The sequence below is a fragment of the Collimonas sp. OK307 genome, from assembly GCF_900113705.1.
Taxonomy (GTDB): domain Bacteria; phylum Pseudomonadota; class Gammaproteobacteria; order Burkholderiales; family Burkholderiaceae_D; genus Collimonas.
In genome coordinates this window covers 1-57,671 of the sequence record NZ_FOQI01000019.1, presented here as the reverse complement: position 1 = coordinate 57,671, position 57,671 = coordinate 1, and the positions used below count along the sequence as shown (strand labels likewise).

52 protein-coding genes (1 of these 52 running past the window's edge) are annotated in these 57,671 nt (G+C 57.1%); 22 read left to right on the top strand and 30 right to left on the bottom strand.

Annotated elements, in window-relative coordinates; translation table 11 throughout:
- The 5 genes from prmB to BM205_RS20615 all read left to right on the top strand — a co-directional run.
- Positions 1 to 657, top strand: the 3' portion of a protein-coding gene (prmB, locus tag BM205_RS20635; protein ID WP_092416741.1) for a 50S ribosomal protein L3 N(5)-glutamine methyltransferase. 228 nt of this gene lie to the left of the window's left edge; the window shows 657 of its 885 coding nt (coding positions 229–885); the start codon falls outside the window, past its left edge; it ends in the stop codon at positions 655 to 657.
- Positions 658 to 792: 135 nt separating this feature from the next.
- Positions 793 to 2,799 (top strand): ATP-binding cassette domain-containing protein, encoded by a 2,007-nt coding sequence (locus BM205_RS20630; RefSeq protein ID WP_092416740.1) that lies wholly within the window; start codon positions 793 to 795, stop codon positions 2,797 to 2,799.
- Positions 2,800 to 2,816: 17 nt separating this feature from the next.
- Entirely contained in the window at positions 2,817 to 3,683 is an 867-nt protein-coding gene (locus BM205_RS20625; RefSeq protein WP_254783982.1) for a Rossmann-like and DUF2520 domain-containing protein, read from the top strand.
- Between the two features lie 154 nt (positions 3,684 to 3,837).
- The gene (locus tag BM205_RS20620; protein ID WP_371326515.1) at positions 3,838 to 4,629 is read left to right on the top strand and encodes a cystine ABC transporter substrate-binding protein; all 792 of its coding nucleotides are present in this window, start codon (positions 3,838 to 3,840) and stop codon (positions 4,627 to 4,629) included.
- 94 nt (positions 4,630 to 4,723) lie between these two features.
- Positions 4,724 to 5,386 (top strand): amino acid ABC transporter permease, encoded by a 663-nt coding sequence (locus BM205_RS20615; RefSeq protein ID WP_092416737.1) that lies wholly within the window; start codon positions 4,724 to 4,726, stop codon positions 5,384 to 5,386.
- 22 nt (positions 5,387 to 5,408) lie between these two features.
- Here BM205_RS20615 and ppk1 read toward each other — a convergent pair whose 3' ends face one another.
- The 3 genes from ppk1 to BM205_RS20600 all read right to left on the bottom strand — a co-directional run bounded on the left by ppk1 (position 5,409) and on the right by BM205_RS20600 (position 9,781).
- Positions 5,409 to 7,463: a polyphosphate kinase 1 gene (gene ppk1, locus BM205_RS20610; RefSeq protein WP_092416736.1), complete on the bottom strand. Its 2,055-nt coding sequence runs from the start codon at positions 7,461 to 7,463 to the stop codon at positions 5,409 to 5,411.
- A 189-nt stretch (positions 7,464 to 7,652) separates the two neighbouring features.
- On the bottom strand, positions 7,653 to 8,339 hold the full coding sequence (locus tag BM205_RS20605) for a VIT1/CCC1 transporter family protein (RefSeq protein WP_092416735.1): 687 nt from the start codon (positions 8,337 to 8,339) through the stop codon (positions 7,653 to 7,655).
- A gap of 125 nt (positions 8,340 to 8,464) precedes the next feature.
- Positions 8,465 to 9,781: an NRAMP family divalent metal transporter gene (locus tag BM205_RS20600; protein WP_092416734.1), complete on the bottom strand. Its 1,317-nt coding sequence runs from the start codon at positions 9,779 to 9,781 to the stop codon at positions 8,465 to 8,467.
- A gap of 377 nt (positions 9,782 to 10,158) precedes the next feature.
- Here BM205_RS20600 and BM205_RS20595 point away from each other — a divergent pair, with 377 nt between their 5' ends.
- Positions 10,159 to 10,518 carry a phasin family protein gene (locus tag BM205_RS20595; RefSeq protein WP_092416733.1) on the top strand — a complete coding sequence of 120 codons (360 nt, stop codon included), beginning with the start codon at positions 10,159 to 10,161 and terminating at the stop codon, positions 10,516 to 10,518.
- A 53-nt stretch (positions 10,519 to 10,571) separates the two neighbouring features.
- On the top strand, positions 10,572 to 11,609 hold the full coding sequence (locus tag BM205_RS20590) for a zinc-dependent alcohol dehydrogenase family protein (protein WP_092416732.1): 1,038 nt from the start codon (positions 10,572 to 10,574) through the stop codon (positions 11,607 to 11,609).
- 76 nt (positions 11,610 to 11,685) lie between these two features.
- Here BM205_RS20590 and BM205_RS20585 read toward each other — a convergent pair whose 3' ends face one another.
- The 3 genes from BM205_RS20585 to BM205_RS20575 form a co-directional block, all read right to left on the bottom strand.
- A complete protein-coding gene (locus BM205_RS20585) occupies positions 11,686 to 11,991 on the bottom strand; it encodes a high-potential iron-sulfur protein (protein ID WP_092416731.1) in 306 nt (101 codons plus the stop codon).
- A gap of 62 nt (positions 11,992 to 12,053) precedes the next feature.
- On the bottom strand, positions 12,054 to 12,782 hold the full coding sequence (locus BM205_RS20580) for a c-type cytochrome (RefSeq protein WP_254783981.1): 729 nt from the start codon (positions 12,780 to 12,782) through the stop codon (positions 12,054 to 12,056).
- Positions 12,783 to 14,039 (bottom strand): cytochrome c family protein, encoded by a 1,257-nt coding sequence (locus BM205_RS20575; protein WP_092416771.1) that lies wholly within the window; start codon positions 14,037 to 14,039, stop codon positions 12,783 to 12,785.
- Positions 14,040 to 14,465: 426 nt separating this feature from the next.
- Here BM205_RS20575 and BM205_RS20565 point away from each other — a divergent pair, with 426 nt between their 5' ends.
- Both BM205_RS20565 and BM205_RS20560 read left to right on the top strand, forming a co-directional pair.
- Positions 14,466 to 15,908 carry a bifunctional enoyl-CoA hydratase/phosphate acetyltransferase gene (locus BM205_RS20565; RefSeq protein ID WP_092416729.1) on the top strand — a complete coding sequence of 481 codons (1,443 nt, stop codon included), beginning with the start codon at positions 14,466 to 14,468 and terminating at the stop codon, positions 15,906 to 15,908.
- A complete protein-coding gene (locus tag BM205_RS20560) occupies positions 15,905 to 17,146 on the top strand; it encodes an acetate/propionate family kinase (protein WP_092416728.1) in 1,242 nt (413 codons plus the stop codon). Before BM205_RS20565 ends, BM205_RS20560 begins: the two co-directional genes overlap by 4 nt.
- Here BM205_RS20560 and BM205_RS20555 read toward each other — a convergent pair.
- Positions 17,143 to 19,026 (bottom strand): AMP-dependent synthetase/ligase, encoded by a 1,884-nt coding sequence (locus BM205_RS20555; protein ID WP_092416727.1) that lies wholly within the window; start codon positions 19,024 to 19,026, stop codon positions 17,143 to 17,145. The two genes, BM205_RS20560 and BM205_RS20555, sit on opposite strands and share 4 nt — an antisense overlap.
- Positions 19,027 to 19,164: 138 nt before the next feature.
- Here BM205_RS20555 and BM205_RS20550 point away from each other — a divergent pair, with 138 nt between their 5' ends.
- Together BM205_RS20550 and BM205_RS20545 are read left to right on the top strand one after the other, a co-directional pair.
- Positions 19,165 to 19,539 (top strand): TraR/DksA family transcriptional regulator, encoded by a 375-nt coding sequence (locus BM205_RS20550; RefSeq protein WP_092416726.1) that lies wholly within the window; start codon positions 19,165 to 19,167, stop codon positions 19,537 to 19,539.
- Between the two features lie 63 nt (positions 19,540 to 19,602).
- Complete coding sequence (locus tag BM205_RS20545; RefSeq protein WP_092416725.1) at positions 19,603 to 20,451, top strand: universal stress protein; 849 nt, start codon at positions 19,603 to 19,605, stop codon at positions 20,449 to 20,451.
- A 60-nt stretch (positions 20,452 to 20,511) separates the two neighbouring features.
- Here BM205_RS20545 and BM205_RS20540 read toward each other — a convergent pair whose 3' ends face one another.
- Positions 20,512 to 21,162, bottom strand: coding sequence for a BON domain-containing protein (locus BM205_RS20540; protein ID WP_092416724.1), 651 nt, complete (start codon positions 21,160 to 21,162; stop codon positions 20,512 to 20,514).
- Between the two features lie 255 nt (positions 21,163 to 21,417).
- On the opposite strand from BM205_RS20540, the gene fnr (BM205_RS20535) reads away from it, so the two are divergent.
- Positions 21,418 to 22,224, top strand: a complete 807-nt coding sequence (fnr, locus tag BM205_RS20535) for a fumarate/nitrate reduction transcriptional regulator Fnr (protein ID WP_092416723.1) — start codon at positions 21,418 to 21,420, stop codon at positions 22,222 to 22,224.
- 10 nt (positions 22,225 to 22,234) lie between these two features.
- Here the strand turns inward: fnr (BM205_RS20535) and BM205_RS20530 are convergent, their stop codons facing one another.
- The 5 genes from BM205_RS20530 to BM205_RS24620 form a co-directional block, all read right to left on the bottom strand.
- Positions 22,235 to 24,679: a bifunctional acetate--CoA ligase family protein/GNAT family N-acetyltransferase gene (locus BM205_RS20530; protein WP_092416722.1), complete on the bottom strand. Its 2,445-nt coding sequence runs from the start codon at positions 24,677 to 24,679 to the stop codon at positions 22,235 to 22,237.
- 57 nt (positions 24,680 to 24,736) lie between these two features.
- Entirely contained in the window at positions 24,737 to 25,633 is an 897-nt protein-coding gene (locus BM205_RS20525) for a ribose-phosphate pyrophosphokinase (RefSeq protein WP_092416721.1), read from the bottom strand.
- Positions 25,633 to 27,114, bottom strand: coding sequence for a thymidine phosphorylase family protein (locus BM205_RS20520; RefSeq protein WP_254783984.1), 1,482 nt, complete (start codon positions 27,112 to 27,114; stop codon positions 25,633 to 25,635). The genes BM205_RS20525 and BM205_RS20520 overlap by 1 nt, the downstream gene beginning before the upstream one ends.
- Before the next feature lie 98 nt (positions 27,115 to 27,212).
- The gene (locus BM205_RS20515; RefSeq protein ID WP_092416720.1) at positions 27,213 to 28,574 is read right to left on the bottom strand and encodes an MBL fold metallo-hydrolase RNA specificity domain-containing protein; all 1,362 of its coding nucleotides are present in this window, start codon (positions 28,572 to 28,574) and stop codon (positions 27,213 to 27,215) included.
- A 20-nt stretch (positions 28,575 to 28,594) separates the two neighbouring features.
- On the bottom strand, positions 28,595 to 29,359 hold the full coding sequence (locus BM205_RS24620) for a potassium channel family protein (RefSeq protein WP_254783980.1): 765 nt from the start codon (positions 29,357 to 29,359) through the stop codon (positions 28,595 to 28,597).
- Positions 29,360 to 29,652: 293 nt separating this feature from the next.
- Here BM205_RS24620 and BM205_RS20505 point away from each other — a divergent pair, with 293 nt between their 5' ends.
- From BM205_RS20505 to fnr (BM205_RS20480), 6 genes are all read left to right on the top strand, one after another.
- Complete coding sequence (locus BM205_RS20505) at positions 29,653 to 30,141, top strand: universal stress protein (protein ID WP_092416719.1); 489 nt, start codon at positions 29,653 to 29,655, stop codon at positions 30,139 to 30,141.
- Between the two features lie 7 nt (positions 30,142 to 30,148).
- On the top strand, positions 30,149 to 30,601 hold the full coding sequence (locus BM205_RS20500) for a universal stress protein (protein WP_175511337.1): 453 nt from the start codon (positions 30,149 to 30,151) through the stop codon (positions 30,599 to 30,601).
- A gap of 28 nt (positions 30,602 to 30,629) precedes the next feature.
- On the top strand, positions 30,630 to 31,871 hold the full coding sequence (locus BM205_RS20495; protein WP_092416717.1) for an MgtC/SapB family protein: 1,242 nt from the start codon (positions 30,630 to 30,632) through the stop codon (positions 31,869 to 31,871).
- A 28-nt stretch (positions 31,872 to 31,899) separates the two neighbouring features.
- A complete protein-coding gene (locus BM205_RS20490) occupies positions 31,900 to 33,162 on the top strand; it encodes an MFS transporter (RefSeq protein WP_092416768.1) in 1,263 nt (420 codons plus the stop codon).
- 111 nt (positions 33,163 to 33,273) lie between these two features.
- Positions 33,274 to 34,362, top strand: a complete 1,089-nt coding sequence (locus BM205_RS20485; RefSeq protein ID WP_254783979.1) for a fatty acid desaturase — start codon at positions 33,274 to 33,276, stop codon at positions 34,360 to 34,362.
- A 92-nt stretch (positions 34,363 to 34,454) separates the two neighbouring features.
- Entirely contained in the window at positions 34,455 to 35,207 is a 753-nt protein-coding gene (gene fnr, locus BM205_RS20480; RefSeq protein ID WP_092416767.1) for a fumarate/nitrate reduction transcriptional regulator Fnr, read from the top strand.
- Positions 35,208 to 35,218: 11 nt separating this feature from the next.
- Here the strand turns inward: fnr (BM205_RS20480) and BM205_RS20475 are convergent, their stop codons facing one another.
- The 16 genes from BM205_RS20475 to BM205_RS20400 form a co-directional block, all read right to left on the bottom strand.
- Complete coding sequence (locus tag BM205_RS20475) at positions 35,219 to 35,791, bottom strand: FixH family protein (RefSeq protein ID WP_254783978.1); 573 nt, start codon at positions 35,789 to 35,791, stop codon at positions 35,219 to 35,221.
- 46 nt (positions 35,792 to 35,837) lie between these two features.
- Positions 35,838 to 37,238: a cytochrome c oxidase accessory protein CcoG gene (gene ccoG / locus BM205_RS20470; protein ID WP_092416715.1), complete on the bottom strand. Its 1,401-nt coding sequence runs from the start codon at positions 37,236 to 37,238 to the stop codon at positions 35,838 to 35,840.
- 21 nt (positions 37,239 to 37,259) lie between these two features.
- The gene (gene ccoP, locus BM205_RS20465) at positions 37,260 to 38,219 is read right to left on the bottom strand and encodes a cytochrome-c oxidase, cbb3-type subunit III (protein WP_092416714.1); all 960 of its coding nucleotides are present in this window, start codon (positions 38,217 to 38,219) and stop codon (positions 37,260 to 37,262) included.
- On the bottom strand, positions 38,212 to 38,418 hold the full coding sequence (locus BM205_RS20460; protein WP_175511336.1) for a cbb3-type cytochrome oxidase subunit 3: 207 nt from the start codon (positions 38,416 to 38,418) through the stop codon (positions 38,212 to 38,214). Before BM205_RS20460 ends, ccoP begins: the two co-directional genes overlap by 8 nt.
- Before the next feature lie 2 nt (positions 38,419 to 38,420).
- Positions 38,421 to 39,035: a cytochrome-c oxidase, cbb3-type subunit II gene (gene ccoO, locus BM205_RS20455; protein WP_092416713.1), complete on the bottom strand. Its 615-nt coding sequence runs from the start codon at positions 39,033 to 39,035 to the stop codon at positions 38,421 to 38,423.
- A gap of 34 nt (positions 39,036 to 39,069) precedes the next feature.
- On the bottom strand, positions 39,070 to 40,551 hold the full coding sequence (gene ccoN, locus BM205_RS20450) for a cytochrome-c oxidase, cbb3-type subunit I (protein WP_092416712.1): 1,482 nt from the start codon (positions 40,549 to 40,551) through the stop codon (positions 39,070 to 39,072).
- A 107-nt stretch (positions 40,552 to 40,658) separates the two neighbouring features.
- Positions 40,659 to 40,859: a cbb3-type cytochrome oxidase assembly protein CcoS gene (gene ccoS, locus BM205_RS20445; RefSeq protein ID WP_092416711.1), complete on the bottom strand. Its 201-nt coding sequence runs from the start codon at positions 40,857 to 40,859 to the stop codon at positions 40,659 to 40,661.
- 10 nt (positions 40,860 to 40,869) lie between these two features.
- A complete protein-coding gene (locus tag BM205_RS20440; RefSeq protein WP_254783977.1) occupies positions 40,870 to 43,392 on the bottom strand; it encodes a heavy metal translocating P-type ATPase in 2,523 nt (840 codons plus the stop codon).
- The gene (locus tag BM205_RS20435; RefSeq protein ID WP_092416710.1) at positions 43,389 to 44,168 is read right to left on the bottom strand and encodes a sulfite exporter TauE/SafE family protein; all 780 of its coding nucleotides are present in this window, start codon (positions 44,166 to 44,168) and stop codon (positions 43,389 to 43,391) included. Before BM205_RS20435 ends, BM205_RS20440 begins: the two co-directional genes overlap by 4 nt.
- A 26-nt stretch (positions 44,169 to 44,194) precedes the next feature.
- Positions 44,195 to 45,613: an oxygen-independent coproporphyrinogen III oxidase gene (gene hemN, locus BM205_RS20430; RefSeq protein ID WP_092416709.1), complete on the bottom strand. Its 1,419-nt coding sequence runs from the start codon at positions 45,611 to 45,613 to the stop codon at positions 44,195 to 44,197.
- A gap of 181 nt (positions 45,614 to 45,794) precedes the next feature.
- The gene (locus tag BM205_RS20425; protein WP_092416708.1) at positions 45,795 to 46,523 is read right to left on the bottom strand and encodes a site-2 protease family protein; all 729 of its coding nucleotides are present in this window, start codon (positions 46,521 to 46,523) and stop codon (positions 45,795 to 45,797) included.
- Between the two features lie 11 nt (positions 46,524 to 46,534).
- Positions 46,535 to 47,560, bottom strand: a complete 1,026-nt coding sequence (locus BM205_RS20420; RefSeq protein ID WP_092416707.1) for a DUF2167 domain-containing protein — start codon at positions 47,558 to 47,560, stop codon at positions 46,535 to 46,537.
- A 337-nt stretch (positions 47,561 to 47,897) separates the two neighbouring features.
- A complete protein-coding gene (locus tag BM205_RS20415; protein WP_092416706.1) occupies positions 47,898 to 49,250 on the bottom strand; it encodes a GntP family permease in 1,353 nt (450 codons plus the stop codon).
- A gap of 141 nt (positions 49,251 to 49,391) precedes the next feature.
- Entirely contained in the window at positions 49,392 to 49,775 is a 384-nt protein-coding gene (locus tag BM205_RS20410; RefSeq protein WP_092416705.1) for a RidA family protein, read from the bottom strand.
- Between the two features lie 83 nt (positions 49,776 to 49,858).
- On the bottom strand, positions 49,859 to 51,397 hold the full coding sequence (locus tag BM205_RS20405; protein ID WP_092416704.1) for an N-acyl-D-amino-acid deacylase family protein: 1,539 nt from the start codon (positions 51,395 to 51,397) through the stop codon (positions 49,859 to 49,861).
- A 1-nt stretch (position 51,398) separates the two neighbouring features.
- The gene (locus tag BM205_RS20400; protein ID WP_092416703.1) at positions 51,399 to 52,280 is read right to left on the bottom strand and encodes a MurR/RpiR family transcriptional regulator; all 882 of its coding nucleotides are present in this window, start codon (positions 52,278 to 52,280) and stop codon (positions 51,399 to 51,401) included.
- A gap of 187 nt (positions 52,281 to 52,467) precedes the next feature.
- Here BM205_RS20400 and BM205_RS20395 point away from each other — a divergent pair, with 187 nt between their 5' ends.
- Complete coding sequence (locus tag BM205_RS20395; RefSeq protein ID WP_092416702.1) at positions 52,468 to 53,772, top strand: amino acid deaminase; 1,305 nt, start codon at positions 52,468 to 52,470, stop codon at positions 53,770 to 53,772.
- Positions 53,773 to 53,804: 32 nt separating this feature from the next.
- The gene (locus BM205_RS20390) at positions 53,805 to 54,725 is read left to right on the top strand and encodes a sugar kinase (protein ID WP_092416701.1); all 921 of its coding nucleotides are present in this window, start codon (positions 53,805 to 53,807) and stop codon (positions 54,723 to 54,725) included.
- Here BM205_RS20390 and BM205_RS20385 read toward each other — a convergent pair.
- Positions 54,717 to 56,222 (bottom strand): aminotransferase-like domain-containing protein, encoded by a 1,506-nt coding sequence (locus BM205_RS20385; RefSeq protein ID WP_254783976.1) that lies wholly within the window; start codon positions 56,220 to 56,222, stop codon positions 54,717 to 54,719. The two genes, BM205_RS20390 and BM205_RS20385, sit on opposite strands and share 9 nt — an antisense overlap.
- Before the next feature lie 200 nt (positions 56,223 to 56,422).
- Here BM205_RS20385 and BM205_RS20380 point away from each other — a divergent pair, with 200 nt between their 5' ends.
- Together BM205_RS20380 and BM205_RS20375 are read left to right on the top strand one after the other, a co-directional pair.
- Complete coding sequence (locus BM205_RS20380; protein WP_092416699.1) at positions 56,423 to 56,758, top strand: hypothetical protein; 336 nt, start codon at positions 56,423 to 56,425, stop codon at positions 56,756 to 56,758.
- A 69-nt stretch (positions 56,759 to 56,827) separates the two neighbouring features.
- Positions 56,828 to 57,517 (top strand): gamma-glutamylcyclotransferase, encoded by a 690-nt coding sequence (locus tag BM205_RS20375; protein ID WP_092416763.1) that lies wholly within the window; start codon positions 56,828 to 56,830, stop codon positions 57,515 to 57,517.
- Positions 57,518 to 57,671 lie beyond the last annotated feature (154 nt).

Sequence of the window (57,671 nt, the reverse complement as noted above, 5' to 3'; positions counted from 1 at the left end):
AGCACCGATCGCGTTCCTGCCGCTTACATCACCAATGAAGCCTGGCTGGGCGAATACCGTTTTTACGTCGACCAGCGCGTGATCGTGCCGCGTTCGTTCATCGCCGAACTGATTCCTGACCACTTCTCGCCATGGCTGCAAGATCCCGAGGCGGTCAGCAATATCCTGGAACTGTGCACCGGCTCCGGCTGCCTGCCTATCATGCTGGCGGACGCCTTCCCGCAGGCCCATGTCGACACCGCGGATATTTCGGCCGATGCATTGGCTGTGGCGCGTCGCAACGTCGATGACTATGATTTGCAGGATCGCATTACGCTGATCGAATCCGATCTGTACAGCAAGGTCCCGGCAAAAAAATACGACCTGATCGTCACCAACCCGCCGTATGTCAATTCCGGTTCGATGGACAAGTTACCGCCGGAGTATCTGCGTGAACCGCAAATCGCCCTGGCCGGCGGCAGCGACGGCATGGACCTGGTGCGCAAGATTGTTGCCGGCGCCAAGCAACGCCTGACCGCCAACGGCGTACTCGTGGTCGAAATCGGCAACGAGCGTGCCTTCGCCGAAGCCGCGTTCCCCGACCTGGAAATGACCTGGGTATCGACCAGCGCCGGCGACGATATGGTATTCCTGCTGACCGCAGACCAACTGCCTTAAATCACAAGCTGCCAGCCATGGGCCATGCGCTCAGGTAATAGTAATTAAGCAGCAAGCAAGACCATCACAACCTGCATGTGGTTTTAAACACATGCATGGCCACTCATTTAGCAAGATAGTTAGCAGATAGTAGACATGATACGTTTTCAACAAGTTTCCCTGATGCGCGGCGTCAAGCCTTTGCTCGACAATGTCGACGTCACCCTCAACCCGGGCGACAAGATCGGCCTGATCGGCGCTAACGGCGCCGGCAAGTCCAGCCTGTTCGGGCTGCTGCGCGGGGAGCTGCATGCCGACCTCGGCGAGATCGATTTCCCGACGAAATGGCGCATGGCCTACGTTGCCCAGGAAACCCCGGCGCTGGACCGTCCTGCAATTGAATACGCTATCGATGGCGACGTTACCCTGCGCCGCCTGGAAGAAGAACTGGCGTTCCTCGAAAGCGAACCGGAAACCACTTCCAACGGCATTTTGATCGGCGAACTGTATAGCGCCCTGGCCGATGCCGATGCTTACACGGTACGTTCGCGCGCCGAGCAATTGCTGACCGGCCTCGGCTTCTCGCTGGCGCAAATGGATCAACCGGTGGCCAGCTTCTCCGGCGGCTGGCGCATGCGCCTGAACCTGGCGCAAGCGCTGATGTGCCCGTCCGACCTGCTGCTACTCGATGAACCGACCAATCACTTGGACCTGGACGCCATCATCTGGCTGGAAGACTGGCTCAAGCGCTATCCCGGCACCCTGATCATCATCTCCCATGACCGCGACTTCCTCGACGGCGTGGTGAATGTGATCGTGCACATCGATGAGCGCAAGCTGAAGCGTTACTCAGGTAACTACTCCTCGTTCGAGCGCCAGCGTTCTGCGCAGCTGGAACTGGCTGCCGGTACTTTGGAAAAACAGATGCGCCAGCGTGCGCATCTGGAATCGTTCATCAACCGCTTCAAGGCCCAGGCCAGCAAAGCGCGTCAGGCCCAAAGCCGGATGAAGGCCCTGGCCAAGATGGAAGAACTTGCGCCATTGCGCGCCGCAGCTGAATTCTCGTTCGAATTCCGGGTGCCGCTGAGCGCACCTAATCCCTTGCTGGTGATGGAAGATGTGAGCGCCGGCTATCGCACCGAAAGCGAAACCAGCCATGACGTCACCGAAAAGGTAATCATCGCCGGCATCAATTTCTCTTTGCAGATCGGCCAGCGTATCGGTCTGCTGGGTGTCAACGGCGCAGGTAAATCGACCTTCATCAAGACCATTGCAGAAGAACTCAAGCCGTTGCACGGCGATGCCCAGTTCGGCAAGGGCTTGTCGATCGGCTACTTCGCCCAGCATCAGGTGGAAATGCTGCGCCATGATGAATCGCCGTTGTGGCATATGGGCAAGATCGCGCCAACCGTGCGCGAGCAAGAGTTGCGCAACTTCCTCGGCAGCTTCAATTTCAACGGCCCGATGGTGACCAGTTCGATCGCACCGTTTTCCGGCGGCGAAAAGGCACGCCTGGCGCTGGCCTTGATCGTCTGGCAGCGCCCTAACCTGTTGCTGCTGGATGAACCGACCAACCATCTGGACCTGGAAACCCGCGAAGCACTGACCATGGCGCTGGCGCAGTTCGAAGGCACACTGGTGCTGGTGTCACATGATCGCCATCTGTTGCGTGCTACCACCGATCAATTCATCATCGTCGCCGACGGCAAGGTAGAGCCATTCGACGGTGACCTCGACGATTACAAGGACTGGCTGTTCAAGACCAAGCTGGCGGCTAAAAACAGTGCGACCGACGCGGCGCTGCCAAAAGCCAGCAGCAAGGCAAAAATCGCTAGCGCAGTCGCTCCGGCAGCGGCTCCCGTGGTCGACAATGCCGACCGCCGCGAACAAAAGCGTGCGGAAGCCGAAGCGCGGCAAAAGCTGGCGGCGCAAAAGAAACCAATCGAATCGCGCATCAAGCGCCTGGATGAGCAGATCGCCAAACGCAGCGCGCAGAAGCATACTGTCGATACGCGCCTGGCCGATCCGGAAATCTACGATAAAGACAAGAAAAAGGAATTGGCGACGCTGCTCGCCGATCAGGCGTTTTATGCCAAGGAACTGACGCAACTGGAGGCGGAATGGCTGGAGCAACAGGAAGCGCTGGAGCTGCTGGGCAATTAACTCGGCAACTAAACGCAATGCCGGACGGCGGCCAACGCCGTCCTCTCACCTTGAGCATCATCGGTTGCGGCAAAGTCGGCCAGGCTCTGGGCCGGCTTTGGCATGAGCGCCAGACATTTGTCTTGCTCGACATCCTGAACCGTTCGACCGCCAGCGCACAACGGGCCAGCGCCTTCATCGGCGCCGGCAGCGTAGTGGCAGACCATGCCGGTCTGCGCAGCGCTGACATCTATCTGATTGCAACAAGCGACGACCAGATCGCCACCTGTTGCAACGCCCTCGCCGCCGCCGGCAAACTGCAACCGGGCAGCATTGTGTTTCATTGCAGCGGCGCGCTGTCGTCGCTTGAACTGGCTGCAGCTACCGCACAAGGCGCGGCCGTCGCCAGCGTCCATCCCATCCGCAGCTTTGCCGATCCACAACAAGTCGCAGGCCATTTCGACGGCACCTGGTGCGGCAGTGAAGGCGATGCCGCCGCTCTGGCGGTTCTCGGACCTGCATTCAGCGCCATTGGCGCGCAATCGGTAGAAATCCAGCGCGAACAAAAGACCCTGTACCATGCTGCGGCAGTATTCGCCTCCAACTATCAGGTGACGCTGATCGATGTCGCGCAACAGGCATACGTTGCAGCAGGCATCGCACCGGAGCTTGCCTTGAAATTGATCGAACCGTTGCTGTCTGAAAGCGCGGCCAACGCTTTTCGGCTTGGTCCGGCAACCGCCCTCACCGGCCCGATCGCACGCGGCGACCTGGCTACTGTATCCAGGCAATATCAGGCGGTCCGGCAATGGCAACCGCGGATCGCGGAGCTATATCAACAGTTTGCCGCACTGACTACCGATCTGGCCCTGCGCAAGAAAATAAGCAAACCCGGCAAACCGTAAATTGCCTAGATCGGCGATAGCTGATATTTTCCTGAAATGCAAAGACAATAAGTGCATATGAAGTCGCAAAACCATCATTTCACATTTGCAGGGAAAAACGCTTAACATAGTGCTACCAATTGCTACCAACCAAAGGAAAAAAATGGCCACCACAATGTCAAAACTGAGCAAGATTGCAGCCGCGATACTGATCACCGGCGTTGCGCTCAACGCGTTCGCAGCAGACCTGCTGGATACCGTCAAAACCCGTGGCACCCTGAGAGTGGCGATGGAAGGTAACTATCCTCCATTCAATTTCAAAGATCCGAAAAGCGGCCAGCTGGACGGTTTTGAGGTTGATGTCGCCAAGCTGCTGGCGGCCAGGCTTGGCGTAAAGCCGGAATTCACGACAACCGAATGGAGCGGCATCCTGGCAGGCCTCGGCGCCGGCAAATACGATGTCATCATCAACCAGGTCGGGATTACCGAAGCGCGTCAAAAAGCCTTCGACTTTTCTCAACCGTACACCCTGTCCACGGCGCAATTGATCATCAGGAAAGACGAGAAGCGCAGCTTCCCGACCCTGGAATCGCTGAAGGGTTACAAACTCGGCCTGGGCCAAGGCACCAATTTTGAACAAAAGGCCAAGGCAGTGCCAGGGATTGATGTCAAAACCTATCCTGGCTCGCCTGAGTACCTGGCTGACCTTGCCAGCGGCCGTATCGACGCAGCCTTGAATGACAGGCTGCTGGTGGGCTATCTGCTCAAAACCTCGAATCTGCCATTGAAAGCCGGCGCCACGTTCGGCGACGTCGATAAAATCGGCATTCCTTTCCAAAAAGGCAACCCTAAATTTGAAGCAGCTTTGAATAAAGCGCTGGACGAGATCCTGAAAGACGGCAGTTTCAAGCAAGTCTCATTCAAGTGGTTCGGCTTTGACGTTAGCAAAGCGCCATCGGCGCAGTAACGGAATTCACGTTACACTTCAGTCAGACCAGACATCCCCGCCCATCGCGGGGATGTTTTTTTAAGCAAGAAAATCTAGGTTTAAAAAAGACAATATGGAATTACTAGATTTGCTGCAGCAAGCGGGGCCGACCTTGTTCCGCGGCGTAGGCTACACCTTGGTGTTTGCAGTGGCGTCAATGCTGGGGGGACTGCTACTCGGCTTTCCATTGGCGATTGCGCGCATTTTGCCGTCGCGTCTGGCGCGCTGGCCGGCCAGCACCTATGTCAGCCTGATGCGCGGCACCCCGCTGCTGGTGCAGATCTTCGTGATTTATTACGGCCTGCCGAGCATAGGCATCAGCTTTTCGCCGTTGACCGCAGGCGTCCTGGCGTTGAGCCTGAATGCCGGCGCCTATCTGTCGGAAAGCCTGCGCGGCGCCATTGTCGGCGTGCACACAGGACAATGGTCCGCCAGTTACAGCATCGGCCTGAATTACTGGCAAACCCTACGCTACATCATCATTCCCCAGGCAATCCGGATTGCGGTGCCATCGATGAGCAATACCTTGATCAGCCTGATCAAGGATACTTCGCTGGTGTCGGTCATCACCGTAACGGAGTTGATGTTGGCCACCAAGGAAATCATTGCGGTGACCTTCCGTCCGTTGCCGCTGTATCTGGCTGCCGCGGCGATTTACTGGTGCCTGAGCTTGTGCTTTGAGCGCTTGCAAAGCCGCCTGGAAACCAAGCTGGGGCAAGCGCACAAATCAAACTGAAAACGCAAACTAAAAGCCCGGTTTAAAAGCGCGACAGCAAATCGATCTGGCTGACCAGCGGTGTGGCGTCGCCAGGGTTGGCCCGTTTATAGCGGCCTTCGCTATCCATATCCCAGGCCGATGCATTATCTTGCAAATGTATCAGCAAACTCTCTTCGATCACACGCCGCTTGAGCTTGCCGTCCAGGATCGGGAATGCTGTTTCGATACGACGGAATAAATTGCGATCCATCCAGTCGGCGCTGGACAGCATCACATGTTCTTCGCCGTCGGCATAAAAATAGAATACCCGATGGTGCTCAAGAAAACGCCCGATAACGGAACGCACCTTGATGTTTTCCGACAAGCCCGGCACGCCCGGCTGCAAAGCACACACACCGCGAATCAACAGCTGGATCTTGACGCCCGCCTGGGAAGCCAGATACAAGGCTTCAATCACCGTAGGTTCCAGCAAGGCGTTCATCTTGGCGATGATATAACCCTGCTTGCCAGCCTTGGCGGCGTCGACTTCTTTCTGGATTGCGTGCAGGACATTTGCGTGCAAAGTAAACGGCGATTGCCACAGGCGCTTGAGCGGTACTTGCTTGCCAAAACCGGTCAGTTGCTGGAACACGTTATGCACGTCTTCGCAAATTTTATCGTCGCTGGTCATCAGGCCGAAGTCGGTATATAGGCGCGCGGTTTTCGGATGATAGTTGCCGGTACCCAGATGCACATAACGCTTCAATTTGGTATGTTTGGCGTGGCGCTTGCGGCGTACGATCAGCAGCATCTTGGCGTGCGTCTTGTAGCCGAACACGCCATACACCACGTGGGCGCCAACCGCTTCCAGCTTGGCCGCCCAGCCGATATTGGTTTCTTCGTCAAAGCGCGCCATCAGCTCCAGCACCACTGTGACTTCCTTGCCATTCTTGGCCGCCTGCATCAGCGCGCTCATTAATGGCGAATCGTTGCCGGTACGATAAATGGTCTGTTTGATGGCTAGAACATCGGGATCGATCGCCGCCTGCTGCAGCAGCTCCAGCACCGGCTGGAAACTTTCATAGGGATGATGCAGCAACACGTCGTTCTGATCGATGACATCGAATACCGAAGCGCCGGTCACAAAGGCCTTCGGCAGCACCGGCGTATGCGGCGTGAATTTCAAATCGGGCCGGTCGACCAGGTCCGGCAAAGGCATCAGGCGCACCAGGTTGACCGCACCGTTGACGCGATAGCAATCGGCAGGCGCCAGGCCGTTCTGGGTCAGGAGACGCTGCACCAGCGATGCCGGCGTACCGTCAGCCACTTCCAGGCGCACCGCATTACCCAGCTGGCGGGTCGGCAACTCGCCCTGTAGCGCCAGCCGCAGATCGGTGACTTCGTCTTCATCGACAAACAAGTCGCTGTTACGCGTCACCCGGAATTGATAACAGCCGCCGATCGACAAACCCGGAAACAGTTCGCCGACAAAGCGCTGCATGAAACTGCTCAACAGCACGAAGCCATACGCGTGCGCGGATAAATGCTCCGGCATCCGGACCAGACGCGGCAAGACCCGTGGCGCCTGCACGATGGCCAGTTCGGTCTCGCGGCCGAAGGCATCCTTGCCGCTTAATTTGACCGCGAAATTCAAACTCTTGTTGAGCACCCGCGGGAAAGGATGGGCCGGGTCGAGGCCGATAGGCGTCAGTACCGGCAGCAGCTCCGTCTTGAAAAACTCATGCGCCCAGGCGGTTTGCTCATCATTCCACTCGGATTCCTGATAGAAGGCGATACCCTCCGCGTTCAAGGCCGGCAGCAACACCTCATTGAACAAAGCGTACTGACGCGCCACCAGTTTCTGCGCACGCTCGCTGATGGTGCTGTAAGCATGCTGCAACGACATGCCGTCCGGCGTCACGCCATCCACCGCCACCCTGATCTGTTCTTGCAAGCCGGACATCCGGATCTCGGAAAACTCATCCAGGTTACTGCTGGTGATACAGACGAAACGGAGTCGCTCCAGTAAAGGCACGGCGGGATCTTCGGCCTGGGCCAGGACACGCTCGTTAAAGGCAAGTACACCGAGTTCGCGATTGAGCAATGGGAAAGTCATGATCCGGTCGGTAGAGTGATAGGGGGATTAGAGCGTTACGATTTGAGTGTCTTGACGCTTACCAATATGACATGTTTGATTGTAAGGAGGCAATGTGACACGAGGATGACAAACAATGTGCATGCGCCACTACCTTCGCCACCGCTCTCCGTTTGTTTGCACTTGTGCGCGACGACAGCACAGGACCGGCTATGCTCCTCCACCGAAGAACGCCCCGACCACCCCCGTCACTCCCATCGCAAGTAAGCCCAACGCAAGGACACGCGCGGCTCCACGCATGATGGGCGCGCCACCGGCATATGCGGCGAACGCGCCTAACGCACCGAGAAAAATGAGGGAGACGACCGCAATCGTCGGAATAAAGCTGACAGCAGGCGCCAGAACGGCCGCCAGCATCGGCACGGCGCCGCCCAGCACGAAGCTCAGGGACGACGATATGGCGGCCTGCATTGGCCGCGCCGTCAACGCTTCAGTGATACCGATGTCGTCCCGTGCATGCGCTCCAATGGCGTCATGCTCCATCAGTTGCTGTGCGACCTTTGAGGCGAGCTCGGGATCCAGGCCACGCTGGATATAGATATCGCGCAGCTCTGCATGTTCTGCATCATAGTCTTGCAATAATGCGCGTCGTTCGATGTCGAGATCGGCCCGTTCCGTATCTGCCTGCGAACTCACCGAGACAAATTCACCGGCCCCCATCGACAAAGCACCGGCGACAAGTCCCGCGAAGCCGGCGACAAGGATCCCTTCCGGATTCATGTGTGCCGCTGCAACCCCGAGCAACAGGCTGGAAATCGACAGTACGCCGTCATTTGCACCGAGTACGCTCGCGCGTAGCCAGCCAGATCGATGGGTGCGATGTATATGTGCAATCATGGCTTATCGATATTGTGATACCCCGCACTTACCAAAATCAAGGCGGCATCCGATGCTGGCCTGGCGCCGATTACATGTGCATCGTATCATGCAGCTGAGCAATATAGGCAGGGAAACACGGCAACCTATCCGGGGATAAACATGCGCACGGCAGCAGCCCCCATCACCGCCGTTGCAATCCAGCCGAGAGCGACAATCAACCTGCTTGCAGTGAACTCACCCATCACGGATTTCATTGAAGCCAATACGATAATCACCACCATCAAGGGCACGGCAACGACGCCGTTGATGACGGCACTCCAGAACAAAGCCTTCATCGGGCTAATCGGCGAATACTGGATGACAAGTCCGGCAAGCACGCTGACGGCGATGACGCCGTAGAACCCGCGCGCATCGCTGGCTTTTCGTTCCAGGCCGGATTTCCAGCCCATTGCCTCCGACAGGGCGTAACCCGCGGAGCCGGCCAGCACCGGCACGCCGATCAGGCCGACACCCAGGATGCCAAGGGCAAAAATGGTATAGGCGAAATCGCCGGCCAGAGGCCGCAATGCGCTGGCTGCCTGCGCTGCGGTATCGATGTCCCTGACGCCGGCTACGTTAAGCGTGACCGCCGTCGCCAGGATAATGAAATAGGCAGTGATGTCAGAATAGAGCATGCCGCTCCAGGTATCCCACTGGATGCGCCGCAGTTCGCCGCCGGCGGCACGTCCATCAAGCACCAGCGGTACGGCGCCGCGCTGCGCCAGCATATCTTCGACTTCTTCAGACGCCTGCCAGAAAAAAAGATAGGGGCTGATGGTAGTACCGAAAATCCCGACAATCACTGCGGCCGTTGTGGAATTGAACTGGAATTTCGGCCAGACCGTGCGCGTCGCCACCTCTGCCCAGGGGACATGGACTGTGAACAAGACTACAGCGTAGGCAAGCAGAGAAAAGGTTAGCCACTTCAAGAAGAAGACATAGCGATGATAAGGAATGAACACCTGTAGCAGCAGCGTTCCAAATACAAAAAATGCAGTCATCAGATGACGGTCGAATCCTGTGACCAGTTCGGCAACTTCGCCCATGGCAGCCACGTCCGCAGCGATATTGAGAATATTGGCGATCAGCAGCAGCGACACGACAACCAGCAATACGGCGGGTGGAAACGTGGTCTTGATATTGGCTGCCAGCCCTTTTCCGGTGACTCGGCCGATACGCCCGCACATGGATTGAATCGCCGCCATCAATGGAAAAGCCAGCGGCATGGTCCACAGCATATTGAGACCGAACTGGGCGCCCGCCTGGGAGTAGGTGGCGATGCCGCTAGGATCGTCGTCGGCGACGCCCGTGATCAAGCCCGGTCCGATCCGCGCCAAGGGATGTTCCTTCAAACGCTCCCACAAGCTGCGGAAACCGTGTCCGCGAATCGGAGCGATGACGTTATCGTTTGTCAATTTCATGCACAGACCTTATTGGCGGGACGCGAACACGGGCGACAGCCGGTGTTAAAAACAAGTTTTCATTGCGCATGCAGGTCATCTGATCGGCATCTCGAATACGCATCGAATGGTATCGGGCAGCGCCCTGACGGACTTGACCTGGATCAAAATTACGCTAACTGGCGTGTGCTACGACATGAAGCCCGCAGCAACGATCAATTTGCTATCGAAGGCGCAACGATTTTTCCAAGGTGTAGATCGTCGCGAATTTTTTGAGCAAATTTGATGTGCATCAATACCGCCAGCCTGACAAACGTCACACTGCAATCTGGTTAGATAGTCGCCAATCAGCCTGACGCCCCGCAATTTCCATTTCCATTTACTACAAGGAGAAACCCATGTTTCCGCTCTTGGAATCGATTTCGACAGTAATGAAGGCTGGTTACGAAGCGCAGCTCGCGGCAATGGTTCAGATCACCCGAACGGCGGTTGATGGCATGGAAAAGGCGATCAACCTGAACCTGAGCACGGCTAAGGCATCCCTGGATGCATCGTTAAATTCGTCGCAACAAATGATGTCGGCGACGACCCCGCAAGAATGGCTGCTGCTGAGATCGGCCCAGGTGCGGCCAACCGTTGATAGCGCCCTCCACTATGGCCATCATATGGCCGATATTGTTTCTTGCACGCAGGCCGAAATCGCCGGGGTCGCAGCCGCGCATGTGGCCAACGCCAGCCGAAAAATCAAAGCGGCTTAAGACGTAAAGTGCAACAACCGATCAAGGAGATTTGAATGACACGCCCATCCTGCATGAAAGCCCTTGTCTATCACGGACCGGGAAAAAAATCATGGGACTCGGTTCCCACGCCAAAGATTTCCAAGTCCACCGACGTCATCGTCAGGATGCTCAAAACCACGATTTGCGGCACCGACCTGCATATCCTTAAAGGTGACGTGCCGGAAGTAACCAGCGGCAGGATACTGGGGCACGAGGGGGTTGGCATTGTGGAAGAAACGGGTGAAACCGTCAGCAATTTCAAAAAGGGCGACCACGTACTCATCTCCTGCATCACCTCTTGCGGGAAATGCGAATACTGCAAGCGGCAAATGTATTCGCATTGTGAAGACGGCGGCTGGATACTGGGGCATCTGATCGATGGCACCCAGGCTGAATATGTGCGGATTCCGCAAGCCGACAACAGCCTGTATCCGATCCCCGCCGGGATGGATGAAGAAGCCTTGGTCATGCTTAGCGATATCTTGCCCACCGGTTTTGAGATCGGCGTCCTGTATGGCGCCGTTAAGCCGGGCGATACCGTTGCCATCGTCGGCGCGGGTCCGATCGGGATGGCTGCCCTGCTGACTGCGCAATTCTTTTCGCCGGGAAAAATCATCATGATCGATATCGATGAGTCGCGCCTGGCGCTAGCTAGGAAATTCGGTGCGACAGAAGTGATCAACAGCGCCAAAGCCGATGCTGCAGAACAGATCATGGCGAGCACGAAGGATGGTGTCGACGTCGCAATCGAGGCCGTCGGCGTGCCGCAGACATTTGATATCTGCCAACAGATCGTCCGTCCCGGCGGCCACATCGCCAATGTCGGGGTGCACGGCAAAAGTGTCGATTTCCAGATTCAAAAGCTATGGGCGCAGAACATCACGCTGACCACCGGCCTGGTCAATACCAATACCACGTCGATGTTGCTCAAGAACGTTGAATCGAAAAAACTGAAACCGGAGAATTTGATCACCCACCGTTTCACATTCGATCAATTTCTGCATGCCTACGATGTCTTTTCCAACGCAGAGAAAGAACATGCGTTGAAGGTCATCATCAGCAATACGTAAATCCGTAGGCGCACCCGGGATCATTTGGAATTGCGGCATGTCGTCACTGCGCCTGGCCGGTCGAACCGGCCAGGCCTCAGGACTTCTTGGTCCATGCGCTGCACCAGCCGTTGGCGGATACCTGTTTGCCAGCGAACAGGGGGCATCCGCCAGCTGCATCACCCGGCTTACCTTGGTACAGCGAGCAATTGCCGCAAAGCTGGCCAGTAGCGTACTTTGGAAATTTAACCTTGTCCGCTTTAGTAGCGTCGGCTTTGTAGCCCAGAGCTGCCGCCTGGGCATCACTCTCGGCCACCATAGCACCCTGGGCAAGGCTATGGCCCGATGCCAGTGCGGCGCCTCCCAAACCAATTTGTACAATAAATTCGCGACGGCTGGTCATGATATTTCTCCAAAATTTTTAGAATCGGGGCGAAGCCAACAATGGCCAATCGCCAGAACACGTCATTGAGTGGACGGCATCGCCTCCAGATAGGCAGCGACATTTCTCATATTCTCCGGCGTGAGTTCGTGTGCAATCCCTTTCATCATGACGCCCTCCGGTCTTTCATCTGTCCGTTGAAAAACCATCAGTTGTTTGACGATATAGTCGGAATGCTGGCCCGCCAAACGCGGGAACTGTTGAATGCCTTCACCGTGCGCGCCATGGCAGCCGGAGCAGGCAGGTGTGTTGTTTGCGGCAATGCCTTGTTCAAAAATTTTCTGACCTTCCTTAAACGATGTTTCCTTAGACGATGTCTGATTTCCAGATTTACCCGAGGGTGGCGATTGCGACGAGAAATAGGCAGCAAGTCCGTTGATCTGATCGTCGGTTAGCCGGGCACTGATGCCCCACATGTATTCGAATCCAGCTGGATCGGAACGGCCATGGCTTTTGAATGATTTGAGCTGTTCCACGAGATACGGTTGCGACTGCGCCGCCAGATTCGGGAAGTTGGGCGACACGGAAACACCCTGAACGCCATGGCAATTGGAACAAACTTGCAGTGCGAGCGTCTTCGCCGCGACATTCGGATCGCCCAGCGAACGAGATCTTTCCGGCAGATTGCAAGCTGCAAGACTCGCCGCGACGATTAAACTCAAAGAAAAATAAAGTCCCGTCCGTTTCACATGTTCGAATCGGGTTTTCATCGCCATGCGTTGTGCGGATGTACCATCGCCGTAACTATTCATTTAGTACGCTCCCCACACATATAGAAACAACGTATTGTTGTCTTTGGCATTGCGTCCGGAACCGTCATAGTTGCTGGAGGCTCCGTGGAATTGGGTGTAGGCGTAGTATTGAACGCCAATTCGAACGTATTGCACCGGCATCCAGAATATTTCGGGAACCCAGCCGCGTGTCCCCGGATTGGCTGCGACATCCGGATACAAAGTCGGATCCGAGCTTCCGGTGGTGCTGAAATAGCTCAAACTGGTACCGTATTTCGCCCGATAGACGTAGCTGGCTTTCAGTCGCAACTGATTAAGCGTATTCGAGGCATTGCTGGCGACGCCTGTCACGTCGCCATTTGTTATGGTCTCCCTGATAAAGCTGACCTGCGCCGTCACGGTATGCGGATCCAGCAGATATTGATATTGGGCGTCTATCCCGCGGTCACGATAGCGTGTCGTCGCGCCTACAGGATTGGTGTTGTCGGGATAGATTTGCGCATTCATGGCAAGTGCCCCGATCATCGCGCTATGCGGCCCCCAGTCGTGGCTGAGCGCCAGCCGTATGTAGGGATTGGTGCCCTTCAGATTCGTTTGATCCTGCGCTTTCGTGCCTTGGCTTAGGAACGACCATACGCCGTTGCTGGTCTGATATGCAGCCACCTCCGCGTACAGCGTCTTATTCCAGAAAGCATAGGCGGTCAGCCCGGCGACCTGGGTACCAAGTTGGCCAATGATGGGGCTGGCGTCAGGTGCTGTGACGCCGAATTTGGTCGGGACATATTGGATCCATGCGGGGGCGGTGTTCCAGGGATCGGTGAGGGAAGGATTATTGTTCAGGCTGAATCCGTAGATAAAATCCTGGGTAGGGCCAATGAATCGATCGGCGTAGCGCAGGTCGAAATTATCGGAAGCCCACTTCCCTTGCCATTTTCCTGTGTCCTGATTTTGATTGTCGTAGTTGTTGTAGGTCCACTGTCCGAACACACCGACATTGTCAGTAACTTTGCCGGCCAGGAAGACGCTGCCGGTTTGAAACAGGGCGACCGCATCCTTGGCGAACGCCACGTCGCTATCCGGATTCTTACTCTTGGTGAAACTGGCTACCCCCATCACCGATAGCGGAATGGTGCGCGTACCGATCGTATAGCCGGTAAGCTTGAATAATCTTCCGTAAGCTGTCAGTTCAGGAAATTGACCGCCGGCGTGACAGGCAACGCAATTTTGTCCGGTTTGCCTGGCGAAAACCGGTAACGCGTGCGCCACCAGTGGACTCAACAGGCCTTGTACTATAAAAATGGCGGCCAGGAGATGGGAATACCTCATTCCCCGATATAGGTATTTGAACGAATCCATCCCAAGCCGCCCCTTTCATAGTTTTTAAAACTACTGTTGCAAAGCCCGAACCGCATTCGAATCAATTGACAGTAGGTATTTTTTTAGCATTTGTCAATTAATCCGTTCCTCCCCCAACGGCGTGCAATCAGCGTAATCGCGCAGGCAAACATGGTTCTTGATGTGAATCAAATTTCCCCGAAACATCCGGGGTTATCGTCACGCCCACTGTGACCCAGGTATTGGGGCTGTCCTGTATAGTTGATTTGCATCAAATTTTTCTTGTGCATCATTGTTATTCTTAGAATAAGCCGCAGCGTCGCTGTCTGGTCTGCGACCAGGCTCCCGTTCAATCTACTCTTGACTAACATGACCGATACCGTTCGCTCCACTTCCCACGAGAATTTGCTTCACGATGAATTGCGGGTGCTCCGCAACCTGACTTTCGATGAAATCTCCATCGGCGACAGCGCCGCCATGGAACGCACGTTGAGCACCGAAGATATCCAGCTGTTTGCCGTCATGTCTGGCGACGTCAATCCCCAGCACCTCGATCCCGAATTCGCCGCATCCACCCAGTTCCATGGCGTGATCGCCCATGGCATGTGGGGAGCGGCGCTGATTTCTGCCGTGCTGGGCACCCGCCTGCCCGGGCCAGGCACTGTATATCTGGCCCAGACCTTGCGATTCTTACATCCGGTGCGGGTGGGCGACACCTTGACCATCAGCGTCACGGTGACTGCGCGCGAGCCTGACAACAAGCGACTCAGCCTGCGCTGCTCATGTATCAACCAGGATGGCAAGATCGTGATCGAAGGCGATGCCGACGTCATCGCGCCCAGCGAAAAGATCGTATATTCCAGAACGACCTTGCCGGAAGTCCGTATCAGTTCCGGTGACAAGGTACAACGGCTGCTTGAACACGTACGCCCGCTCAGCGCCATTCGCGTCGCAGTGGTGCACCCCTGCGACGAACTGAGTTTATCGGCCGCGCTGGACGCGCGCCAGGCGCGCTTGATCGAGCCGTTGCTGGTGGCGCCGCGCGCCAAACTCGAAGCGGTGGCCGCTGCTGCCGGCCTGGACCTGACCGGCATAGCCATTGAAGATGTCCCGCACAGCCACGCGGCGGCGGCACGCGCCGCCGAAATGGCAGGCAAAGGCGAAGTTGAAGCTTTGATGAAAGGTAGCCTGCATACCGATGAATTGATGGCAGCTGTGCTGGCGGCATCCGCCGGACTGCGTACCAAGCGCCGCATCAGTCATTGCTATCTGATGCAAACCGCTGCGTATCCACGCCCTTTCATTATCAGCGATGCCGCCATCAATATTGAACCCACGCTGGACGACAAAGTCGACATCGTGCGTAATGCGATCGACCTGGCGCACGTAATCGGGGTCGCCTGTCCGCGCGTAGCGATCCTGGCGGCGGTGGAAACGGTCAACCCAAGCATGCGGGCAACGCTGGATGCCGCCGTATTGTGCAAGATGGCTGACCGCGGCCAGATTACCGGCGCCATCCTCGATGGCCCCCTGGCTTTCGACAACGCGGTATCGGTCGCCGCCGCGCGCATCAAAGGCATCGTATCGGAAGTCGCCGGGCGCGCCGACATCCTGATCGTGCCAGATCTGGAAAGCGGCAACATGCTGGCCAAACAACTCGAGTATCTGAGTGACGCTGCCAGCGCTGGCATCGTACTTGGCGCCAAAGTGCCGATCATCCTCACCAGCCGGGCCGATTCGCGCGAGACCCGCATCGCCTCTTGCGCCATCGCATTGATGCTGGCGCACCATTATCGCGACCATCCCCAATGAATATCCCAGCCCAATCCGTGACGCCAGCCAATAACAATGAAAGATTCATCCTGGTGCTCAATTGCGGTTCGTCCAGCATCAAGTTCGCGCTGTTTGATGTCAGCCATGCTACCGGCGCTCCGCTGCCGCGACAGGCTGAATGGAAAGGCAAAATCGAGGGCATCGGCGGCGCCAAGCCAGGTTATATCGAGACTGGCGGTGAACCTGAACCACTGGCGTTAGACACGCAACAGCCTTATCATTCCGCGCTGATGCATATTCGCGAACGGGTTGGCCTGCATCTTGGCGCACGCCGCTTGTGCGCGGTTGCGCATCGCGTGGTGCACGGCGGCAGCAAGTATTCCGCACCGACCAGGATTGATGCGACAGTGCTGGCGGATTTGAAGAATTACATTCCACTGGCTCCTTTGCATCAGCCGTTTGCACTGGAAGCCATCGAAGTGCTGCTGACCAGCCAGCCCGGCCTGCTTCAGGTCGCCTGCTTCGATACCGCCTTCCATCACACGCTGCCGCCGGTCGAACAAATGCTGCCACTGCCATACGCGCTGTGGGAGCGCGGCTTGCGCCGCTATGGATTTCATGGCTTGTCCTATGAATACCTGTCGGTGGCGCTGGATGAGCGTTTCGGCGCTGCGGCGCACGACCGTGTCATTGCGGCCCACCTGGGTAGCGGAGCCAGCCTGTGCGCAATGCAAGATCTGCGCAGCGTCGCCACCACAATGGGATTTTCTGCACTGGATGGGTTGATGATGGGCACCCGCTGCGGCGCACTCGACGCGGGCGCGGTAATTTACCTGATGGAGATCGAAAAATTAAGCCTGGAACAAGTAGCGCACTTGCTGTACCACGAATCAGGCTTGCTTGGGGTCTCCGGTGTTTCTGCCGATCCGCCGATCCTATTCGCGCAAGAGCAACGGGACGATGCCGTCGGTGACCAGGTGCGCGCCGCACTCGCCTTGTACGTGCGTCGTATCGTCCGCGAAATCGGTGCATTGACCGCCGTATTGGGCGGCCTCGATTTACTGGTGTTTACGGCCGGTGTCGGTGAACACAGTGCGGAGATTCGCCGCCGCGTTTGCCGTGACCTGGAGTTTCTTGGCGTACACCTGGAAGGCAGTGCCAATCAACGCAACGCGCCATTGATATCCGCACATGCCAGCAGGGTCGCAGTCGCCGTCGAGGCCACCAACGAAGAATGGATCGCAGCCCGGCACGCGCTAGTCATGCTCGATTCTTAGTTGACGACTGCTTGTACGGCCTCATCTATTATCTGGGCTGGCGTACGCTGCGCGTAAATATCGTCAATCTCGGTGTGAAAATGCGCAAGCAAGGCATTGCGTTTGAGTTTGAGTGTCGGCGTCATCAGCCCGTTCAGCAACGACCATGGCTCCATCGTGACCCGGACAACCCGCGGCACCGCATAACTGGGAAAGTGCTTGCTTGCTGCTTGAATTCTCTGCAAAACGGCAGTCTGTATTGACGCAGAATCCAGATTGACGCTTTCGCCGGCACCAAGCTCAAGTTGCTGCAGCAGCGTATCCAGGCCGCTACGGCCAGGTACAACAAAAGCGGCGATGAACGGGCGGTTGTCGCCAATCACGAATGCTTGCTCGAATAGCGGATCGGCCGTGATCGCCAATTCCAGATCCGCCGGCGCAATTTTCTCGCCGGTTGAAGTGACGATAATCTCCTTGATCCTGCCGATGATGCGAATGCGCCCACCTTCCATCGCCGCCTGATCGCCGGTGCGCAACCAGCCGTCGTCGGTCATTGCGTTGGCGGTGTCGTCCGGGCGTTTCCAATATCCGGCCATGACACCGCCGCCGCGCACCTGCAACTCGCTGTTCTCGCCGATACGCACCCTGACGCCTTCCAGCGGCTTGCCAACCGTGGCCGGCCAATTGTCGGACGGCGTATTGCAGGATATCACCGGCGATGTTTCTGTCATGCCGTATCCCTGCACCAATGGCAAACCCAGCGCCAGAAAGCATTCTGCCACCGCCTGCGATAAAGGTGCACCGCCGCATACTGCGACACGCAAGCGCCCGCCGAACTGCGCCAGCACCTTGCGCGCCACCAGCAATCGCAAGGCAGGGTACAACAACTGATCCAGCCAACCCGGGGAAGCGCCGTTGCAAGGTAACTGCTGGCTTCGGCAAAAACGCCGCCAGCCGATCGCTTGCGTCAACGCGAAAAGACGTCGCGTCAAATAACCGGATTCGGCAAGCTTTCCCTGCAATTTCACGTGAGCCCGTTCATAGATTCTCGGCACCGAAACCAATACCGTCGGCCGGATCGTCGCCAGATCTTCAGGAATCTGCGCCACCGACCGCGCGTAAGCGACGCAGCTGCCGGCCGCAACCGGCAGGTAATATCCGACGGTGCGCTCGAAAGTGTGCGATAGCGGCAGGAACGACAGGAACACATCGGACGAGCGCACCTCGACCCGCGCCATCACCGCCTGGATATTCGACAGTACATTGTTGTGGGTCAGCATGACACCCTTAGGTTTGCCGGTAGTTCCCGAGGTATAGACGATCGCCGCCAGGGCGCCGCCCGATACCGGCGGCCTGCGTATGTTGTTGGGTAGTGCGCCGCCGGCCAGCCAGGTAGCTAAAGCAACCACCACGCCATGAACAGGAGCCGACGCGTAGTGATTGTCGAAATTTCCATCGTCTACCACCAATACCAGCTTCAAAAAAGGCATGGTTTCCCCGACCGCTGCAATCGCTTCCCACTGCGCACGGGTCGACAGCACCAGCATCGAGGCATCGCAATCCTTGATGATGTAGGCGATGCTGGCCGGATTGTCGAGCGCGTGCATCGGCACGGGAATCAGGCCCAGCGCCAGGCTCGCCTGGTCGATGCAGACAGCATCCAGACCATTCGGCAGCAATACAGCCACTCGTGCCTCCGAGGGCAGACGTGACGCCGTCAGCGCGCTGCGCCAGATCCTGACGCGCTCGCCGATTTGCGCCCAGGTATGGGAGTGCCAGCGCCCTGACTCTGAATTGAAGTGACGATATGCCTCGTTCTCTGGAGTCTCCCCGACTCGCCAGTCAAACAAGTCTCCAAGCGTTGCCATTTTCATAAAATTAGCTGCAATAGCGGTTTTCATGAGGTTTCCTGATCCTTTTTGTTGCTGCGCCCATTAAACAAGTCTAATTACAACTGTTTCCGGTTGAGTTGATATGGATCAAATTTTTCCACCAAGCCATTGTTATGCTGAAAGCAGTCGTTCGTGGGGGATCGCGCCATGTACGGACATTCGTTATTTACGAACGGAGCAAAAATGATCTCTTTCAGCTTGGCAAGACAACTCGAAACCCAGTTGCAGCGGCGACGCAAATATATAGTCGCGACAATCCGCTCGCAACGGTGCCAGGCCGGCGCGATGACAGGGTTGCTCAGCGCTGCCGAAATTGCTTTGCTCCGCAACAAGTCGGCAGAGCCGAACAAAATCCAGGCCGCGCTACAACGTATCAAAACGCGCACCTACGGCAACTGCCTTGCATGCGGGGCGGTTATCGCGCCACAACGGCTACGCCTGCATCCGACCGCAGAACGATGCCAGTCATGCCAGGCTGCTCTGGAAAGCAGTCAACGACAGGGCTTGGAACCCAACTCATGAATTTGCCTCTTTAATTTTTTAAAGAATCAAGTTTTCTGCATTGATCAACCGGAGGGATATCACATGGAATATCGAACCATACTTGTGCACGTGGATGAATCCAGGCGCGCTCATGAACAAATCAGGATCGCCGCTTTGCTTGCGCAAAAGTACAACGCGCATCTGATCGGCGCCGCAGCTACCGGCGTTGCGCCGCAATTCTTCATGCCGGGAGTAATCGGAGACAGCAATTTGGCTCTTCTCGGCTCCGCGCTAAACGATCTGCGCGAGCATGCTGAAAGTCTGTTAGCGGAATTTGAATCCTCTGCCTGGAAGATGGACGTCAAGTCCTTCGAAAAACGCCTGATCGAGGAGGACGCCGGCACGGGCCTGGTTTTGCAGGCGCGCTACAGCGACCTGGTGGTGATCGGCCAGGTCAATCCAGCTGACTACTCGCCGCTGCTACGTGCCGACTTCCAAGAATATGTGCTGATGAATTCAGGCAGGCCGGTACTGATCGTCCCCTATGCAGGTCATTTCCCTCAGGTCGGCAAAAGGGTGCTGCTTGCCTGGGACGGCAGCATGGAGGCAACGCGCGCTGTCAGCGCATCGATTCCGTTGCTGCAACAGGCCGATCTGGTCCGGGTACTGGTGCTTGACACCGGCAGGCCGGCCGACGCCCACGGCGAACAGCCGGGAGCCGACATCGCCATTTACCTGGCGCGCCACGGTATCAAACTCGAGGTAACGGAACAAAAGATCCCGGCCGATATCGATGTCGGCAACGCGCTCTTGTCGCACGCTGCCGATTTCGGCGCCGACCTGATCGTCATGGGCGGCTATGGCCATACCCGCTTCCGCGAAATATTGCTGGGAGGAGTGACGCGCACTGTCCTGGCTTCGATGACGGTGCCGGTGTTGATGTTCCATTGAAAGAAAAAGCGCGTTGCCGCCGACGCATGGCTGACAACGCGCTTTATAACAATAGCGGAGCTAGGCAATCATCATCTTGTCGACAACCCGCACCACACCCGGCGCCGCCGCTGCTGCCTGTAACGCTGCGTAGCGTTCCGACCACGAACGCACCGGGCCGGTAAGGGTCACCTGGTCGCCGTTGACTACCACCGTGATGCGTTGTGTTTCTATATGAGCGCGCCGCTGCAGCGCGGCCTCGATCTTGACCTTGACGTCTGCGGGTAACACGGCTGACTTGACCAGGATCTGATTACTGATTCCGGTGACGCCCATCAGGTTACGTATGACATTTTCTGCCGCCACGCGCTGATAATCACGCTCCAGTTCACCGCTCAGCGTCACCCATCCATCTTCAACCATGACTTTGACCTGGTCCTTTGGGATCAATACGTTCCACTCCAATGCCAATTCCGCGGCGCGCGCGACATCGGCATCGTTACGCTCATTTGGACCAGGTAACCATACGTCGATTTCCACTGCAATTCCCTTGACGCCGGCAATGCGCAACGCCGCACGCTCAGCTGCGTACTTCTCGGCATGACTATCTACGTGCCCGGTCAGCGTCACCACACCGTCTTTCACCTCGACCCCGATCTCGATATCCTTGACAGACGGATCCCACTCCAGCTCATCCATGACTTCCTGTTTTAACTGACGATCGCTTTTCATCTCTTCTCTCCGTTACTGGCTTCAAAAACACGCGTTCTGACAACCATCATAAATAAGGCAAGGAATGAGGTTTTGATGCACATCAAGAAATCCCCTGCAACGACCGCCGTTTCATATTCATATCTGCCGTCATTTGTATATCTCTTGCATAGGGTGTACATTCAGCAACAAGATACCGATATGGCGCGTCCTCCCGTGCGCACGCGCGGGGAATCGATAGCCAGCCAACCATCAATGCGGAGTTAACCCAAGACTATGAATACGCCGTTTGCCAGAGTGGCGTCGCCGCTTTTGAACATTCCGGTATTAAAAGCCAGCTGCGCAGGTTGCAGCTTGCACCAGCTATGCCTGCCGATGGGGCTGGACAGCGCCGACATGACGCGCCTCGACGAGATCATCGGACGCGGACAGCGCATCTTGCGCGACCAACGTTTGTACCGGATGGGTGATCCGTTTAAAAACCTCTACGCGATTCGTTTCGGGCACTTCAAAACTTGCCATATAAACAATGGCGGTGAACAGCAGATCACCGGTTTCCAGATGGCCGGCGAATTGCTTGGCATGGATGCCATCAGTTCCGATCTTCACCACTGCGATGCCGTGGCGCTGGAAGACAGCGAAGTCTGCGAGATTCCGTTTGCGCGACTGGAAGAGTTATTCAGCCATATCCCGACCCTGTTGCATCATTTCCATCGGATCATGAGCCAGGAAATCACGCGTGATCAAAACATCATGCTGCTGCTCGGAAATATGCGCGCCGAGCAGCGGTTTGCGGCTTTCCTGGTCAACCTTTCTTCCCGCTACATGGCGCGCGGCTATTCCTCGACCAGCTTCCAATTGCGTATGTCGCGCGAGGATATCGGCAATTACCTTGGACTAACCATCGAAAGTATCAGCCGTCTCTTGTCCCACTTCAGGGCGCAAGGCTGGATCGCGGTCGACAAGCGGGATTTGCAGATCCTCGACCTGACGAAACTGAAAGAACTGGCGCTTGGCGGCGAGTCGGGACGGATGACAAAAAAAGATTGCAAACCTGTTGTCTCTCCTCCCACCAAAATCTGAACCAGGATCGTCAACGTTGCTGCGACGGCCGCAAATCCAGATGCAGCCACATGGTGCCATCGCGCTCCAGCGGCTTTACATCAAAGCCAAGCTTTCTTACCAGATGCAGGATGCGCGTATTGTGCGGCAAAGCCTCGCCGATGATCTCAGCGGTGCCGTGGTGGCGGCAATACGCAATCAATTTCGCCATTAGCAGATGGCCCAGTCCCAGCCCTTTCAAATCGGAACGCACTATCACCGAAAATTCCGCCTGGATGTTGTCCGGATCCGCGACTACCCTGGCCACGCCTAGCGTTTCGGCGCTGCCGTCCGACTTGTTCCTGGTTGCTATGAAAGCCATCTCGCGGTCGTAATCGATCTGCGTAAAACGCGCCAATTGCGATGGCTGCAGTGCGCGCACGCCGACAAACATCCTGTAGCGCACGTCTTCAGGATCGAGTGCGTTGAAAAACGCAATATGCGCCTGGCCGTCTTCCGGTTTGATCGGCCGCAGCAACAGCGTCGAGCCCTGCCAGGAGATGGTTTCTTCCAATTCTTCCGGATAGGGGCAAATTGCCAAACGCTGCAGGCCATCGACAATGGCGCTCGGCTGCAGTCGCCCATTTGCATCCAGTCCCACCACGTGTTTTCCATCCGGCAGCGAGAAATGGATTTCGAGTTCGACCAACTCTGGAACATCGGTCAGCAAATGGGATAGTCTGACCAGGTTCCGGCAAATCTCGTCGATCTCCGGTTCGAGCTGCGTCGTGCCGTCAGTCGCCTCGGCTATACCGGTCGCATGCAATACCATATCGTGCGCCAGTACCATGTTTAACGGCGGTAAACCTGCCGCTATCACAGGCAAATCAAATCTCCCGCCCTGTCCAAGCACAATGGCCGGACCGAATGTGGGATCGGTAACAATACCGATTTTCAATACCGGCGTCGCCATCTGCGTGCCGTCTGCACCATGTACTTCATTCACCGGCAACCCATATGCTGCCAGCAGTGCGCCGGTGTCAGCTGCCGACAGCATTAGCCGGCCGCCGGCCAGGGCAGCAGCGACAATCCTGCGCGCAGCCGGCCGATCCGCAATAAGGTCGGGTGATATCGCCGGCGGCACCTGCATCAGCAGATGTTGATTGCGTCGAAAATCGGCCATCTGCATGAAGCCGCATACAGCAGCTTCTGGCGTAGCGTAGGTGGCGATGCCCGCCTCCGCAAAAATATGCCGTGCGGGCTCCAACGCGGCGCCGCCCAGCCAGCAAACGAGGATATTACGCGCACCCTGCCTGGCCAGCGGAATAATGGCATCGGCAATGTCGACGCATGATGCGTTTGCACTCGGCGCGTGAATGACAAGCAAGGCATCCGCTCCGGCGTCTGCCGATACGGCCTCCAGAACCTGCCGGTACAATGACGGCGATGCATTGGCCGGCAGTGCGATCGGAGCGGAACACGCCGCATTCACTGGCAGGAGCTGGTTGAGCTTGCATAGGGTCTCGTCCGACAACGTCGCTGACTTTCCTCCACCACGTAGCAAGGCGTCGCAAGCCATCACCCCGGGGCCGCGGCCATTACCGATAATTGTCAGCCGGCCATTGCCAAACGGGCGGACTTGCGACAAGGTCTCCACCGCACTGAGCAAATCCTCTGTAGAGAACACCCGCAGCATGCCCGCCCGGCGAATCGCGGCATCCAGCACTGCATCCGACCTGCCCGATATAGACTCCGCTGCGAAGTCGCCGCCACACCGGCCGGTCTTGAGTATCAGCGTCGGTTTGTTGCGTGCGGCTGCGCGTGCCGCCGACATGAATTTACGGGCATGCGGAATATCTTCGATGCATAACAATATTGCCCGCGTGTCGCTGTCGCCGGCTAGGTAATCGAGCATGTCGCCGACATCGACATCGACGCTATCGCCCAGCGTAATAACTTTGGAAAAACCGATGCCTTGCGACCTTGCCCAGTCAAGCATGCCCGCCGCCAACGTACCGGATTGGACGAGCAATGCAATCCGTCCCTGCAACGCCCCGGCTGCGGCAAGACTGGCGTTCAGCCCAATCTTCGGAACCAATATGCCGGCCGAGCCGGGGCCGAGAATGCGCAGCAAATGGGGGCGCGCCGTTTCCAGCACTGCCGGTTGCAATTTATCGCCGGCACCGGCTTCTTCGCTTAGCACGATCGCCGCTTTGGTCCCCAGCCTGGCTAGCTGGCCGATGATCCCTGGTATGGTTGACGATGGTGTGCAAATAATCGCCAGTTCTGGCACGGCCGGCAATTCAGCGAGGTCGTGATAAGTCTTGAGGCCCTCCAGCAAGGTGTATTTTGGATTGACCGGAAAGATGCTTCCTTTAAAGCCTCCTCGCACCAGATGCTGCAGCCCATGCGTTCCCATGTGCTGCGTCTTTTCAGATGCGCCGATGACCGCGATCGATCGCGGTGCGAAAAAAAACTGCAGGTTTCTTGCACTCATCGCGCATTCTCAAAATTATCCGTCGACATACTGGTTGGCACACTAGCCGGCACAACGCTAGCTACGCGATCTCAGTAATTCGGTGATAGCGACGGCAGTCGGTTTTGCCATATCGATCCGGTTACTCGAATGGAGAATGGTGTTGCAGCTGACGATATGATCGACACCGGCCACCTGTAGCGCGATATAGCCATCCCCGGCAAACAAAGGATGCACGGCGATACATACCGGGGGCGCCATGCCAGCTGCGTTGATCTGCTTGACAGCCGCGACCATCGTGCGGGCGGTGGAAACAATATCGTCCATCAATACCGGTGTCCTGCCTTCCCAGTCTTCCACGTGCGGAATCGAGACTTCTACCTCGCGATCGCCATGCCGTTTCTTTTGCAATACCGTATATGGACATCCAACCGCGTCAGCCACCGCGGCGACCCATTGTTCGCTTTCAGCATCGGGGCCGATAATGACAGGAAGCTTTACATTTCCGGTAATCCATTTTGCCAGCTCAGGGGCCGCATGCACCACCCGGTTCGGGATCGAGTAGATCTCAGCCAGCTCGCGATACCGGTGCAGATGCGGTTCAACCGTCACCAGCCAGTCGCAGCAACTGGAAATCAAGCGCGCAAAATGCGCTGAAGTTACCCCTTCCTCGTCCATGAAGCGTGCATCCTGCCGCATGTAAGGCAAGTAAGGAATGACGAAACCGACGCTACGCGCTCCCAGCTCACGGGCAACGCAACCGGCAAGATACAGCTCCATGATTTTTCTATCCGGCCGCTCCAGCGCACAGGCCAGCACTACGTCACGTCCCGCGACCGAAGTCATGAAGCGGGGGCAAGACTCGCCATCAGGAAAATGATGCATCTCCATGACACCGTTCTCGGCTGGTAAATAACTGCGCAACTGCGAGGCAAAGCCGTCGTTGCCCGGCATGGTGAAAAATACGGGTTTCATCAAACCTCCTGTAAAGAAACTAAATTTTCCTGCGCCTCAGCGTAGGCCCGTGCGTAAGCCAGCTCTCCTGGCGACTCGGCGTGAATGGTCAACAATGGCTGCCCGACTTCGATGCGTGTACCCAACGGAGCCCGGAAAACAATTCCCGCGGCAGCCGCCTTCGGTGCCCCCGCAAGTTTGGCAATGCTGGCCAATCTTCGGTTATCGATCGCAACCACCTTGCCTCTATGCAGGGACAGTACCGGATGCGTGTAGGTGGCCTGCGGCGGTATCCGCATGCCACCTTGGGCTTCGCAGATCGCCTGAAATTTTTGCCATGCGGCGCCGCTATCCAGTACTTTGGTAGCCAACGCCATCCCCTGGCCAGCCTCGGCCTTACCACCCAGCTCAAGCACGCTGGCGGTCAGCAACAGGGCTCGCTCGCGCAGATCTTGCGGCGCATCCGCGGCGTTCTGCAAGACCGCGAGTACATCGTGCGCTTCCAGAGCCGGGCCGACACCACGCCCAATCGGCTGCGTACCGCTGGTCATGACCGGTTTGACCGCAATACCCAATGCCGCACCAACCTTGACCAGCCGTTCAGCCAACGCTTGCGCGGCTTCCGGCGACCTGACCTTGGCGGTTGGCCCGACTGGCAAGTCGATCACGACGTGGGTGGATCCGGCGGCAATTTTCTTGGACAAAACGGAAGCAACCAACAGGCCGTCGCTATCCAGGTCCAGCGGATGTTCCACCCGTATCAACAGGTCGTCGGCAGGACTAAGGCTGACTGCGCCGCCCCAGGCTATACAGCCGTTTTCGCGCTCGACCACATGCCGCATGCCGGCAATGTCCAGCGCTACCGGCGCCAGGGTTTCCATGGTATCTGCGGTACCGGCAGGCGAAGTGATAGCGCGCGAAGAAGTTTTAGGAATCGTCAAGCCGCATGCGGCGACGATGGGCACGATCAACAAGGTGGTGCGGTTGCCAGGCAAGCCGCCGACGCAATGCTTGTCGACCACGATGTCGGCATCCCAATGCAGGCGCTGCCCTACCTTGACCATCGCATCGGTCAAGGCTATCGTTTCAGTCAGGTCCAGGCGGCTGCCGGAACAGGCCGTGATCAAGGCCGCCATTTCGATCTGCGAATAACGACCGGCAACGATGTCGCGGACGATGGCATCGACGCCACCGGAGGTAAAAGGGCGTCCATATATTTTTGCCCGTACCGATGAAAATGACTGCATCGGCGCCGGGTGTTCAATCCGCACCAGATCGCCATCAATGCCGTCAAGCGCACGCCAGGCCGCTTCCGACAAGCCGACCTCGTGCATGGCAATCATCGGAAAATGTACGACATTGAGAGTAGCGACAATACGCCGGTCGCCACGCCACACTTCGACCCGGGAGTGCGCTTCGAATCCCTCCGATTTGCAGATATCGCAATCGCTGCGCATGTAGGCAACCAGTTCCTGGTAGGTATCGATACCGACGCGTCGCATGCGCAAGCTGCCCGCCGCAGGTCCGCAGATTTCCTGCTGCAGCACGGGCTTGTGGAAAATCGGCCTATGATCCATCGGCTTGTGATAATTGCGATCGCTCATGGCAACTCCACGCTTTCCAGGTAATCAGGCACCCGGCATGACCAATGCAATTTTTCTTCGATCCGCCTGCGCAATGCATCCGCCGCCGCAGGCTCGCCGTGGGTGATGAAGGTTTGCCTGGGAGGACTCGAAAAATGCGATAGCCAGTCGAGTATCTCGTCGGCGTCGGCATGCGCCGACATATTGTCGATCTGGCTTACCTGCGCGCGCAGCGGTACGTACTCGCCATGGATTTTGATCGCATCGGCGCCGGCAATCATAGCGGCGCCACGTGTGCCGCCTGCCTGGAAGCCGACGAACAGGATTGTGTTGCGCGGATCGGGGGCGAAAGCCTTTAAATGATGTAAAACCCGCCCTCCTGTCGCCATGCCGCTGGCCGCGATAATGACCATCGGCAGCTGCCTTTGATTCAAGGCAATCGATTCCTCTACACTGGTGATAATCTTTGCCGTGCGGAACATGGCCTCGCATTGCTGGTAATCGAGCCGGTGATCTTGCCGGTGCTTGTGATAAATCTCGGTGGCATCGACCGCCATCGGACTGTTCAGGTAGATCGGCAGCGCTGCCGGGATATCGCCACCAGCTTTGAGCAGATGAATGGCATAGAGCAAGGCCTGAGCGCGCCCTACCGCAAAAGACGGAATGATCGTTACTCCACCGCGAGCGGCGGTGTCGCGTATCGTCTTGCCTAGCAAGATAGCGGGGTCGGCGCTATCGTGGCGGCGATTGCCGTAGGTCGATTCAACCACCAGGTAGTCGGTCTTTTCGATAAGAGACGGCGGCAGCATGATCAAATCATTGGGGCGCCCCAGGTCTCCGGAAAACGTTATGGTCGCCTCTGCGCTTTGCAGCGATACGATGGCAGCCCCCAGAATGTGCCCGGCGCGGTGCAAATGCGCGCTGAGGCCTTCGCATACCTGAAAATCCGTATCGAACCGGACCGGAGAAAAAAAGGCAAACGATCGCACCGCGTCGGCTTCCGAATACAACGGCAGGGCCGGACTGTGTCTGGAGAAGCCGTGACGATTCGCATAGCTGGCTTCCTCTTCCTGCAGATGACCACTGTCTGGCAACAGAATCTTGCACAGTTCGAAAGTCGCTTCGCTGCAGTAGATCTTTCCTTTGAAGCCGTTCTTGACCAGTAGCGGCAGATAGCCGCTGTGATCGAGATGTGCATGGGTCAGGATCACCGCGTCCAGCTCTGACGGATGCAATGGCAAGCGCTCCCGGTTACGCAGGCGCAATTGCTTATATCCCTGGAACAGGCCGCAATCTACCAGTACTTTCGCCGAACCGGCGCTGAGCAGATATTTTGAACCTGTCACGGTTCCGGTTGCGCCCAAAAATTGGATGTTCATATTTTATGTCTTCTATGGGTTCAGACACGGAGCAATTCTTTACCGGCAGTGTCGACATCCTCACCGCCAGATTCAGGATGCGAAGATCGTAATTCTTTATGCAATAACGAAATTTCTCTACGTAACATGCGCATGTCAGCGTGCAACTCGCGTTCCAGCCGCTTCTCATCCTCACCCACCAACATTGCCGATATGCTCGCCGTGACAACCGAAAACAAGGCATAGCCCAGCAATACGATAAAGGCGGCGAAAATCCTGGATGCTGGCGTGGACGGAACCAGGTCGCCATAGCCAACTGTCGCCCCTGTAATGAATGCCAGCCAGACGCCGTCGGCATAGGTATGGACGCGCGGTTCCAGCCACAAGAAACCAGCTCCGGCCACTGCCAGCACCGCGATTGCCAGCGCCACCACATGCAGCAGCCGGCGTGGCACCAGGTATTCTCCCAACAGCATCGACAAACGCAGGAAAACGATGCCGCAAAAGGCCATCCGTAAAGTCCATTCGATCACGCTCCACGGCGGATTGCCTGGCCAGGCGCTGAGCACTGCGCCGAAAAAAAACATCGCATTCAGCGTGACCACACCGTCATGCCAGCCTTGGGTTCTGGTCCGGATCAGCAGATCGATGGCAACCATGGCAGCGACGGCTAAATACAGCCCGCTCCCGACATGACGATACATTAGCCCCGGCCCGGCCAGAACCAGGTAGAAAGCGGGAATCGACAGGAGTAACGCACCTGGCATCAATATTTTCAGTGGCCAGGGCAGTATTGAATTTTTCATGCGTTTTCCATCAGTAGCTACGCGCAGCTGCACAAGTAACGATGTTTTGTACATATTGACGGAGATCGCCGGCGACAACTTGCGCTGGATCAAAAATGCGCTGTAATTTCAGCAGCAGCCCAGTCGTGTCCCTGGTTGGCGACGGCGTGTTTGATCTATCTCAACTCCCCCTGCAATTGCGCTTGCCGGCTTGCGCTCAAGACATACAATGATTCTTAAGGCGTTATCAAGGTGTTCATATCGACAGTTGCTCCAAACCGCAACCACCCATATTTCCTTTATTGAGAAACATCATGGCCATATATAAGAAGATCCTGCTTGCTGTCGACGGCAGCCCTACTTCCGCTCAAGCGCTGCAGCAGATTGCCAACTTCGCAGCGCCCGACGCAACGGTGCGTGTGGTGCATGTGGTGGAAGATCCGCTTACCACCTTTCCGATGATCAATGACGATTTCACCTATATCGAACTGTTGCGCGAAGTATCCGTGACTGAAGGTAAAAAAATTCTGGCGAAGGCAGAAGCTGACTTGCGATCGCAAGGTTACGAAGTGCAAACCAGCATGCTCGACCTGCGTGACATGGACTGCGACATTCCCGGAGCCATCAAGGCAGAAGGTGAAAAATGGGGAGCTGACCTGACGGTGCTGGGCACCCACGGGCGGCGCGGGGTACGACGCATGCTGATGGGTAGCGTTGCCGAGCATTTCGTGCGCATCTCAGAGCGCCCGGTGCTATTGGTACATGGCAACGAGCAGGCGTCCGAAAAAACGGCCAAGGAGTGAAGTCACCATGCTAAAACGCATCCTGGTTGCAACAGATGGCAGCGAACTTGCGCAAAACGCCTTGCGTCAGGCGTGCCTGTTGGCAAAGACGCAAAGTTGCGAGATTCGCGCACTGTATGTCAATGTCGACCCGCTGCTCTCCTTCCCTCTGCTTGGCGTCGTATATTTCCAACGCGAGCAGATGCTGCAGGCGGCAGCCGAGCAAGCTCTCAACCTCAGGAAGGCAGCGTTGCACATTTTCGACGATTTCGGCATCCGAGGTGACGTACAGATATTAGATCTGCAAGAGCGCGGCAAACGGGTGGCCGACATCATCCGAGAAGTGGCAAAACGGTGGGACGCCAGTGTGGTAGTGATGGGATCGCATGGCTTGCAAGGCATGCAACGACTCATGCTCGGCAGCGTTGCCGAACACTATCTGCGTATCGCCGATCGTCCGGTATTAATCATCAAATCCTAACGACAGGAACGGCATCGGCCGAACAGCAATGACACTGCCGGCTGACCTTGTCGCACCATTGGCGGTCGCCGCCTGCATTGGCCTGCTGATTGGCGCCGAACGCGAGCGCTGCAAAGGTGATGGCCCGACGCGCAGTCCTGCGGGCATTCGTACTTTCACGCTAGTCTCCCTGTTGGGCTCCATGAGCATGCTGCTCGATAGTGCACTATTGCTGGTGGTCCTGACCCTTGCCGTGACGGCACTTCTTGCCGTTGCCTATTTCAAGCAGTCTCATGACGACCCCGGGTTAACTACTGAAACGGCATTGATCCTGACGCTGCTGCTAGGCGCATTGGCGGTTCGGGAAATCCAGCTGGCGGCAGCGCTGAGCGTGTTGGTGACCATCGTGCTGGCGGCCCGAGACAGATTGCATCACTTTGCGCGATCCATTCTCAGCCAGAGAGAATGGAACAACGCATTGGTCTTAGGCGCCGCTGTTTTCGTATTGTGGCCGCTCATGCCGGATCGAACCATCGATCCTTACGCGGTACTCAATCTGCATACAATCTGGCGCTTCGTCATATTGATGCTGCTTATCGGCGCATTGGGCCACATTACGCAACGATTACTCGGAGCAAGGCTCGGTTTGCCGCTGACCGGCCTGTTTTCCGGCTTCGTGTCGAGCATTTCCACCATCGGCGCAATGGGCGTTCGCGCCACCCAGGCGCCGGATCAGCTAAATGCCGCCGCCACCGGCGCGGTGTTATCGACGGTATCGACACTATTGCAGTTGGCGATAGTGATCGCGGCAACCCACCGGCCTACCCTCCTGGCGCTAGCTTTGCCCTTAGCCTGCGGACTGGTTGCGGCATTGCTTTATGCAGCGCTGATGATCGCCTTGTCGGCGCATTCCCGGCCTGGACCTGCGCTGCAACTCGGCAGCCCGTTCGATATGAAAGGCGCCCTGCTGCTGGCACTCATCATTTCCGGCATTCTGCTGATGTCGGGCGCTTTCTCATCCTGGTTTGGTGGTAAGGGCGTCCTGTTAGCATCTTTTATTGGTGGTTTTGCCGACGCGCACTCGGTAGCAGTTTCAGCTGCGTCCTTCGCCGCACAGGGAAAAATCAGCAGTCACGCAGCCGCAGCACCGATACTCGCCGGATTGACCGCCAATAGCATTTCCAAGTGCGTGGTAGCCTTGACAAGCGGCAATCGGGATTTTGCAAACCGGGTGATCCCCGGCCTGTTCCTGGTGACGTTGATGGCCTGGGCCGGTCTGGCATTGAACTGAGCAAACTTGCAGGTGACATGTGAAACAATTGTCAACATCCAGAAATACGCTTGCCGACTCGCTCAATCTCCTGGCCACACGCCGCTTCGGTACATTCTGGATTGCCAGCCTGCTTTCCAATATCGGCACCTGGGCCCAGCAAGTCGCCCAGCCCTGGCTTCTGCTAAGCCTGGGTGCATCACCATTCCTGATCGGGCTGGACGCCTTCGCTTTGGGCGCGCCGATATGGTTGCTGACCCTGGTCGGCGGCGCCTTGGCTGACCATGCAGACCGGCGCCGCGTGATTACGCTGTTCCAGTCGATTCAGATGCTGTGTCCCATACTGCTGGTGATATTGCTGCTCACTGCTGCCATACAGCCATGGATGGTCATCGTCCTTTCGCTGATAGTGGGCGTCACCGACGCGCTGTCCATGCCGTCATTCCAGTCGATCGTGCCCTCCCTCGTGAAACACGAGCAAATTGCACAAGGCCTGGCATTGAATTCCACGCAGTTCAATCTTTCCCGCATTCTGGGACCGGCCATCGCCGGCATCTTGATGGTTAGCGTAGGGGCAGTCGGTTGCTTCGCCGTCAATGCAGTGTCTTATCTGCCGTTTATTGCCGTGGCCCTGTGGATACTGCCACATACCAAAATGCCGGTGGCGGCGACCAATAAATCTGGCAGCAACACCTTATTTTCGGGCGTCGGCAACATTATCAGCGATCCTCTTTTGCGCGGTGCACTGCTTACCGTGCTGACCAGCAGCTTCTTGTGCGGACCCTTGATTGTCTTTTGCCCGGTGCTAGTCAAAGACGCCTTGCATGGCGACGCACGCCAGTTCAGCATCGCGCTGGGGGCATTCGGTGTCGGCGGCCTGCTCGGCGCGATCGCCTTGCTTAGCGTCGGTACTGGACATGACCTGCGCCGGCTGAGCTCCTGGTTCGCCGCAGGCTACGGCGCAATTTTGGTATGCGCGGCCCTAAACCAGTGGTACTGGTTGTTGCCGATTCTATTGGTGTTAGCTGGTTTATCGATGAATGCGAGCAACATCTCGGCGAATTCTCTGTTACAGGCAAGCGCGAGTCCGTTGCTGCGCGGCCAGAGTGTCAGCTTATACATGCTTGCCATGCGCGGTGGGCTATCCGTCGGTAGTCTTTTAACAGGTCTGTCTGTGCATCTCATGGGAGTGCGCTATGCGTTGGCACTCAATGGCGCGCTGGCGCTGGTGGCGCATATCGCGATTGGACGGAAATGGCTGATCTCTGCGCTCCCTGGTTCATCACCGCCTGTCGCAGGAAAGCCGTCCTGAAACAGAAGCCGTATCAGGAAACACGCGAATCTTTGATCGAAATCAACGTCAGCCGTCCTTATATCGCCTACGATCGGCTGGCATTTTTATTTTTTTATCAAAGGTTTGCCAATGATTCCCATCCGCTTACCCGATCCGGTATCGCCGTCGGCCGCCATGCCGCACCGTAAAATTATCCGCTCATGGCTGCTGCCTGTCGCACGGCGCAGCACAGGCCGCGCACTGGCGTTGGTCCTGCTTGACCTGGTCTTGTTTTCGCTAGCAATCGTCGCCACCGTCTGGTTGCAGAACATTGCGGCCAAATTATTACTTGGCATGATCGCCGGCTTTATCATCGGCCGCCTCTTCATTCTCGGCCACGATGCCTGTCATCAAAGCTTTACACCGCACCGGCGCCTCAATCGCTGGCTCGGCCGCCTGGTTTTCCTGCCGTCGCTGACGCCATATAGCCTGTGGGATGTCGGCCATAACGTCGTGCATCACGGTTACACCAACCTGAAAGGTTTCGATTTCGTCTGGCATCCGTTGTCGCTGGATGAATTCCAGGCCTTGCCGCGCTGGCGCCAATGGCTGGAACGTTTCTATCGCAGCGGTTGGGGGCCTTGGCTGTACTACCTGGTTGAAATGTGGTGGCAACGCATGTACTTCCCCAGCCGGAAGACAATGCCGACCCGGCGCTCGGTATTCATCTGGGACGGTATTCTGGTCACGCTTGCAGCAACGTTCTGGATTGCAGCGCTAAGCATTGCCGCGATCGCAACCGGGCAGCCGGTTTGGCTGACCCTGACGGCCGGTTTTGCACTACCGTTCGTGTTCTGGAATGCGATGATCGGTTTTGTGGTCTATGTACACCACACCCATACCGGCGTCGCCTGGTACGACCAGAAAACCGTGTGGGCAGCGGCACAACCATTTGTCTCGACTACGGTTCACCTGACGTTTCGCTATCGTATCGGCGCGCTGTTGCATCACATCATGGAACACACCGCGCACCATGTCGATATGAGCATCCCGCTCTATCGCTTGAAAAAAGCGCAGCAGATCCTGGAAGTCATGCTGCCATCGCGCATAGTGATCCAGAAATTTTCATGGCGCTGGTATTTCGATACGGCGCGTCGCTGCAAACTCTACGATTTTCGGCGCCGCTGCTGGACCGATTTTTCCGGCATACCCACCAGTGCGTCGGCAAACGCCAACTGATCCGGGCGTCAATACGGCCATCAAGCGATGTCCGGGGGTAAAATAGCGTGTTGCGGCAAGCCGCAATGCCTTATCCTCTACCGGACTTCGCCATGCATCAGCCTTCCCCTCACACAGCGCCGTTGCTCGACATCGCCGCCCTGCGCAACAGTTGTTCCTCGTGCAGCATGCATCAGTTGTGCTTGCCAATGGGACTGGACGAATCCGACATGCTGCGCCTGGACAGTATCATCGGCCGCCACCGGGTGCGCCGGGACGACTCCCTGTATCGGATCGGCGACAAGTTCGGCTCGCTGTATGCGGTGCGGGTTGGGCAATTCAAGACCTATCAAGCCAGTTCCGACGGCGCCCGGCAAATCACCGGTTTCCAGATGAGCGGCGAATTGCTGGGCATGGATGCGATCAGTACCGGCAGCCATCAGTGCGATGCAGTAGCTTTGGAAGACAGCGAGGTATGCGACATTCCGTTCGCCCGGCTGGAAGAACTGTTCAGCGATATTCCGACACTGCTGCGGCATTTCCACCGCATCATGAGTAAGGAAATCACGCGTGAGCAAAGCGTCATCCTGTTACTCGGCAATATGCGCGCCGAGCAGCGTTTTGCAGCGTTCCTGGTAAATCTGTCGTCGCGCTACGCTACACGCGGCTATTCATCGACCAACTTCCAGCTACGCATGACGCGCGAGGATATCGGCAATTATCTTGGCCTGACGATCGAAAGCATCAGCCGCCTGCTGTCCAAGTTCAGGAAGGAAGGCATACTGAAGGTCGATAAACGGGATATCGAACTGGTCGATTTCCCGGCATTGAAAATATTGGCAATGGGCGCAGACACCTGCAACTGATTCCAGGCGGCTTAGTCGTCTGCCGCCCTCATGGCGAGCGGATTCAATTCCACGCTGCGTTGCCGTGGCCAGTTCCAGGTAGCATGCAGGCGCCAGTCGTGCTGCGCGTCTTCAATCAGGATCTGCCAGCGCGCCATCTCCAGCAATGGCAGGTGCACCGAAAAATTTCCTTGAACGTTCGGCAGTACAAACAGGTCGATATCTTTTTCCGGCAAAGTCGAATGAATCAGGCGCAGCCGCAACCGACGATCGGCTAGCGGCGCCGTGCCGTGACCGGAGTGGTCAGCGATGTTGCGCAGATTGCCGCTGAGGATACCTTGCACGGCGTCGTAGCGCAGGCTGCCGACAATGCCGCGCCGTATCGCCTCCTCGTCGCGCCGCAGATCCTGATTGATCGCATTGCCCTCTTTGTAATAGTCGTCTTCCACCAGCGCATCTTGCCGGGAAAATGCCAGCCAGCCGGTATAACTGGCCGCCACTACGACCACCAGCGGGCCCAATATCAGAAACCATGGCCAGCGCTGGGCGTACCACGGCGTAGGAACAGTAGAAAACGTGGTCATCGAATGTGCTTGGTTTTTCATGATTATCCTGTTCGTCTCGTGTAATTCATGCTGGTTCCCGGCGGTTTCATCTAGGTATATAAAACACGGCTTTTTCATTCACCTGCGACCTTGCGCCATCGAGTTCCTGCAGCCTGAAAGAAATACTGTTGGAACCCGGCCGGCCCTGCCCGTGCGGTACTCTTACCCGCACTGGAATCAGCCGCGTCTCAGTGGCGGCGAGCGTTATCTCGCTTTCGCCGGACAGTGCGATGCCATCGATGCCAGCCACACTTATCTTGTAGCGATGCGGCATTTCGTCGGCATTGATTGCCTGCAGCCGATAGACGTTCTCAACCATGCCGTCTTCGACTTCCCTGCCCATGGAACCTCGATCCCGGATCACATCCACCTTGAGAGGCACCCTGAGTATCAGCGAGCCAAGGAAGACCGAGACGATCACCAGCAGCGCCGAGCTGTAGATCAATACGCGCGGGCGAAATATTCGACGCAGAATGGCGGCCGCGGGCAAGTTCTCGTCGATCGCATGTTCCGTTGAATAACGGATCAGTCCGCGCCGCGCGCCGATCTTGTCCATCACCATATTGCAAGCGTCGACACAGGCTGCACAGCCGATGCACATGTATTGCAGGCCCGCCCGAATATCGATCCCGGTCGGACAAACCTGCACGCACATGCTGCAATCAATGCAGGGAGAAGATGCCGGTTCCGGTGTTTTCCGGAAGCTGCTAGAACGCGGTTCGCCGCGCGCCGCATCGTAGGTAACGATCAAGGAATCGCGATCGAACATGGCGCTCTGGAAGCGGGCATACGGACACATGTATTTGCACACCTGCTCCCGCATCCAGCCTGCATTGCCATACGTGGCGAAGCCATAGAACAAAACCCAAAACCACTCCCACGATCCCAGGCCAAGCACGCTCGCCTCGCGCGCAAGATCGTGGATAGAGGTGAAGTAACCGACGAAAGTAAAGCCGGTCCACAAAGCCACGACGCCCCAGGCCAGATGCTTGCCGCTTTTACGCAGTAATTTATCGAGCGACCACGCTTGCCGGTCGAGCCGCATGCGCGAACTGCGCGGCCCTTCTATCCGGCTTTCTATCCACAAAAATATCTTGGTATACACCGTTTGCGGGCAAGCGTAGCCGCACCAGACGCGGCCGGCGATTGCCGTAAACAAGAACAGCGAGAACGCGCAGATAATCAGCAGTACGGCAAGATAGATAAAATCCTGCGGCCACAGAACGATGCCGAACAAATAGAATTTGCGCGCGGCCAGGTCGAACAGCACTGCCTGGCGGCCATTCCACCTTAACCACGGCATGCCATAAAACACCAGCTGCGTCAGCCAGACACATACCCAGCGTAGCGTGGCGTAACGCCCGCTCACATCGCGAGGATATATTTGCTGCCGTGCCTGGTACATCCTGACAACGGCAGTCTTAGGAGAGGATTCACTCGCGCTCATGATTGGCAGTCTGGCTTGCGATCATTGTGAGGTGGCAGTCGGGCGATCAAGTGCGACCGCACTGCCGGGATGGTTTGACAAGCTCCACACATACGCTGCAAGCACATGCACCTTCGGTTCGCCAAGAAAATCCTTGAATGACGGCATGGTGTTATCGCGCCCTTTGCGAATGGTTTCCATGATGGTGTCGACGCTGCCGCCGTATAGCCAGATCTTGTCGCTCAGATTCGGCGCGCCGATGGTCTGGTTGCCGGTGCCGCCACTTCCGTGGCAGCCCATGCAAACGGTAAACTTCGGTTTGCCGAATATCGCCTTGATAGGATCGTGAGTCGAGCCGGACAGGCTCAGCACATAATTTGCTACGTTCTCGACATCCTTGTCGCCTCCCAGTGCAGCACCCATCGGCGGCATGACGCCATGCCGGCCTTCCATGATGGTGGTCTTGATGGTTTCCGGTGCGCCGCCATGCAGCCAGTCCTGGTCCGTCAGGTTTGGAAAACCTCTATTGCCGCGGGCGTCGGAACCATGGCATTGCGCACAATAAGTCAGGAACAGGCGCTCACCGATCGCATGCGCCTGCGGATCGGCGGCGACGGTTTTCAGGTCCTGGTGCAGGTATTTGTTGAACATGGGGCCGTAGTCGGCATCGGCTTTCTTCAGCTCGGCCTGATAGGCGCTGCTTGATTTCCAGCCAAGCTGACCGGCGAAACTACCAAGGCCGGGATACAGCACCAGATAGACCAGGGCAAAAACGATGGTCACGTAGAACAGCCACATCCACCAGCGCGGCAAGGGGTTATTCAATTCGCCCAGGTCGTCGTCCCAGACATGGCCGGTAGTATTGTCAGCCGGATCCTGCCCCGGTTCAAGCGTAACCCGCCGGCTGCCCTGCATCCACAACAGCACACCACAGCCGAAAATGCTGAGTATCGTCAACACGGTGATATAGGGGCTCCAGAAGCCATCGGTAAAATCAGCCATGGTGACGCTCCCTGGCATCCAGTTGCGCCTTCACTTTATCGAGCTGTTCCTGGTCGTCGGCGAACGGCAGCAACGCCGCTTCGTCGAAATCCTTGGGACGTTTTCGAATGTAACTCCACCATACAATGCCGATGAAAGTGACAAAGCTGATCAGGGTAATGATGCTGTGCGCCTCAATCAGTATTTTTTGGATAGCCATGATTATCTCTCCGCCTTGATCTGTGTTCCCAATCCTTGCAAATAGGCGATCAACGCATCTTGCTCGGTCTTGTTTTCCAATGCTGCCGGCGCGGCGGCGATCTCGGCATCGGTGTAAGGATCGCCCAGGCGCTGCAGCGCGCGCAGATGCGGCACGATATCTTCAGGAACCAGGCGGGTCGATTCCAGCCACGGATAGCCGGGCATGTTCGATTCCGGTACCAGGTCGCGCGGGTTGTGCAGGTGGGCGCGATGCCATTCATCGCTATAGCGGCCGCCGACGCGTGCCAGGTCCGGGCCGGTGCGCTTCGATCCCCACTGGAACGGCCGGTCGTAGACCGATTCGCCGGCCACGGAATAGTGGCCGTAGCGTTCCGTCTCGGCACGGAATGGCCGGATCATCTGAGAATGACAGTTGTAGCAGCCTTCGCGTATGTAGATGTCACGCCCTGCCAGCCGCAACGGCGAATAGGGCCGCAGGCCTGTAATCGGCTGGGTCGTCGACTTCTGGAAAAACAACGGCACGATTTCCGCCAGGCCGCCGACGCTGACCACCAGAATCACCAGTCCGATCAACAGCCAGTGATTTTTTTCTATCGATTCATGTGAGAATTTCATGCCCGCACTCCAGATTCAAAATTAGTCAGCTGCGTCATAGCGCCTCCACCGCATCGCTTGCGATCTTGGCCGCAGGGACCAATACCGGCGCCACGGGATGAGTACGCGGCACCGTGATGCGCGTATCCACCGGGAAGCTATAGCGCATGGTCTTGAATGTATTGAAAGCCATCAGCAGCATGCCGCTCAGATACAACAGGCCGCCGAAGAAGCGAATCACGTAGTAGGGATAAGTCGCCTTGACCACCTCAACGAAGGCATAAGTCAGCGTGCCGTCCGGATTCACCGCACGCCACATCAATCCCTGCATCACGCCGGCAATCCACATCGCGGCGATGTACATGACGATGCCGATAGTGGCCATCCAGAAATGCAGCTCGATCATTTTTACGCTCCACATCTGCTGTTTTCCCACCAGGCGCGGAATCAGGTAATACATCGAACCCATCGTGATGAAGCCGACCCAGCCCAGCGCACCGGAGTGGACATGGGCGATACCCCAGTCGGTGTAGTGCGACAAGGCGTTGACGGTCTTGATCGCCATCATCGGCCCTTCAAAGGTTGCCATGCCGTAGAACGACAGCGATACCACCAGGAATTTGAGGATAGGATCGGTGCGTAATTTGTGCCACGCACCCGACAAGGTCATCATGCCGTTGATCATGCCGCCCCAGGATGGCGCCAGCAGGATAAGCGAAAACACCATGCCCAGCGACTGGGTCCAGTCCGGTAGTGCGGTGTAATGGAGGTGATGCGGGCCGGCCCACATGTAGGTGAAAATCAATGCCCAGAAATGGACGATCGACAGACGATAGGAATACACCGGGCGCTCGGCCTGCTTGGGAATGAAGTAATACATCATGCCGAGAAAGCCGGCGGTCAGGAAAAATCCCACCGCATTATGGCCGTACCACCATTGGATCATCGCGTCCTGGACACCGCTATACGCAGAGTAGGATTTGGTCAGGGTGGCTGGCATGGCCATGCCGTTAACTACATGCAACAGCGCCACCGCAATGATGAAAGCGCCGTAAAACCAATTGGCTACATAGATATGCGCGACCTTGCGCTTGGCCAGCGTACCGAAGAACACGACGGCGTAAGCCACCCACACCACGGCCAGCAGAATTGCAATTGGCCATTCCAACTCGGCATATTCCTTGCCGCGGGTGTAGCCCATCGGCAGGGTTATGGCGGCCAGCACGATTACCAGTTGCCAGCCCCAAAAGGTGAATGCCGCCAATCCATCCGAGAACAGGCGAACCTGGCAAGTCCGTTGCACTACATAGTAGGAAGTTGCCATCAGTGCGCTGCCGCCGAATGCGAAGATCACGGCATTGGTATGCAGGGGCCGCAGCCGGCCGAAACTTAGCCAGGGAATGTCGAAATTCATTTCCGGCCATGCCAACTGGGCCGCAATCAACAAGCCGACAGCCATGCCGACCACTCCCCACACTATCGTCGCAATCGAAAATTGCTTGACGACCTTGTAGTTATAGTTAAGCGCCTTTTCCACGTTCTTCTCTCCCCAAAATACCACTGCAATGGAGCGAGGTTAACTGGCTATGGGCGGTTTCTCTTTGATGTGAATCAAACGACGTGCAATTGACAGAAATTATTTAATTAATTAAAGGAACCACTGTCCGAAGCCGCCTCGATTTCGTTTTTCACCGGCGGCCTGGCACTGTCGTCGTCCAGCAGGATTCTCATTGCGGGACCGACCATATCGTCGAACTGACCGCTGTCGGAAGCACGGACGAATACCCATATCGCCAGGAACACCAGCACGGTGCTGATAGGGATGAGCAGATAAAGCGCTTCCATATCTATCCTCCTATAGCTTGTTACGCAACCATAACGCATTGATTACCACCAGCGCGGAGCTGAACGACATGCCCACTGCCGATAGCCAGGGATTGAGCAAACCCAGCGCCGCCGCCGGAATCGCCAACAAATTGTAGATCGATGCCCACGCCAGGTTTTGCCGGATCACGTGCATGGTCTTATTGCCGAGCCTCGCGGTATCGGCCAACGCTGACAAGCGATCAGACATCAATACCGTATCCGCATGGATCTGAGCCAACGCCGCGCCGGCTCCCATCGCAAAGGAAACATCTGCGACACCTAATACGGCAGCGTCGTTTACCCCGTCGCCTACCATGGCGACGGTCTCGCCGCGGCGCTGCAAGGCTTGTACGAACGCCAGTTTCTGTGCCGGCGAGTGCTCGCCGTAAGCGCCATCCATTGCCAATTCACGCGCCACGTGCTGCGCCACCTGGCGGTCGTCGCCGCTAAGCAATATCACCTTCTTGCCTCGCCTCTGGAAATAGGCCAAGGTCTGGCGGGCATCTTCTCGTACCTCATCGGCCAGATCGAAACGTGCCAGCCAGCTACCCGTCTTACCCAGGAAAACTGGCGTCATCGTTATTTCCTCCGGCGCCGCGGCCGGGATCAAGACACCGGCCAGCTCCGCCACGAACGATGCCGAACCGAGCCGATAGAGAATGCCGTCGAATTCCGCCTCCACGCCTTTTCCTGCTACCTGACTTATTGTCCCGTCGCGCAGTTCCGACGTCTGAGTCGGCCTGCCGCAGGCTGCATCGGCGATTGCCCTTCCCAAAGGATGGGCGCTGGATATTTCCATCGCAGCTGCTACCTGCAGATACCGTTCGCTCGTACCGGCGCCATACGCTGTAATCTGTTGCAGCACAGGTTTACCTTTGGTGAGCGTGCCGGTTTTATCGAAAATGATATAAGTCGCCCGATGCAGGGTTTCCAATACGTGCGGCTGCACGATCAATACGCCGTTGCGCACCAGCCGGTCGGTGGCGGCAGCCAGCGCCGACGGCGTCGCCAGCGACAAGGCACAGGGACAGGACACCACCAGCACGGCGATCGCAATCGGCCAGGCGCGTGACGGATCCAGCCATTGCCAGGTGCAAAACGCCAGCAGCGCGCATAACAGCAAAGCTGCCACAAACCAGCCGGCGACCTGATCGGCCCATTGCGCGATGCGTGGTTTGTTCTGGGTCGCTTGCTCCGCCAGCTTGAGCAGAGCTGACAAGGTACTTTCGCGTACTACCCGGCTTACCCGCAATACCATGGCTTGCCCGCAGTTGACGGCGCCGCCCGGCAAAGTATCGCCAGTCGCGCACGACACGGCCTTGCTCTCTCCGGTCAGCAAGGAAATGTCAACGCTGCTGCGGCCACTAAGCAAAACACCATCGGCCGCAATCACCTCGCCTGGCTTGACCAGGATCAGGTCGCCCTTGACCAATCTTGTTGCAGCAACGACCTCGCCATCCATCCCGCGCGGGTAATCAAGCAAGCGCGTAGCCGCATCGGGCAAAGCGTGTTGCAGGCGCTCCAGCGTCGAAGCCGCCTTGCGCCGCGCCGTCAGCTCCAGGTAGCGGCTGCACAGCAGCAGGAAGACGAACATGGTGACGGTATCGAAATAGACTTCGCCAGAGCCGCGTACGGTGGCCACGGCGCTGCCGGCAAACGCAGCAACAATGCCAATGGCTACCGGCAAGTCCATGCCGAAGCGGCTTAACTTCATGCCGATCCAGGCGCCACGCAGGAACGGCAATGCTGAATAACACAGCACCGGCAAGGTCAGCAGCAGACTAGCCCAGCGCATCAACTGGAGCTGCGCATGGTCGATGCTGCCGGCGGCGGCGAAATAGGCCGGAGCGGCGTACATCATGACCTGCATCATGCACAGGCCGGCGATGAATGTTTGACGGAACAGGCGCTTCCCGGATTTGCGCAACCGCTCGCCCTGCCGGACCGCATCGAACGGGTAGGCGCTGTAGCCGATTTCGCGCAGCGCCAGCAGGATATCGCTGGGCTTGCATTGCGTCTTGTCCCAGCGTATATGCAAGCGTTCACTCGCCACATTCAGGTTGGCCAACTGCAGCCCCGGCAGGCGCGCCAGCCGTTGTTCGATCAGCCAGACACAGGCAGCGCAGCGAATGCCTTCCAGCGCCAAAGTCGCTTCTAACAGATCGCCCACCGGCCCGGCAGAATTGTCAGGCACAGTGACGAATTGCGAGCGGCCATCTTCATCGTCGTACAGTTGCAGTTCAGGCGGAACCAGTGCGTCACCGTCGATGCGATTGGAAAACGCCGTGCGCGAGGTGTAGTAGTCGGCATAACCACTGTCGACGATAGTTTGTGCAACCGCTGCGCAACCCGGGCAGCACATCGCGTGCGACACCTGTCCGATCCTGACTGACCAGCGCTGTCCCGTCGCGGCAGGCGGCAGCGGCAGGCCGCAATGAAAACAGTCGATAGAGGCGAGCTCGGAGGCTATATCCGGTGATAGCGCTGCAGGGTCGATAAGGACGGCACTCAATGCGCGGCTCCCGCCGGACTGATGCAGATTGCATCAAGCCAGCTTAACGGCAATCCGTTAACCACTCGCAAGATGCCCGTCAACCCGAACAGCAACACGATTACACCGCCGGTGATGCGCACCCGGCGATCCAGCAACCAGCCTTTCAGGCGCATTCCCAGCATGCCGAGCGTCAATAGCATAGGCAAGGTTCCCAACCCGAACGCCAGCATCACCTTGGCGCCAGATACGGCGTCACCGCTCAGCATTGCTGTCACCAGTACGCTGTAGACCATGCCGCATGGCAGCCAGCCCCATACAGCGCCCAGCATCAACGCCTTGGCCGGACTGTCCATGGGCAGCAAAAATTTGACGGCGGGCTGCACGCGCCGCCAGACGATCTGCCCCAGGGCTTCCAGCCGCCTTAAGCCGCTCCAGACGTCCATCAGATGCAAGCCCAGCGCTATCAATATCAGATTAGCCAGCCAATACGCACCTATCTGCAGCGATGACAGCGATGTCAGGACGCGCACGCTCTGCGCCATGCCTCCCGCTATTGTCCCGGCCAAGGCATAGCTGAACAGCCTGCCGCTGTTGTAGGCAAACACACGCGACAGATGCATGAAATGGTTTTGATCCGATGGCCCCCGCATTTTTCCGACCATCACCGGCCGCAACGGGATGACCCGGATCGAGGGCGTTGCCGCCACCGACAAGGCGCTGACTATTCCGCCACACATGCCAACACAGTGGATGCTGCCAAATAATCCTATCAAGAAAATCGGTATCAGATTCATGCGTATCTCATGCTCATGGCACCTGCTTAAACGGTTTTCGAATAACGCAACGGACTTTTCCCCAAAGCCAGATACCGATCGAACACCATGCAGATATTACGGATCAGCAAACGACCTTTCATGGTCACGGTGATCCATTCGTCATCCAGCTTGAGCAAGCCGTCCGCCGCCAGCATTTCCAATTGCGTCAGCTCAGCTGCAAAATATTCAGCGAATTTGATCGGATGGGCGATCTCGATCGATGCTAGCGATAATTCGAAATCGCACATCAGCCGCTGGATGATCAGGCGTCGCAGCAAATCATCCATGCTCAGCTTGATGCCGCGCGCAATTGGCAATATCTCCTGGTCGAGACGCTGATAATAGGCATCCAGCGTTTTCTCGTTCTGGCTGTAGCTGGCGCCGACGGCGCTGATTGCGGACACGCCGCATGACACCAGATCGGCTTCCGCATGGGTTGAATAGCCCTGGAAATTGCGATGCAAGCGCCCTTGCCGCTGGGCGATCGCCAGATCGTCGTCGGGCTTGGCGAAATGGTCCATTCCGATGTACACGTAACCGGCGCTGGTCAGCCGCTTGATACAAAGGAACAACATGTCGATCTTGGCTTCCGGCGTCGGCAAATCGGCGTCGGCGATGCGGCGTTGCGGTTTGAATATGTGCGGCATATGCGCGTAGTTGTAGATGGCGATCCGATCCGGTGCGGCTGCGATCACCTTGTTCAGCGTTTGCGCCATCGATATCACGTTCTGCTTCGGCAAGCCGTAAATCAAATCTATGCTGACTGAGCGAAAGCCGGCATATCGCGCGGCATCGATGATCCGAAGCGTATCTTCCTCGGGCTGGATCCGGTTAACGGCTTTCTGCACCACAGGATCAAAATCCTGCACCCCGAGGCTAAGGCGATTAAAGCCCTGGCGCCGCAATGTGACGATGCGTTCCGGCGTCACTGTACGCGGATCGACCTCTATCGAATATTCGCCCTGCCCGTCCGGCGCGAATTGAAAACTCTTGCGCAGATGCTCCAGCAGATCTGTCATCTGCGCATCCGTCAGGAAAGTCGGCGTACCGCCACCGAAATGCAGTTGCTCCACCTGACTCATACCTTGAAACAAGGCAGACTGCATCGAAATCTCGCGCTTCAGGTACGTCAGGTAAAGTTCGGCCTTGGCGAGATTCCTGGTGACCACTTTATTGCAGGCGCAGTAGTAGCAAATCGTGTCGCAAAATGGGATGTGCACGTACAACGACAAGGCATGGCGCGCCCCCATATCACGGCGGTTCGCAACCGCCTGCAAATAATCGATGGGACCGAAATCTTCTGAAAACCTGTCTGCCGTCGGATAGGACGTATAGCGTGGACCGAGTTGATTCAGCTTGCGCAGCAAGGAAGCGTCATAACTAACCGCGCCAACTGTGGGTGACGATTCTCTTGAATTTAACATGTGCAAGCTCCGGCAATTGAATGCATCAATACGTGGGATTGATGACATCTACCGGCTGCAGCATATCTTGCACAGATGGCAATCGCTTTGACATAGATCAAAAAAAACGGCCACAGACTGATCTGTGGCCGTTTGATGTCTACTGTTTTCTGGCAAGTCGCACATGCAGAAAATGAAACGACTAGAGAAAACCGCTGTGAACCGGCGCCAGCATATCGCGTACGCCATGCGTCATCAGCACCAGGAAGATCAGCAAGGCTAGATAATAAAATGCGTAGGTCAACTTTACCGCGGGCTCGATGCCGTAGTAGCGCTGATTCTCCAGAGTGGACGGGTCGTATTGCCAGGCGCGTTTCAACTGCGGCAACGCGAGAATGACCATCACGATCAGCAGCGGAGTCGGGCGATAAACGAATAATGCGATCATCACCGGAACGCCGGCGAACCATATCCGCGGGGATAGCACTGCCGTGATGCGCCCGCCGTCAAAAGGCGACATTGGAATCATGTTGAACAAGTTCAGAAAGAAGCCGGCGTAAGACAGCGCCAGCAGCAACTCGCTGTTGTACCAACGTGACGCAAAATAACAAGCCAGTGCACCGGCAGTACCGACCAATGGCCCGGCGAGGCCGACATAAGCCTCTGTTTCCGCATCATGCGGCATTTCTTTCAACTGGATCCAGGCGCCGACGAATGGAATAAAGGTCGGCGCGCCGACTGCCAGGCCGCGCCGCTGTGCGGCAAGGTAGTGACCTGCTTCGTGCACGAACAGCAACAGCACAAAGCCTGCTGCAAAACGCCAGCCGTAGAACATCGCGTAGACTGCTATAGACAGCAGCATGGTGCCGGAAGTAGTCAGTATCTTGCCGAGCTTCAGGCCTCCCAACAGCAGGATCAGCAATTTAACCATGGCGCTGGTCTTTAGACACGATTAACGGTGTCGCTGGCTTCAGCCGCATGGTCAGCCTTGAGATCTGGTGAGGACTGCGTCAATTGCCGCGGCGGAAACGGCGACTCATCTGGCCCGTCCGAATCAGATGCCAACGCCGGTGTCGCCGGCTGCGGAGTGCGCTTGAAGAATCGCTTGATGGCGGCGCCGAAGGCAAGCACCGCCAGCAAGCCGACTTTGAAAAACTTCGCCACGAACGCAGCGATGACGGCAATCAGGCCGATTTTCTTGGCGGCGACGCCGACTACCAAGGCAGTCAGGCCATATTCTGCAACATGATCGGTCGAAACCGCGAAGTCCTCATACCGCTTGCCGTTGTGATAATCGATGGCGGCGAGCATCTTGTTTGCAATCGGCTTATCTGCTGCTATCAACGATTCTTTCGTCACCATCGTCAAGGTCAGGTAGCCGTCGCGACCGAGCACAAGAGTTTGATAGTTCACTGAATTTTTCGTGTTGTCTGCAGCTTGGTCCTTGTGACGCGCTATCACCGACCAGACCATACGATGAGTTACCGGGTCGTAAGCCGGCACTTCCGCCCAGCCCGTGACCTCGATCTCAGGAATTCCCCGTTCCTTGCGAGCAGCATTCATTTGTTCGGTGCCGTCATGCAAACTTTTCAGCATATCGTCGGCTTTCCAGTCGCGCGCATCATCGTCGCGTACGTAACCGTCTTTTTTGAAGCGGACAATTATCAGCCAATTCGCATATTCAACGGCTGGAGTTATCATGCCAACTAACGATTCCTCATCACTGGTATTACCAACAGTGCGCAAGATGCGTGCTGCAGGGGCTGCCGGCAAGAAGCCATAGCCCTCCGGCAGCGAAAAAGTGGCCTGGTCGCTGAATTCGATTTTGCGTGGTCCCTTCACCATCACTCTGTCCGCCTCGTCGGCCGCAGCTTTGAATTCCGCCAGGGTTTTCGCATTTTGCGCTATGCAATTTGCGGCGATAAACGTCAGGACCAGCGCGAACAGAAATTTTCTCAGGATTTTCATGGCTTGATCGGTATTGTGGGTTTAGGGTGTTTTTGTGGATTACCGGTGAACACATGGTCAGATGCGTTGGTTTTCCCACAAAATTGCAGCCACTGTAATACCATGAAACCGATATTTATTGCCGTATTGCACAAAAAATAGTGCATTACTTCAATATTTTGATTAATTCAGTCACGCCGCTGGCGCGTTCCTCATACCGGTTTCGATTCAATTGCCTGTAGTTTCCGCGCTACCCACAAAGAAAAACGGCTTGCAGAATCGAATTCTGCAAGCCGTTTCATGACAACGCTACGAATGCTATCAATCGTAGATCAAACCTGGATCAAACCTGGATCAATCAGATCACGGTAGACAGGCCCAACGTCAGCAACAACGCCACCACCGAAATGATGGTTTCAGCGACAGTCCAGGTCTTGAAGGTTTCAGTCACGGTCATGTTGAAGTACTCCTTGACCAGCCAGAAGCCGCCGTCGTTGACGTGCGACAGGATCAGCGAACCGGCGCCGGTTGCCAGCACCATCAGTTCCGGCCGGACGGTGACGCCGGCGGCGGTGACGATCGGTGCGACGATACCGCAAGCAGTGGTCATCGCGACCGTAGCCGAACCGGTGGCAACCCGAATCAGCGCGGCCACAAACCAGCCCAGCAGCAATGGCGACAAATGCGCATTGTTGGCGAGTTCGACGATCGACTTGGAAACGCCGCCGTCGATCAGGATCCGGCCGAAACCGGCGCCGGCGCCAACGATCAGCGTGATCCCGGCGATAGGCGCCAGACATTCTGTAGTGAATTTGAGAATGGCTTCACGATTAAAACCGCGTGCCTTGCCAAAAGTATAGAAACTTACCAGCGTCGCAATCAACAACGCGATGACGGAATTACCCATCAGGCGCAGGAAATCGTTGGCGAAGGTTTTTGGCGTGAAGAACACATCGGCCCAACTACCAATTAACATCAACGCCACCGGCAGCAAGATGGTAGCAATCGTGATGCCGAAACCAGGCAAGTCACGGCCTTTGTCTTCTTCGACAAATTGCGAGATCAACGGGTTATCAGGATTAGGCGTGACGTAGCGGCTGATCAGTTTGGCAAACAGCGGACCGGCAATGATCGCAGTAGGAATACCGACGATCAGCGCGTACATGATGGTGCGGCCGATATCTGCGTTGTAGGCAGTCACGGCGAACAGCGCTGCCGGATGCGGTGGAATCAAGCCATGCACGACCGACAGGCCGGCAACCATCGGGATCCCGACCATGATCATTGAAGTCCCGGTACGCTTGGCGACGTTGAATGCGATCGGAATCAACAGCACGAAACCGACTTCAAAGAACACCGGCAGGCCGACAATCAATGCCACCACCATCATCGCCCAGTGCACGCGCTTAGGACCGAACACACCGATGAGCGTGTTGGCAACGCGTTCGGCGCCGCCTGATTCGGCCATCATCTTGCCGAACATCGTACCCAGCCCGACCACCAGCGCAATATGTCCCAAAGCGCCGCCGACACCGGTTTCATAGGATTTGACGATGGCTCCCATCGGCATGCCGACAACCAGGCCAAGTATTACCGACACCACGATCAGCACGATGAACGGATTCATCTTGAACTTGGCGATCAGCACCACCAGTGCGATCACTGCAATCACCGCATAGAGCAGCAACATATTTCCTTGAACCATCTCCATCAAATCCTCCTAAAGTCCGATTTATTTTTTGACACCGCGATATACCCACTGCCTGCCTTAGTGCGCAAACACATGACGAACGGTGCCATTTTGCAACTATTAGCTGTTAGTTGTCAGTAAATTCCGCCAATCTGCAGCGAATTATTTTTTATAAGCAATGCAATCCACTTCCACCTTGCAATCGACTACCATGCTCGATTGCACGCAAGCGCGGGCTGGCGGATTGGCGCCGAAATACTCTTTGAAAACCTTGTTGAACGATTGAAAATCGCGGGTATCGTCAAGCCAGACACCGCAACGCACCACGTGCTCCGGACCGTAGCCGGCTTCTTTCAGGATCGCCAGCACGTTCTGGATGGTCTTGTGCGATTGCGCGACGATGCCGCCATCGATCACTTCGCCATCCACCATCGCCACCTGGCCGGAAACGTACAGCCAGCCGTCGGCTTCAACCGCACGCGCGAATGGCAGATGCTGGCCGCCGGTTCCTGAACCACCTTCAACACCGTATCGCTTGATCGTCATAGCTACTCCTCAGTAAAAATAAAACTCAATAAAACTCAATAAAACTCAATAAAACGCAACAAAACTAAAAAATTCAGCCAAACTCAACTTGCAAGGACGCCGCTCACTCCGCTTTGCCGCGCCAGGAAACGCCCTGCCCGCGACTCGGTCGGCGCTTTTTGCGCGCCACCCAGATATGACAAGACACCATTTACCCAGACCGCTTCGATTCCTTCGGCCGGCTGCATCGGATCCGAGAAAGTTGCCGCATCGCGTACGGTTTCCGGATCGAACAACACCAGGTCAGCCCAATAGCCCTCGCGCACCAGACCGCGTTCAGCCAGGCCGAAACGCTCGGCCGACAAACCTGTCATCTTGCGGACCGCCACGGTCAACGGGAATAGTTTTTGCTCGCGACTGTAGTAACCCAGCACGCGTGGAAATGCTCCCCACAGCCGCGGATGCGGCAGCGGATCGTTAGGCAAACCATCCGATCCGACCACGCTGGCGGGGTGGCTCAGGATGCGGTTGACATCGTCATCCTGCATGCAGTGATAAACGGCGCCGGCCGGTTGCAAACGACGCGCAGCTGCCATCAGATCGACCTGCCATTCGGCCGCGATCTCAGCTAGCAGCTTGCCGCCCATGGCCGGTTCCGGCTCCGACCAGGTCACCATGATGTCGATAGTGTCGGTTACCTGTTTCAAATCCAGGGTGGATGAGCTGGCAGTGTAGGGATAACAGTCGCAGCCGACCGGCTGATAACGCTGCGCCTGCTCCAGCGCTTCCAGCACTTCGCCGCTGCGGCCCCAGTTTTCAACGCCGGCGCATTTCAAATGCGAAATCACCACCGGCACCCGGGCATGTTTGCCGATACGGAAAGCTTCATCCATGGCTTCCAGGATGTCGGCGAATTCACTGCGCAAATGCGTCGCGTAGATGGCGCCGGCCTCGGCCAGCGGTTCCGCCAGCGCCAGCACTTCGGCGGTGGGCGCATTGATCGCATTGCCGTAAGCCAGGCCGGTGCTGAGTCCGAGTGCGCCGTGCGCCAGCGCTTCGCGTAACTGCTCGCACATGGCGGCGATTTCTGTGTCGGTGGCGGCGCGATCGAGCCGGTCCATCTGGTTGCTGCGCAAGGCGGTGTGGCCGATCAACGCGGCTACATTGATAGATGGTTGAGCCTGCGTCACCGCATCGACATAGGAGGCGAAAGTCGGGTAGCTGAAGGCGCTCGCCTCGCCTAGCAGATTCATCGGATCCGGCGGTTCTGCCTTGAGGCTGACCGGCGCGGCGCTGATGCCGCAATTGCCGACGATCACTGTGGTGACGCCCTGCGACAGCTTGGGCACCATGTTCGGTGTGCGAATCACGTTGGTGTCGTCGTGGGTGTGGACATCGATGAAGCCAGGGCTCAGGACCTTGCCGCTGCCGTCGATCACATCCTTAGCCTGCCAGCCGGATGGCTTGCCGGCATTGGCGCCATTACGCGGCTCGATATGCAGGATACGGCCGCCAGCCATAGCGACGTCGGCCACAAATGCCGGTTCGCCGCTGCCGTCGATCACTGACACGTTACGAATCAGCGTATCGCAACTTGGCGTGGCAGCTGCATCTGACAATGGTGTATTTGATTCAGTGCTCATCTCAATCTCCCAACGGCTCGCGATTACTGCCACCGCGATGTGTATCCAGTGTGAATTTCAGGCGTCGCAGCAACTCCTGGCTACGATCTTTTTGCAGCAATGCCAACTCGGTCATCAGCACGTCCAGCGCCATCATCATGGCGTAGCGCGAGGATGACGGCTTGAAAATAAAATCGGTTTCCAGCGACTTCAACGGCAACAGCACATCGGCCATCGCGGCCAGCGGCGAACCCAATGCCGTGATCGCCACCAGCCGCACGCCGTATTCCTTGGCGATGGCGCAACTGGCGTTGAGCTCGGGCACATTGCCGGTGGTCGACAGGACCAGCACCACATCGTCCTTGTCGAGTGTTGCGGCTACCATTTTCTGCAGCATGGCGTCGTGATAGGTGGCCACCGGGCGCCCCAGGCGTACCAGCCGATAGCGCGCCTCATCGGACAGCATAGTCGAGCCGCCACCCATACCAAAGGCATAAATCATGCGTGCCTGAAGCAGCACCTGCGCTGCTTGCAACAAGGTATCCTGGTTCAGCAGGCTGCGATTGACCTCCAGCGCTTTGTGGATATCGGCATACACAATGTCGACGATTTGCGGAAGTTGATTTTCAACAACAGAGTTCTCGACCCGCAAAAAGCGCTGCCCGATCGCTGCAGCCTGGGCCAGATGCATCTTCAATTCGCGCACATCGCGGCACCCGATGGCTTTGGCAAAACGGGTGACGCTGGCTTCGCTGACGCTGGCTTGTTTCGCCAGGGTCTGGATACTGGCGCTGGCGGCAAACGGCAAATCGCCCAGGATTGCCTGCGCTACCTTCTGCTCTGCCAGGCGCAGCTGACCGCTACGCTCGGCGATGCGCGACACAATATCGAATGAGTGAGCCATGTGTTGTCAGATGGGTTGCAAATTAAGTAGCAAAGCCAGAATATGGGCCAATAGAAAGGCGGAGTCGCACAACAGACTCTGCAGCAGACATGGCATGAAAAAATACTATGTTACTTTGTAACATGCTTTTAATATAGTAAATTCAAGGATATGATTACGTCAAATGAATTCTGAAGGAGAAGATCTGATGACTGATGTTATTAACTATCACAGCGATTACGAGAACCCGACAATCGATCCTTTGAACAAGGGTCTGGGGGCATTCCAACAGACGTTGCCTGTCGCCGAGGTGAAGGCGCACAACTGGAATCTGCTGCGAGAGGACCTGAGCCTGCCCACCGCCGTGCTGTCCGAGGAACGCATGACGCACAATTTGCAGTGGATGCAGCAATTCGTCACCGAATACGGCGTCAAACTGGCCCCGCACGGTAAAACAACGATGGCGCCGAAACTGTTCGCGCGCCAGCTGGCCGGCGGCGCATGGGGCATCACCCTGGCTACCGCACACCAGACCCGGGTCGCCTATCAGCACGGCGTGCGACGCGTGATCATGGCGAATCAGCTGGTCGGCAAGCAGAATATGGCGATCATCTCCGATTTGCTGGCCGACCTCTCCTTTGAATTCTGCTGCCTGGTCGATTCGGCCGATGGCGTCGACCAGCTGGGCGCCTTCTTCCAGGCCCGCAAACAAAAACTGCATGTATTGCTGGAACTCGGCGCCGACGGCGGCCGCACCGGCATCCGCAATGCGGAGCAGCAAGCCGCCGTGCTGGATGCGATTGCACGCTGGCCGGAACATATCGTGCTGGCCGGGGTTGAAGTCTATGAAGGCGTATTGAAAGAAGAAGCCGATATCCGCAGCTTTCTGCAACACGCGGTAGCCTGCACCCGGCAACTGGCCAAGGATGGCCGCTTTGCAGCACGTACTGAAGGCAGCGCAGCGCGGCCGGTGATACTGACCGGCGCCGGTTCGGCGTGGTACGACGTGGTCGCCGACGAATTCGCCAAGACCGAGATTGGTTTACCTTTGGATGTGGTGCTGCGTCCAGGCTGTTACCTGACGCACGATGTCGGCATCTACCGCGCGGCGCAGGCGCAGATCCAGACGCGTAATCCTGTCGCCCGCAAAATGCGCAGCGAATTGCAGCCGGCCTTGCAGTTGTGGGCTTATGTGCAATCGATTCCGGAAACCGGCAAAGCTATCATCGCGCTCGGCAAGCGTGACGCTGCGTTCGACGCCGGCCTGCCTACGCCTGCACTGCATTATCGTCCCGGCACGGCAGCGCCGATTGCCACGCCAGCTCACTGGCAGGTGACTGGCATGATGGATCAGCATGCGTATCTGCAGATCACCGAGGGCGACGACATCAAGGTCGGCGACATGATTGGTTTCGACATCTCGCATCCGTGCCTGACTTTCGATAAATGGCGTCAGATTGCCGTCGTCGATGCACAGCATCAAGTAGTAGATGTGATCCAGACTTTTTTTTAATTTTTCTTTTAATTTTTACCCCGGCACAAGCGATGACTATAGATATCCTGGCTTATGGCGAAGCAATGGTGGAGTTCAACCAGCGGCTCCACGATGCACGCATGTACCTGCAAGGCTTTGGCGGCGACACGTCGAATTTCTGTATCGCCGCAGCGCGCCAGGGTGCGCGCAGCGGTTATATCAGCGCCCTCGGCAATGATCAATTCGGCCAGAAGCTGCGTGATCTGTGGCTGGCGGAACAGGTCGACGCCAGCCATGTGGCGAACGATCCGCAAGCAGCCACCGGCGTGTATTTTGTTTCGCATGACCAGGATGGCCACCATTTCGACTATCTGCGCGCCGGCTCTGCCGCCAGCCGCTATACCAGCGCGCAATTGCCGCTGGAGGCGATCGCCGGCGCCAAGATGCTGCATCTGTCAGGCATCAGCCTGGCGATCAGCGAATCCGCCTGCGATGCCGGCCTGGCTGCGATGGCGCATGCGCGCAAGCATGGCGTGCGTACCTCGCTCGATACCAACCTGCGGCTGAAACTGTGGCCGCTGGAACGCGCCCGTGAAAAAATGCGTGAGGCGTTTGCGCTGTGTGACATCTGCCTGCCCAGCTGGGACGATGTCGGCGCCCTCACCGGCCTCGACGACCGCGATGCGATTGTCGATACGCTGCTGTCCTACGGCATCGGCCTGATCGCCTTCAAGCTTGGCGCCGAAGGTTGTTATGTCGCCACCGCCAGCGAACGCCGGATGGTGCCGGCTTACGGCGTCGAAGCGATCGACGCCACCGGCGCCGGCGATTGTTTTGGCGGCGCCTTCATTGCCCGCCTGGTAGCCGGCGACGATCCATTCCGCGCCGCCAGTTATGCCAATGTCTGCGCTGCTTTGTCGACTACCGGCTACGGTGCGGTGGCGCCGATTCCGGTCGCGGCGCAGGTAGAAGAAATACTGAGTTCACGGTAATTTTTTCTGCTGCACCTCAGGTTCAGGCAACAACCCTGCGATGATTTCCCCCAGCCGTTTTATGCCCTGCTCGATCTGCGGCGAAAACGGCTGGCCGCAGCACAGCCGCAGAAAATGATCGAAGCGCCTGGAATTGGAAAACATCAAACCTGGAGCAAGCCGGATACCTTCCCGCAATGCTGCCTCGAATACTTTTTTGGATGACAGTTGCTGCGGCAGCTCCACCCATAACAAGGCGCCGCCGTCTGGAAGGTTGAGTCGGGTGCCGGCCGGGAAATGGATAGCGACCGCTTCGGCGGTACGCGCGCGCTGCATCCGCAGCGCTTCACGCAAACGTCGCAGATGGCGATCATAAGCAGTCGACGCCATAAAATCCGCGGCCGTAATCTGCGCCCATTCTTCATTCGCCCGGGTGTGGGCAAACTTAAGCATCTCGATCCGCGCTTGCCAACGGCCGCCGACCATCCAGCCCAGGCGCATGCCTGGCGCCAGCACTTTGTTAAGCGAGGCGCAATAGATCACGTTGCCGCTGCGATCCCAGGCTTTTAATGCGGTCGACGAAGTTCCTTCCGGCACCAGGTCGCTATACGAATCGTCCTCGATCAAGGCCATCCCATGCTGCTCGCATAGTTCCACCAGCCGCGCCTTGTGCGCATCCGGCATGACGCTGCCCAACGGATTCTGCAGGTTCGGCACCGCCACTACAGCCTTGATATTGTCGTAGGTCTGCAGCGCCAGTTGCAGCGCTTCAATCGAGATGCCGGTGCGCTGGCTGGTTGGAATTTCAAGCGCGCGCATGCCCAGGCTTTCAATCACCTGCAACAAGCCGTAGTAAGTCGGCGACTCGACCGCGATGGTGTCGCCTGCCTGCGCCACGGCGCGCAGAGCCAGATTAATCGCCTCGATACAGCCATGGGTAACGATTATCTGTTCCGGCGCGATCTTGATTCCGATAGCAAGGCTGCGCTTGGCCAGCACTTGCCGAAACGCCGGATTGCCGCTATGCGACATCATGCTGGTCAACACCTCCGGCCGTTGGCGCAGAGTCCGGATCGCGGCGTTTTTCAACGCTTCCACCGCATACAGTCCAGGTGCGCAGCTAGCGCTGCTCAGATCGAGCGTGACCTTGTTACTGCGTCCCTGCGCGATGATTTCCGAGACCCGCTCGTGGATTCCCGCATATTGCGCCGACATCAAGGCCGGCGCAGTCGCCAGATTCGATTCTTCCGGTTCCGCCAGCCGCCGCGCCTGCCGCACGAAATAACCGGAACGCGGACGCGCCTCCAGCCAGCCCTCCTGCTCCAGGTGACGCAATGTCTGCAAAGCCGTCGACAAGCTGACCTGGTGCTGCCGCATCAAATCCCGTACCGATGGCATGCGGTCGCCTGGCCGCAAGGTAAGCGCCTGGATAGCAGCCAGATAGTGTTCAGCCAGGCGCCGGTACAGCAATTGCGTTGCTGGCGATTTCAACAGGGCTTGAGGCTGGGAGAGTGACAAGAGAGGCCTCATAACATGCATTGGATTATCGAAGTGTGCTGCATTCCGGCGCAACGAAACAGATACAGATTCGTGGATACAGGACGATAACAGATAAGGCAAACCCCGGCTGTTACGCTACAGATGGGCGACAGCTGTGCCTGTTTCGGTGGCTGGCAGGCGGATAGGCTAGAGCCATCTCTTTCATCTCGGAAACCGCCATGTACCTCGCCACTGAAAACACTTCGCGCATTCGACTAAGCCGCGCCCAGAGCAGCATGTTTTATGCAACACGCGGCGCAACTATCGTAGCCGTGCAAGGTAGCATTCTTGTGTGTGAAGGCGGCACGGCCGCCGACACGCGCTTTGCAGTCAGCGACGGCGAGTGCCATGTGGTGCAGCGCAACGGCTGGGTTCGATTGGAGGTACGCGGAACCAGCCCCGGCACGGTGATCGTCAGTGCCGGATTGCCGCCCGTCCTGCTATGGCGGCGCTGGCGGCAGCGCATATACCCTGATTGCTTTAAAAGGATGATGCAATACATGCATTACCGTTAAACCACGACCGGCACTTGCAGTTTGGCAAAGCACTTGTTGCCTACCGCCGATCTGGCTTATTCTGTAGCCATGAGTATCACCCGTGAAGATCTTGAACAGGACCGCCTGCGAACGATCCTGGATAACACACCGATTGCTTCAGTCCTGCTATCCGAAGCAGCGCTGGAAGCGTCGTGGCGCGCCGCGCTGGCCTCGCTGCCGGATCCGAATGGCGATGTCTGGCTGTTCGGCTACGGCTCGCTGATCTGGAACCCGATGGTAGAGCATAGCGAGCGCGTGCCGGCCAAGCTGTACGGCTACCACCGCGGCTTCTACCTGTATTCGCGCATCAACCGCGGCACCTGGGACAACCCCGGCCTGGTGCTGGGACTAGACCGCGGCGGCTGCTGCCAAGGCATCGCCTTCCGCATCCCCGCCATCAGCATCGAAACAGAATTGAAAATGTTATGGCGCCGCGAAATGCTGACCGGCGCGTACCTGCCGCGCTGGCTGCCGATGCAGCTCAAGGGCAAGGATGGCCCGCGCGTCAAGGCGCTGGCGTTTGTCATGAATCGGCAGCACGAGAGCTATTCAGGGCGTTTGCCGGATCTGACTGTGGTTTCGCATTTGCGCGATGCAGTGGGGCTGTATGGGCCAGCGAGGGATTATTTGCGGCATACGCTGGAGGGATTATTGAAAGAAGGATTTCGAGATCCGTATCTGGCGCGGCTGTGGGCTCAGCTAGAGTCTGGACAAGATCAGCCGGCGACCAAAAAATAGCAAAGCTTTGGTTTTTGAAGTTGCGGTTGCGGTTGCGGTTGCGGTTGCTTTTGACGTGCCTTCCGCATTGGGACGCTGCCAAATGTGGCGCGTGTCAGTCGGGAATTGTGGGAAGACATGTTTGAGCGCAGCGAGTTGGTCTTTCCACCCGACT

What these genes read in the sequence shown, in the direction of transcription:
- BM205_RS20435 (WP_092416710.1), bottom strand. Translation starts at nt 44,168, where the DNA reads ATGAATCTGATACCGATTTTCTTGATAGGATTATTTGGCAGCATCCAC.
- BM205_RS20520 (WP_254783984.1), bottom strand. Translation starts at nt 27,114, where the DNA reads ATGCGACGCGTCGGTATCGATACCTACCAGGAACTGGTTGCCTACATG.
- BM205_RS20505 (WP_092416719.1), top strand. Translation starts at nt 29,653, where the DNA reads ATGGCCATATATAAGAAGATCCTGCTTGCTGTCGACGGCAGCCCTACT.
- BM205_RS20625 (WP_254783982.1), top strand. Translation starts at nt 2,817, where the DNA reads ATGCCGGACGGCGGCCAACGCCGTCCTCTCACCTTGAGCATCATCGGT.
- BM205_RS20530 (WP_092416722.1), bottom strand. Translation starts at nt 24,679, where the DNA reads ATGAGTGCAAGAAACCTGCAGTTTTTTTTCGCACCGCGATCGATCGCG.
- BM205_RS20600 (WP_092416734.1), bottom strand. Translation starts at nt 9,781, where the DNA reads ATGAAATTGACAAACGATAACGTCATCGCTCCGATTCGCGGACACGGT.
- BM205_RS20620 (WP_371326515.1), top strand. Translation starts at nt 3,838, where the DNA reads ATGTCAAAACTGAGCAAGATTGCAGCCGCGATACTGATCACCGGCGTT.
- BM205_RS20515 (WP_092416720.1), bottom strand. Translation starts at nt 28,574, where the DNA reads ATGAACATCCAATTTTTGGGCGCAACCGGAACCGTGACAGGTTCAAAA.
- BM205_RS20605 (WP_092416735.1), bottom strand. Translation starts at nt 8,339, where the DNA reads ATGATTGCACATATACATCGCACCCATCGATCTGGCTGGCTACGCGCG.
- BM205_RS20475 (WP_254783978.1), bottom strand. Translation starts at nt 35,791, where the DNA reads ATGAAAAACCAAGCACATTCGATGACCACGTTTTCTACTGTTCCTACG.
- BM205_RS20390 (WP_092416701.1), top strand. Translation starts at nt 53,805, where the DNA reads ATGACTATAGATATCCTGGCTTATGGCGAAGCAATGGTGGAGTTCAAC.
- BM205_RS20400 (WP_092416703.1), bottom strand. Translation starts at nt 52,280, where the DNA reads ATGGCTCACTCATTCGATATTGTGTCGCGCATCGCCGAGCGTAGCGGT.
- BM205_RS20415 (WP_092416706.1), bottom strand. Translation starts at nt 49,250, where the DNA reads ATGGAGATGGTTCAAGGAAATATGTTGCTGCTCTATGCGGTGATTGCA.
- hemN (WP_092416709.1), bottom strand. Translation starts at nt 45,613, where the DNA reads ATGTTAAATTCAAGAGAATCGTCACCCACAGTTGGCGCGGTTAGTTAT.
- BM205_RS20410 (WP_092416705.1), bottom strand. Translation starts at nt 49,775, where the DNA reads ATGACGATCAAGCGATACGGTGTTGAAGGTGGTTCAGGAACCGGCGGC.
- BM205_RS20565 (WP_092416729.1), top strand. Translation starts at nt 14,466, where the DNA reads ATGACCGATACCGTTCGCTCCACTTCCCACGAGAATTTGCTTCACGAT.
- ccoP (WP_092416714.1), bottom strand. Translation starts at nt 38,219, where the DNA reads ATGGCTGATTTTACCGATGGCTTCTGGAGCCCCTATATCACCGTGTTG.
- ccoS (WP_092416711.1), bottom strand. Translation starts at nt 40,859, where the DNA reads ATGGAAGCGCTTTATCTGCTCATCCCTATCAGCACCGTGCTGGTGTTC.
- ccoG (WP_092416715.1), bottom strand. Translation starts at nt 37,238, where the DNA reads ATGAGCGCGAGTGAATCCTCTCCTAAGACTGCCGTTGTCAGGATGTAC.
- BM205_RS20405 (WP_092416704.1), bottom strand. Translation starts at nt 51,397, where the DNA reads ATGAGCACTGAATCAAATACACCATTGTCAGATGCAGCTGCCACGCCA.
- BM205_RS20560 (WP_092416728.1), top strand. Translation starts at nt 15,905, where the DNA reads ATGAATATCCCAGCCCAATCCGTGACGCCAGCCAATAACAATGAAAGA.
- BM205_RS20460 (WP_175511336.1), bottom strand. Translation starts at nt 38,418, where the DNA reads ATGGCTATCCAAAAAATACTGATTGAGGCGCACAGCATCATTACCCTG.
- BM205_RS20495 (WP_092416717.1), top strand. Translation starts at nt 30,630, where the DNA reads ATGACACTGCCGGCTGACCTTGTCGCACCATTGGCGGTCGCCGCCTGC.
- BM205_RS20525 (WP_092416721.1), bottom strand. Translation starts at nt 25,633, where the DNA reads ATGAAACCCGTATTTTTCACCATGCCGGGCAACGACGGCTTTGCCTCG.
- BM205_RS20545 (WP_092416725.1), top strand. Translation starts at nt 19,603, where the DNA reads ATGGAATATCGAACCATACTTGTGCACGTGGATGAATCCAGGCGCGCT.
- BM205_RS20500 (WP_175511337.1), top strand. Translation starts at nt 30,149, where the DNA reads ATGCTAAAACGCATCCTGGTTGCAACAGATGGCAGCGAACTTGCGCAA.
- BM205_RS20420 (WP_092416707.1), bottom strand. Translation starts at nt 47,560, where the DNA reads ATGAAAATCCTGAGAAAATTTCTGTTCGCGCTGGTCCTGACGTTTATC.
- BM205_RS20375 (WP_092416763.1), top strand. Translation starts at nt 56,828, where the DNA reads ATGAGTATCACCCGTGAAGATCTTGAACAGGACCGCCTGCGAACGATC.
- ppk1 (WP_092416736.1), bottom strand. Translation starts at nt 7,463, where the DNA reads ATGACTTTCCCATTGCTCAATCGCGAACTCGGTGTACTTGCCTTTAAC.
- BM205_RS20540 (WP_092416724.1), bottom strand. Translation starts at nt 21,162, where the DNA reads ATGAAAAGCGATCGTCAGTTAAAACAGGAAGTCATGGATGAGCTGGAG.
- BM205_RS20550 (WP_092416726.1), top strand. Translation starts at nt 19,165, where the DNA reads ATGTACGGACATTCGTTATTTACGAACGGAGCAAAAATGATCTCTTTC.
- BM205_RS20425 (WP_092416708.1), bottom strand. Translation starts at nt 46,523, where the DNA reads ATGGTTAAATTGCTGATCCTGCTGTTGGGAGGCCTGAAGCTCGGCAAG.
- fnr (WP_092416723.1), top strand. Translation starts at nt 21,418, where the DNA reads ATGAATACGCCGTTTGCCAGAGTGGCGTCGCCGCTTTTGAACATTCCG.
- BM205_RS20630 (WP_092416740.1), top strand. Translation starts at nt 793, where the DNA reads ATGATACGTTTTCAACAAGTTTCCCTGATGCGCGGCGTCAAGCCTTTG.
- BM205_RS20580 (WP_254783981.1), bottom strand. Translation starts at nt 12,782, where the DNA reads ATGAATAGTTACGGCGATGGTACATCCGCACAACGCATGGCGATGAAA.
- BM205_RS20585 (WP_092416731.1), bottom strand. Translation starts at nt 11,991, where the DNA reads ATGACCAGCCGTCGCGAATTTATTGTACAAATTGGTTTGGGAGGCGCC.
- BM205_RS20485 (WP_254783979.1), top strand. Translation starts at nt 33,274, where the DNA reads ATGATTCCCATCCGCTTACCCGATCCGGTATCGCCGTCGGCCGCCATG.
- BM205_RS20380 (WP_092416699.1), top strand. Translation starts at nt 56,423, where the DNA reads ATGTACCTCGCCACTGAAAACACTTCGCGCATTCGACTAAGCCGCGCC.
- fnr (WP_092416767.1), top strand. Translation starts at nt 34,455, where the DNA reads ATGCATCAGCCTTCCCCTCACACAGCGCCGTTGCTCGACATCGCCGCC.
- BM205_RS20595 (WP_092416733.1), top strand. Translation starts at nt 10,159, where the DNA reads ATGTTTCCGCTCTTGGAATCGATTTCGACAGTAATGAAGGCTGGTTAC.
- BM205_RS20590 (WP_092416732.1), top strand. Translation starts at nt 10,572, where the DNA reads ATGAAAGCCCTTGTCTATCACGGACCGGGAAAAAAATCATGGGACTCG.
- BM205_RS20395 (WP_092416702.1), top strand. Translation starts at nt 52,468, where the DNA reads ATGACTGATGTTATTAACTATCACAGCGATTACGAGAACCCGACAATC.
- BM205_RS20555 (WP_092416727.1), bottom strand. Translation starts at nt 19,026, where the DNA reads ATGAAAACCGCTATTGCAGCTAATTTTATGAAAATGGCAACGCTTGGA.
- BM205_RS20615 (WP_092416737.1), top strand. Translation starts at nt 4,724, where the DNA reads ATGGAATTACTAGATTTGCTGCAGCAAGCGGGGCCGACCTTGTTCCGC.
- BM205_RS24620 (WP_254783980.1), bottom strand. Translation starts at nt 29,359, where the DNA reads ATGAAAAATTCAATACTGCCCTGGCCACTGAAAATATTGATGCCAGGT.
- ccoO (WP_092416713.1), bottom strand. Translation starts at nt 39,035, where the DNA reads ATGAAATTCTCACATGAATCGATAGAAAAAAATCACTGGCTGTTGATC.